Origin of the sequence: Mesorhizobium sp. 113-3-3, from assembly GCF_016756495.1 — a bacterium.
GTDB lineage: Bacteria > Pseudomonadota > Alphaproteobacteria > Rhizobiales > Rhizobiaceae > Mesorhizobium.
Genome location: NZ_AP023243.1, coordinates 6610708 through 6668378 on the forward strand (window position 1 = coordinate 6610708; position 57671 = coordinate 6668378).

The 57671-nt window shown below is 59.0% G+C and carries 44 protein-coding genes and 10 pseudogenes (2 of these 54 only partly in view); 22 read left to right on the forward strand and 32 right to left on the reverse strand.

Annotated features, from left to right (window positions below; all coding sequences use genetic code 11):
* A protein-coding gene (locus JG746_RS31840) for a methylaspartate ammonia-lyase (protein ID WP_202324124.1) crosses the window boundary here: on the reverse strand, positions 1-644 show its 5' portion. Its footprint begins 610 nt before the window's first position; only the first 644 of its 1254 coding nucleotides appear in the window; the start codon lies at positions 642-644; its stop codon lies off the left edge, out of view.
* Between the two features lie 356 nt (positions 645-1000).
* Here JG746_RS31840 and JG746_RS31845 point away from each other — a divergent pair.
* The 9 genes and pseudogenes from JG746_RS31845 to JG746_RS37340 form a co-directional block, all read left to right on the forward strand.
* Positions 1001-1835, forward strand: a protein-coding gene (locus JG746_RS31845) for an IS5 family transposase (protein ID WP_202324277.1) whose coding sequence is annotated in 2 segments (ribosomal slippage) — positions 1001-1147 and positions 1149-1835 — 834 coding nt in all. Because the reading frame shifts where the segments join, the coding sequence is not laid out codon by codon here.
* 143 nt (positions 1836-1978) lie between these two features.
* On the forward strand, positions 1979-2431 hold the full coding sequence (gene tnpA / locus JG746_RS31850; RefSeq protein WP_202324126.1) for an IS66-like element accessory protein TnpA: 453 nt from the start codon (positions 1979-1981) through the stop codon (positions 2429-2431).
* Positions 2428-2781 carry an IS66 family insertion sequence element accessory protein TnpB gene (gene tnpB / locus JG746_RS31855; protein ID WP_127420643.1) on the forward strand — a complete coding sequence of 118 codons (354 nt, stop codon included), beginning with the start codon at positions 2428-2430 and terminating at the stop codon, positions 2779-2781. The genes tnpA and tnpB overlap by 4 nt, the downstream gene beginning before the upstream one ends.
* A 64-nt stretch (positions 2782-2845) precedes the next feature.
* Positions 2846-4498, forward strand: coding sequence for an IS66 family transposase (gene tnpC, locus JG746_RS31860; RefSeq protein ID WP_202324128.1), 1653 nt, complete (start codon positions 2846-2848; stop codon positions 4496-4498).
* 175 nt (positions 4499-4673) lie between these two features.
* Positions 4674-5711 (forward strand): IS110 family transposase, encoded by a 1038-nt coding sequence (locus JG746_RS31865; RefSeq protein WP_120019414.1) that lies wholly within the window; start codon positions 4674-4676, stop codon positions 5709-5711.
* A gap of 729 nt (positions 5712-6440) precedes the next feature.
* Entirely contained in the window at positions 6441-7679 is a 1239-nt protein-coding gene (locus JG746_RS31870) for an ATP-grasp domain-containing protein (protein ID WP_202324131.1), read from the forward strand.
* A gap of 499 nt (positions 7680-8178) precedes the next feature.
* Complete coding sequence (locus JG746_RS31875) at positions 8179-8691, forward strand: GNAT family N-acetyltransferase (RefSeq protein ID WP_202324133.1); 513 nt, start codon at positions 8179-8181, stop codon at positions 8689-8691.
* A gap of 90 nt (positions 8692-8781) precedes the next feature.
* A protein-coding gene (locus JG746_RS31880; RefSeq protein WP_202324135.1) for an IS3 family transposase occupies positions 8782-9911 on the forward strand; the annotation gives its coding sequence in 2 pieces (ribosomal slippage) (positions 8782-9040 and positions 9040-9911; 1131 coding nt in all).
* Between the two features lie 417 nt (positions 9912-10328).
* Positions 10329-10573 (forward strand): annotated as a pseudogene (locus JG746_RS37340) (IS5/IS1182 family transposase); the annotation flags it as partial.
* 64 nt (positions 10574-10637) lie between these two features.
* On the opposite strand, the gene JG746_RS31885 reads toward JG746_RS37340, so the two are convergent.
* Positions 10638-11767, reverse strand: a protein-coding gene (locus JG746_RS31885) for an IS3 family transposase (protein WP_202324135.1) whose coding sequence is annotated in 2 segments (ribosomal slippage) — positions 10638-11509 and positions 11509-11767 — 1131 coding nt in all. Because the reading frame shifts where the segments join, the coding sequence is not laid out codon by codon here.
* Positions 11768-11853: 86 nt separating this feature from the next.
* On the opposite strand from JG746_RS31885, the pseudogene JG746_RS31890 reads away from it, so the two are divergent.
* A pseudogene (locus tag JG746_RS31890) lies at positions 11854-12107 on the forward strand (IS5/IS1182 family transposase); the annotation flags it as partial.
* A gap of 33 nt (positions 12108-12140) precedes the next feature.
* On the opposite strand, the gene JG746_RS31895 reads toward JG746_RS31890, so the two are convergent.
* The 9 genes and pseudogenes from JG746_RS31895 to istA (JG746_RS31935) form a co-directional block, all read right to left on the reverse strand.
* Positions 12141-13274: a serine hydrolase domain-containing protein gene (locus tag JG746_RS31895; RefSeq protein WP_202324138.1), complete on the reverse strand. Its 1134-nt coding sequence runs from the start codon at positions 13272-13274 to the stop codon at positions 12141-12143.
* Positions 13275-13555: 281 nt separating this feature from the next.
* A complete protein-coding gene (locus tag JG746_RS31900; protein WP_202324140.1) occupies positions 13556-14803 on the reverse strand; it encodes a Zn-dependent hydrolase in 1248 nt (415 codons plus the stop codon).
* A gap of 171 nt (positions 14804-14974) precedes the next feature.
* Positions 14975-16399: a M20/M25/M40 family metallo-hydrolase gene (locus JG746_RS31905; RefSeq protein ID WP_202324142.1), complete on the reverse strand. Its 1425-nt coding sequence runs from the start codon at positions 16397-16399 to the stop codon at positions 14975-14977.
* A gap of 202 nt (positions 16400-16601) precedes the next feature.
* Positions 16602-16946, reverse strand: a pseudogene (locus tag JG746_RS31910) (ABC transporter permease); the annotation flags it as partial.
* Positions 16947-16951: 5 nt separating this feature from the next.
* Positions 16952-18550, reverse strand: a complete 1599-nt coding sequence (locus JG746_RS31915) for an ABC transporter substrate-binding protein (RefSeq protein ID WP_202324147.1) — start codon at positions 18548-18550, stop codon at positions 16952-16954.
* Between the two features lie 70 nt (positions 18551-18620).
* The gene (locus JG746_RS31920; protein ID WP_202324150.1) at positions 18621-20027 is read right to left on the reverse strand and encodes an amidase family protein; all 1407 of its coding nucleotides are present in this window, start codon (positions 20025-20027) and stop codon (positions 18621-18623) included.
* A gap of 68 nt (positions 20028-20095) precedes the next feature.
* Entirely contained in the window at positions 20096-21652 is a 1557-nt protein-coding gene (locus tag JG746_RS31925; protein WP_202324151.1) for a serine hydrolase domain-containing protein, read from the reverse strand.
* Positions 21653-22678: 1026 nt separating this feature from the next.
* The gene (istB, locus tag JG746_RS31930) at positions 22679-23494 is read right to left on the reverse strand and encodes an IS21-like element helper ATPase IstB (protein WP_202324153.1); all 816 of its coding nucleotides are present in this window, start codon (positions 23492-23494) and stop codon (positions 22679-22681) included.
* A complete protein-coding gene (gene istA, locus JG746_RS31935; protein WP_010913869.1) occupies positions 23491-25005 on the reverse strand; it encodes an IS21 family transposase in 1515 nt (504 codons plus the stop codon). Before istA (JG746_RS31935) ends, istB (JG746_RS31930) begins: the two co-directional genes overlap by 4 nt.
* Here istA (JG746_RS31935) and JG746_RS31940 point away from each other — a divergent pair.
* A complete protein-coding gene (locus JG746_RS31940; protein ID WP_202296250.1) occupies positions 24976-25185 on the forward strand; it encodes a hypothetical protein in 210 nt (69 codons plus the stop codon). The two genes, istA (JG746_RS31935) and JG746_RS31940, sit on opposite strands and share 30 nt — an antisense overlap.
* Before the next feature lie 514 nt (positions 25186-25699).
* Here JG746_RS31940 and JG746_RS31945 read toward each other — a convergent pair.
* From JG746_RS31945 to tnpC (JG746_RS31985), 9 genes and pseudogenes are all read right to left on the reverse strand, one after another.
* A complete protein-coding gene (locus JG746_RS31945; RefSeq protein ID WP_202324156.1) occupies positions 25700-27124 on the reverse strand; it encodes a CapA family protein in 1425 nt (474 codons plus the stop codon).
* A gap of 132 nt (positions 27125-27256) precedes the next feature.
* Complete coding sequence (locus JG746_RS31950; RefSeq protein WP_202324158.1) at positions 27257-28288, reverse strand: ABC transporter ATP-binding protein; 1032 nt, start codon at positions 28286-28288, stop codon at positions 27257-27259.
* Positions 28285-29292: an ABC transporter ATP-binding protein gene (locus JG746_RS31955; RefSeq protein ID WP_202324160.1), complete on the reverse strand. Its 1008-nt coding sequence runs from the start codon at positions 29290-29292 to the stop codon at positions 28285-28287. Before JG746_RS31955 ends, JG746_RS31950 begins: the two co-directional genes overlap by 4 nt.
* Before the next feature lies 1 nt (position 29293).
* Complete coding sequence (locus JG746_RS31960; RefSeq protein ID WP_202324164.1) at positions 29294-30175, reverse strand: ABC transporter permease; 882 nt, start codon at positions 30173-30175, stop codon at positions 29294-29296.
* Position 30176: 1 nt separating this feature from the next.
* Positions 30177-31118: an ABC transporter permease gene (locus tag JG746_RS31965; RefSeq protein ID WP_202324167.1), complete on the reverse strand. Its 942-nt coding sequence runs from the start codon at positions 31116-31118 to the stop codon at positions 30177-30179.
* Between the two features lie 5 nt (positions 31119-31123).
* Entirely contained in the window at positions 31124-32722 is a 1599-nt protein-coding gene (locus JG746_RS31970; protein ID WP_202324170.1) for an ABC transporter substrate-binding protein, read from the reverse strand.
* Positions 32723-33284: 562 nt separating this feature from the next.
* A pseudogene (locus JG746_RS31975) lies at positions 33285-33745 on the reverse strand (pyruvate carboxylase); the annotation flags it as partial.
* A 198-nt stretch (positions 33746-33943) separates the two neighbouring features.
* Positions 33944-35350, reverse strand: a complete 1407-nt coding sequence (locus tag JG746_RS31980; protein ID WP_202324172.1) for a hypothetical protein — start codon at positions 35348-35350, stop codon at positions 33944-33946.
* A 243-nt stretch (positions 35351-35593) separates the two neighbouring features.
* A pseudogene (tnpC, locus tag JG746_RS31985) lies at positions 35594-36930 on the reverse strand (IS66 family transposase); the annotation flags it as partial.
* A gap of 300 nt (positions 36931-37230) precedes the next feature.
* Between tnpC (JG746_RS31985) and ectB the strand changes: the two are divergent.
* Complete coding sequence (gene ectB / locus JG746_RS31990) at positions 37231-38514, forward strand: diaminobutyrate--2-oxoglutarate transaminase (RefSeq protein ID WP_202327580.1); 1284 nt, start codon at positions 37231-37233, stop codon at positions 38512-38514.
* Positions 38515-39223: 709 nt separating this feature from the next.
* Here ectB and JG746_RS31995 read toward each other — a convergent pair.
* The 3 genes and pseudogenes from JG746_RS31995 to JG746_RS32005 form a co-directional block, all read right to left on the reverse strand.
* Entirely contained in the window at positions 39224-39694 is a 471-nt protein-coding gene (locus JG746_RS31995) for an Lrp/AsnC family transcriptional regulator (RefSeq protein WP_202324175.1), read from the reverse strand.
* A gap of 98 nt (positions 39695-39792) precedes the next feature.
* On the reverse strand, positions 39793-41013 hold the full coding sequence (locus JG746_RS32000; protein WP_202324177.1) for an ATP-grasp domain-containing protein: 1221 nt from the start codon (positions 41011-41013) through the stop codon (positions 39793-39795).
* Between the two features lie 396 nt (positions 41014-41409).
* Positions 41410-41672: pseudogene (locus JG746_RS32005) on the reverse strand (IS3 family transposase); the annotation flags it as partial.
* A 3-nt stretch (positions 41673-41675) separates the two neighbouring features.
* On the opposite strand from JG746_RS32005, the pseudogene JG746_RS37890 reads away from it, so the two are divergent.
* Positions 41676-41874 (forward strand): annotated as a pseudogene (locus JG746_RS37890) (IS30 family transposase); the annotation flags it as partial.
* On the opposite strand, the pseudogene JG746_RS32010 reads toward JG746_RS37890, so the two are convergent.
* The 4 genes and pseudogenes from JG746_RS32010 to JG746_RS37350 all read right to left on the reverse strand — a co-directional run bounded on the left by JG746_RS32010 (position 41867) and on the right by JG746_RS37350 (position 44711).
* Positions 41867-42842, reverse strand: a pseudogene (locus tag JG746_RS32010) (IS110 family transposase). The pseudogenes JG746_RS37890 and JG746_RS32010 sit on opposite strands and share 8 nt — an antisense overlap.
* Before the next feature lie 204 nt (positions 42843-43046).
* Positions 43047-43765 (reverse strand): annotated as a pseudogene (locus tag JG746_RS32015) (transposase).
* Positions 43696-44148 carry a transposase gene (locus JG746_RS37895; RefSeq protein ID WP_446720345.1) on the reverse strand — a complete coding sequence of 151 codons (453 nt, stop codon included), beginning with the start codon at positions 44146-44148 and terminating at the stop codon, positions 43696-43698. The pseudogene JG746_RS32015 and the gene JG746_RS37895 overlap by 70 nt, the downstream one beginning before the upstream one ends.
* Before the next feature lie 329 nt (positions 44149-44477).
* Complete coding sequence (locus JG746_RS37350; RefSeq protein ID WP_342215818.1) at positions 44478-44711, reverse strand: amidase family protein; 234 nt, start codon at positions 44709-44711, stop codon at positions 44478-44480.
* 280 nt (positions 44712-44991) lie between these two features.
* On the opposite strand from JG746_RS37350, the gene istA (JG746_RS32025) reads away from it, so the two are divergent.
* A complete protein-coding gene (istA, locus tag JG746_RS32025; protein WP_446720276.1) occupies positions 44992-46503 on the forward strand; it encodes an IS21 family transposase in 1512 nt (503 codons plus the stop codon).
* Positions 46504-46515: 12 nt separating this feature from the next.
* A complete protein-coding gene (gene istB, locus JG746_RS32030) occupies positions 46516-47271 on the forward strand; it encodes an IS21-like element helper ATPase IstB (RefSeq protein WP_202324181.1) in 756 nt (251 codons plus the stop codon).
* 25 nt (positions 47272-47296) lie between these two features.
* On the opposite strand, the gene JG746_RS37900 is transcribed toward istB (JG746_RS32030), so the two are convergent.
* Together JG746_RS37900 and JG746_RS32040 are read right to left on the reverse strand one after the other, a co-directional pair.
* On the reverse strand, positions 47297-47866 hold the full coding sequence (locus tag JG746_RS37900) for an amidase family protein (RefSeq protein WP_446720346.1): 570 nt from the start codon (positions 47864-47866) through the stop codon (positions 47297-47299).
* Positions 47867-47878: 12 nt separating this feature from the next.
* Positions 47879-48616 carry a class I SAM-dependent DNA methyltransferase gene (locus tag JG746_RS32040; RefSeq protein WP_202324184.1) on the reverse strand — a complete coding sequence of 246 codons (738 nt, stop codon included), beginning with the start codon at positions 48614-48616 and terminating at the stop codon, positions 47879-47881.
* Between the two features lie 1600 nt (positions 48617-50216).
* On the opposite strand from JG746_RS32040, the gene JG746_RS32045 reads away from it, so the two are divergent.
* The gene (locus JG746_RS32045; RefSeq protein WP_202324187.1) at positions 50217-50525 is read left to right on the forward strand and encodes a hypothetical protein; all 309 of its coding nucleotides are present in this window, start codon (positions 50217-50219) and stop codon (positions 50523-50525) included.
* Positions 50526-50596: 71 nt separating this feature from the next.
* On the opposite strand, the gene JG746_RS32050 is transcribed toward JG746_RS32045, so the two are convergent.
* Positions 50597-50764 carry a hypothetical protein gene (locus tag JG746_RS32050; RefSeq protein ID WP_202324190.1) on the reverse strand — a complete coding sequence of 56 codons (168 nt, stop codon included), beginning with the start codon at positions 50762-50764 and terminating at the stop codon, positions 50597-50599.
* Between the two features lie 752 nt (positions 50765-51516).
* On the opposite strand from JG746_RS32050, the gene JG746_RS32055 reads away from it, so the two are divergent.
* The 5 genes from JG746_RS32055 to ehuA all read left to right on the forward strand — a co-directional run bounded on the left by JG746_RS32055 (position 51517) and on the right by ehuA (position 55989).
* Positions 51517-52281 carry a class I SAM-dependent methyltransferase gene (locus tag JG746_RS32055; RefSeq protein WP_202324192.1) on the forward strand — a complete coding sequence of 255 codons (765 nt, stop codon included), beginning with the start codon at positions 51517-51519 and terminating at the stop codon, positions 52279-52281.
* 625 nt (positions 52282-52906) lie between these two features.
* Positions 52907-53692, forward strand: coding sequence for an ectoine/hydroxyectoine ABC transporter substrate-binding protein EhuB (gene ehuB, locus JG746_RS32060; RefSeq protein WP_244730584.1), 786 nt, complete (start codon positions 52907-52909; stop codon positions 53690-53692).
* 80 nt (positions 53693-53772) lie between these two features.
* Complete coding sequence (gene ehuC, locus JG746_RS32065; protein ID WP_202327581.1) at positions 53773-54444, forward strand: ectoine/hydroxyectoine ABC transporter permease subunit EhuC; 672 nt, start codon at positions 53773-53775, stop codon at positions 54442-54444.
* The gene (gene ehuD / locus JG746_RS32070; RefSeq protein WP_202324197.1) at positions 54441-55109 is read left to right on the forward strand and encodes an ectoine/hydroxyectoine ABC transporter permease subunit EhuD; all 669 of its coding nucleotides are present in this window, start codon (positions 54441-54443) and stop codon (positions 55107-55109) included. Before ehuC ends, ehuD begins: the two co-directional genes overlap by 4 nt.
* A gap of 103 nt (positions 55110-55212) precedes the next feature.
* Complete coding sequence (gene ehuA / locus JG746_RS32075; RefSeq protein ID WP_244730948.1) at positions 55213-55989, forward strand: ectoine/hydroxyectoine ABC transporter ATP-binding protein EhuA; 777 nt, start codon at positions 55213-55215, stop codon at positions 55987-55989.
* Positions 55990-56595: 606 nt separating this feature from the next.
* On the opposite strand, the pseudogene JG746_RS32085 reads toward ehuA, so the two are convergent.
* A pseudogene (locus JG746_RS32085) lies at positions 56596-57162 on the reverse strand (IS3 family transposase); the annotation flags it as partial.
* Between the two features lie 15 nt (positions 57163-57177).
* Complete coding sequence (locus JG746_RS32090; RefSeq protein WP_202296250.1) at positions 57178-57387, reverse strand: hypothetical protein; 210 nt, start codon at positions 57385-57387, stop codon at positions 57178-57180.
* Between JG746_RS32090 and istA (JG746_RS32095) the strand changes: the two genes are divergently transcribed.
* A protein-coding gene (gene istA / locus JG746_RS32095) for an IS21 family transposase (protein ID WP_010913869.1) crosses the window boundary here: on the forward strand, positions 57358-57671 show its beginning. Its footprint extends 1201 nt past the window's final position; 314 of the gene's 1515 nt are visible here — the first part of the coding sequence; it begins with the start codon at positions 57358-57360; the stop codon falls past the right edge of the window. The two genes, JG746_RS32090 and istA (JG746_RS32095), sit on opposite strands and share 30 nt — an antisense overlap.

A 57671-nucleotide genomic window follows, 5' to 3' on the forward strand; every position in this document is an offset into this window, starting at 1 on the left:
CACTTCACGAAGTCCATGAAGGTCTGGCCGTCGACGCCGAATTTCTGCCGCGAGTTGATCAGGCCGTGGGGAAGAACATCGACGGACCTCAGAATCATCTTGTCGACATTGATTTCCCGCGCATCGCCACTCTGACAGTAAATCGGGACACTGCGCGTTGGCAGCGGTTGGTCAAATTCAGTGCAGATGACCTCCGCCATCGTGCTGCGGTGAAGGTGGGCCGCAGTTCGAAGCAATGCCTGGCTGACGCCATACTCAATCGCGAGAGGTAGCCGCTTGTGTTCGAAGGGCTCGAAAACCTTCGCGCAGGCTTCTAGGTAGCGGGATGCATCAACATCGAGAAGCCGCGGCGCGACAACGCGCGACGTAAAATCCGAGGTTTGACTGGCGTCGAACACAGGATCGCGTCCGGCGGCACCAGAGTACTGGACGTTCATCATGTCGCCCCAAACAACAGTGTCGTCGGTAAGGACAAGCCCGAGGCTGAGCGAGGATGCTGGAATGCGGATCGAATTGAACCCATGCGTTGTCGGTGCGCCGAGATAGATAAAGCCGTCCTGCGTCGCGCCCGACCTAATGGCTTCCTGATCGTCATAGAAAAAGGCCCCATTGCCCGGCGCGAGAAGGATGTCTTTAATCTGCATTTGGTGGAACTCGGTTTTTTCGGTGGATATTGATTGGCATGGAGTTCGGACCGCTCCCCACTAAATGCGCCACTTGGCCTTGAGTTCGCCAATATAATGTCCGGATTGGTGCTATCGCGTTTTCAGATGGCTGGCGCCTGCGAGGAGGAGACCACCGCCGCCACCGAGACTTAGCTATTGCCCCCTATATCCGCTTACAACTGCAAAGTCTAAGGGCCGCCGATCGTGATGCTCGTCGCGCTCGACCATGATCTCTCAGAGCCTGACCCGAAACTCGGGATTGGGCGTGGAAGCGGTTGAGTGGCCCCGTCCGTTGTGATTCGCTTGAGTTGTCTAGACTTGAGCAGGATCACGACATGGGTTGGACGGAGGCCACCCGCCGGCAATATTGCCGCGCGGGGCAGCGGGATGCAAACGCGTTGACGGACAGGGAATGGGCGTTGATCGAGCCGTTCATGCCTGGAGCGAAGGCGACAGGACGACCGCGGACGACCGAGCTGCGGGGCAGTCGTGGACGCGCTCCTCTATATCGCCTGGACGGGCTGCCAGTGGCGGGCATTGCCGGACCGCTTCCCGCCGGTTTCGACGGTTCAACGCTATTTCTATGCCTGGCGAGACAATGGGCTGTGGAGGACCATCAACTTCCACCTGGTGGCCGCGGCACGCCTCGCCCTCGGTCGCGAGGCGAGCCCGAGCGCCGGCGTCATCGACAGCCAATCGGCAAAGGCCACGGACGTTGCCGGTCTGCGTGGCTACGACGCCGGCAAGAAGATCAAAGGCCGCAAGCGCCATATCATCACCGACACCGAGGGGCACCTGGTCGGGCTGACGGTGCATACGGCCGATATCCAGGACAGGGATGGGGCAGTCTGCGTCATCGCCTCCATTCGACAGCTTTACCCGTGGTTGCGCCATCTATTCGCCGACGGCGGTTATGCCGGAGAAAAACTGACGCAGGCTCTGGCCGATCTGGGCACGTGGACCATCGAAATCATCAAGCGCTCCGACACGGCCAAAGGCTTTGAGGTGCTGCCGCGACGATGGGTCGTCGAGCGAACTTTCGCCTGGCTGGGACGTTGTCGCCGGCTCGCCAAGGACTTCGAGGCGACCATCGCCAGCGCCGAGGCGTGGATCTTCATCGCGTCGATCCGCCTCATGCTTCGCCGCAGGGCAGCTCCGCGTCGTGCCTAACCGAGTTTCGAGTCAGATGGGGTGATTGGGGTCTCGACCGAGCCAGATGATGGGTATGCGCCGCCCACACCCCATTGATTTCGCTTGTTTCTGAACATTGAGGTTTCTGCCAGAAGGTTTTCGGCAGGAGCTGGAGATTTGGCATGGCGGATGGCGAGGGATTTGTTGGGCGATGCGAAGTTGTCGAGCCTCGTCGTGGAAACCGACGATGGCCTAATGATCTGAAGGCGCGGATTGTCGCGGAGAGCCTTCAACGCGGTGCGCGGGTTGTTGATGTTGCGCGTCGTCATGATCTCATTGCGCATCAGCTTTCGGACTGGCGACGGCAGGCGCGTCAGGGTCTTTTGGCGCTGCCTGCGGAACTGATGCCGGTGCCTTGCGAGAATAGCGGCCCATTCGAGCCTGCCTTCGTGCCCCTGGCGATTACGACGGAGCCGAAGGAGGCTGCCGATGCTTTGCCGGTTCCGGAGCCGGTCGAGATCACTTTGGGGATCATGACCGTGGAAATAGGCGCAGACCTCGTGGTGAGGGTTCCCGGCGATGTGCCGGTTGACCGGGTTGCGGCCTTGGTGCGTGCGATGCGCGGGACGGCATGATCGTCGCGGGCCAACGATTGCCGATCCTGATCGCGACGCGGCCGGTGGACTTCCGCTGTGGCCATCAGGCGCTGGCATTGATGGTGCAGACCGAGTTGAAGCTTGATCCGCATTCCGGGGTCACCGTGATCTTCCGGTCGAAGCGCGGGAATCGTGTAAAAATCCTGGTGTGGGATGGCACCGGAATGGTGCTGACCTACAAAATCCTGGAACAGGGCAGCTTTGCCTGGCCCAAAGTGCAGGATGGGACGATGCGGCTGTCGCGGGGGCAGTATGAAGCTTTGTTCGAAGGTCTCGACTGGCGACGCGTGGTAGCGCAGCGGGTAGCGCCGCCCGCTGCGGCAGGGTGACTCACCCGTTCGGTTTTGGCGTTGTTTTATTGGGCTTTTTTGCTTCGATTTGCTACGAAGGCGCATGTCTGCGCCCATTGATCTCAGCCAGTTCCCGGACCTGCCTGCAGAGGTGGTGAACGCCTTTGCGGCCGTACAGTTCGAGCTGTCGGTCGAGCGTGCGGCCCGTCAGCATGAGCAGGCGGTGGTGGCTGAAAAGGACGCCTTCATCACCGAGTTGAAGGAACTGATCGAGAAGCTGGAGAGCCAGGTTCAGGACTACCGCCGCACGAAGTTCGGGCCGAAATCGGAAAAGCTCGATCCGACGCAGATGGAACTGGCGCTGGAGGACCTGGAGACGGCAATTGCCGAAACACAGGCCCAGATCGCCTTCGTCGAGGAAAAGATCGCGGCCAGCACAGCCAATTGCGAAAAGACTGCTTCACGCAGGCAACGCAAGGCGCGTGCTCTGCCCCAGAGCCTGCCGCGCGTCGAACAGGTGATCGAGCCTGATAGCATTGCCTGCCCCTGTGGTTGCGGCAACATGGTCCGGATTGGCGAAGACCGGACGGAGCGGCTCGATCATATCCCGGCGCGCTATCAGGTGATCGTCGCGATCCGCCCGAAATATGCTTGCCCCAAGGGGCGCACGGGAGTGGTTCAGGCCAGGGCGCCGGCGCATTTGCTGGAAGGTAGCTGGCCGACCGAAGCCCTCTTGGCGCAGATCGCCGTGTCCAAGCATTCCGAACACATGCCGCTGAACCGGCAGGCCGCGGTCATGGCCCGACACGGAGTGCCGATCGACCGCACGGTCCTGGCCGACTGGCTGGGTCGGACGGGCGCCGTGATCGCGCCGGTGGTAGACCACATGGCCATGATCCTGAAACAGGGTAGCTCACGACTATATGTCGACGAGACCACGGCTCCGGTGTTGGATCCCGGGCGCGGCAAGACGAAAACTGGCTATCTCTGGGCTATTCTGCGCGACGACCGCGGCTGGAACGGATCTGCGCCGCCGGGCGTGGTGTTCCATTATCGGCCTGGGCGTAAAGGTGAATATGCCGCAGGTATCCTCGACGGCTTCAACGGCACGATCCAGGTCGATGCCTATGGCGGCTACTCCCACCTCGCAACGCCAAAACGCACGGGCGGCGATCCGTTGAGGCTGGCCTTCTGCTGGGCGCATGGCCGCAGAAAACTGATCAAGTCCCAGCCGAAGAAGGGTTTGCCCATCGTCGACGAGGCGTTGTTGCGCATCGCCGCCCTCTACAAGATCGAGGACAGCATCCGAGGTTGTGACCCCGATCATCGCCGGGCTGTCCGCCAGCACCTGTCCCGCCCCCTGGTGGACGAGTTCTTCACCTGGCTGACAGTTCAGGCCGCGCGCGTATCGCGCAAGTCCGACCTCGGCGAGGCCATGGCCTATATGCTGAAACGCCAGGTCGGCTTCCGGCTGTTCCTGAACGACGGCCGCGTCGACATCGACTCCAATCTCGTCGAAAACGCGATCAGAAGTCCGGCCATGAACCGCCGCAACGCTCTCTTTGCCGGCCATGATGAAGGCGGCCGTAATTGGGCCCGTTTCGCCAGCCTGATCGGCACATGCAAGATGAACCGCGTTGAACCATACGCCTACCTGCGCGATCTCTTCATCAGCCTCGCAAATGGCCACCTCGCCAAAGACATCGACGCCCTCATGCCCTGGGCCTATGCGCAACGGATCAGCGCATCACAATGAGCACGTCCGGGATTCCCCAACGTGCTCATAGGACCAGCTGCAAGCGCTCCACCTGACCGTTGCAACAAGAAAATCAATGGGGCGGAGACGTCGCATACGATGATGGCGGCTGCTCCTGTCGAAATGTGAAAACGTGGTCGATATGAGTCGCCACAAACATTTGGAAGGAGCAGCCATGAAGTACTTTGCCGGACTGGACGTGTCTTTGGAAGAGACCTCTATTTGCATTGTCGACGAGACTGGCCGGATCGTGAAGGAGGCGAGAGCGTTGAGCGATCCGCAGGCATTGTGTGACGCGCTGAAGGGGACCGGCTTGCCGCTTGAGCGGATCGGCCTGGAAGCGTGCTCGCTGACGGCCTGGCTTCACGATGGACTGCACGCCGAAGGCTTGCCGGCGACCTGCATCGAGACGCGGCAGGCCAACGCGGCGATGAAGACGATGCCCAACAAGACCGACCGCAATGACGCCCGCGCGCTGGCGCAGATCATGCGCACTGGCTGGTATCGGCAGGTGCATGTCAAGAGCAGGCAGTGCCGGCTGTGGCGTTCGCTGCTGGTTGCCCGCCGCACGGTGCTGAACGAGATGCGTTCGATCGAGAACGTAGTGCGGGCGATCCTGCGCGAGGCCGGCGTCAAGCTGGGCCTGCCGTCGCGCAGCGCGTTTGCCGGCCGCGTGCGTGAATTGACGGGCGCTGACGCCGAGGTGATGGCGATGGTCGAGCCGCTGCTAGCAATCCTCGGTGTCATGTTGAGAGAGTTCGCCCGCCTGACGAAGCAGGTTCTCGACATCGTCCGCAATGAAGAAGTCTGCCGGCGGCTGAAGAGCGCGCCGGGCGTCGGGCCGATCACCGCGCTCGCCTTCCGCGCCACGATCGACCGGCCTGAGCGGTTCGGCTCGTCGCAGGCGGTGGGGGCGCATCTGGGACTGACGCCGGCACGCTACCAGTCCGGCGAAACCGACATCCAGGGAAAGGTCAGCCGATGCGGCGACGAACTTGCACGCACCGCGCTTTATGAGGCGGCCCACACACTGCTGGTGCGATCGAAGAAGTGGTCGAGCCTCAGAGCATGGGGCATGAACATCGCCAGGCGGCGCGGCATGGCACGAGCCCGGGTCGCGGTCGCCCGCAAACTGGCCGTCATTCTGCATCGCATGTGGGCCGACGCGACCGAGTTCCGCTTTGGAAAGGAGCCTGTTCACCTGGCCGCGTGAACTGAGACAGATCGAGGAGCAAGCAACACGAACAAAGCCTTCGCCCGAAAGGGCGATGCCCGGATCGTTCCCTGGGGACGATGGGCGAGGCGATCTCGTTGAGAGTCCCGAACCTGCCGGCCCAAGCGCGGCAAGGTCGTGAAACGGATTGAGACGCCTTCGCTCTCCTGACCCCATCATGCGGCGGCCCAAGCGCTGACCGCGAAGAGAAGCGAGTGACCCACGGAACGGTCCAGAAAAAAGTGCAGGAGCATCTTGACCAAAACGACCCCAATCAGAGAAGGCTCTCAGATCGCTCAGGCTGAGATTGCAGGCTCGGGGTAGTTCCTGCCCGCCTATGCATCCAACCTTAGCGCTAATAGAGCGATTATGGAAAAGTGACGTCCGAGTCCGAGCATGTCACCCCAGAATCACTATGATAGGAACTTCCGCGTCTACGCCGTAGCCTCATGCGTTTCTTCAAATCGACCATGCCACACACCGGAAGACCATCCGCTACGTCGTCGACGACAACCTCGTTATCGTTCGGTCCGGCAAATTTCGGTTTATTGGGCAGACGGGTAAAATGAAATTTGAAACAGACGCTTCAAATAACTTCACAGAATCTTTGCAACCGAAGATCACAGACGATGGTAAGTTCCCCGCGAGATATGAAAGTGACGTGCAAAATAAACTGACCCCGTTTGCTTACAGCCACACACACCAATAACCTTCTGGAGTCCAAGTAAAATGGAACGAAGAACTCTTATCCTTATTGAAGGCGGAGCAGGGCGTTGTTGTCTACTATACGTCGAAGCGGCCAAGAGGCTTGGTCTTTATCCAATTAACCTGTCGTCATACCCGGATAAGCAGGACTTTCTTGTTGCGGGATGTGAGACAATCCGAGTCGATACAAGCGATCTCGATGCACTGGTCCACGAATGCACCCGGTTGCAGGACACCAATGAAATTGCTGGCATTATATGCGCCGAGGAAGAGGTCTATGCGACGGTTGGAAAGCTCTGCCAGTATTTCGATCTACCGGGGCCGAATCCGGGATCGATCGAACGATGCTGCGACAAATTTGCTCAGCGCCAGCTCCTCGCGGACGCCAACATTCCGATACCTGCTTATCGCTTGGCAGCAAATGCGAGGGACGTGAAAAGCTCTGCTGCGGAGATCGGCCTGCCGGTGGTGCTTAAGCCAGCCGTCGGTAGCGGCAGCATTGGTGTCCGACTGTGCCGCACCGTCGACGAGCTAGATGAACATTCGACCTATCTATTGGGCGGGAAGCACGTATGGCAATCTTCGCCAAAGATACTGGTCGAAGAGTTCGCGCAAGGTCCCCTTTATCTCGCTTATACAATGGGAGACGAGGTCGTTGGGATTGGCAGCGGTGACTTCAGCCCCCCACCGTATTTCGTCTGTCGTGAGACTATCTTTCCGGCCGTGCTGACTGATGATGAGCATAAGCGTATCGCCGATGTCTCTCTGAGCTGTTTGCGAGCTCTCGATCTTGGCTGGGGGCCAACGAACATTGAACTCCGGCGAACGAAGCTTGGCCCAGTCGTCATTGAAGTCAATCCGCGTCTTGCCAACGCGCCCCATTCCCAACTCATTCAACTGGCTTACGGTATCGATCTAATCACCGAGCACATCAAGCTTGTCATCGGCGGCAAATGGAATTTGCGCAAACGGCGTTCGCACTCCGCAGCGGTGCGGAGCCTACTTCCTGATCGCGATGGCATCCTCGATTGGATCCGTGGCGACAGGCGGGCGGCTGCTGTATCAGGTGTGGCCGAGGTGAAACTCTTTGTTGAACCAAAGACGCCGATCGTCAGGAAAGGCGATTACCGTGACAAGATCGCATATATCGTGGCCGCTTCACCCAGCCATGCTCGGACGGGGGCGATACTTCAGCGTGCCGTCGACTCAATAGATTGGTCGATCACACCATTTCCGGCTCAACCCTCGGATAATAGCATCTGATCTGCATTCTACCTTTGGGGCGCCGCCAGACTGAGGATGGTCCATAGCCGAACGAGATCCTCCATGACGATCAATGTGGGATAAGTCCACAAACAACAGGAAGCGGAATTCACTTGTCGTTCAGCCGCGTTCCGCGTCGTCGATTTGCCGCCATTTCGGAATAACTTTCCGGTTGGCACGGCACTTGATCATGTATCCGCAGAATGTCATCGACCCAGGAGAAAGCGACTTCTCGGCTCACCTCGGCAATGTATATTCGTCACGATTTTGTCTTAATTTTATAACCCGTTGACTTTGATCGAGTAATTGTGTAGTTATTGAGTATCGACACAGGATTCTGCACATATTATAACAGGTACTCGGATTTTATCTTGGTTAATTCTTTACAACAGCGCGAGTTCTACTTCAACTGTAAACCACCTTATTCCAAGTCACGCATCCCTATCACTTTTGCCAGTTGCTTTTGGTGTATATCTCTCCAATTTGAAAGGAGCCTTACATGAATATAGAAACGGAACGCTTATTCATGCGCCCAATACGTCCTTGGGACGCCGATGCACTGCATCGCCTGAGCTGTGATCCGTTAGTGTTCGAATCGTCTGTCGAAGGAATTTCGCCAACGCGGGAAATGTCTGATGCGCGGCTGTCCCTTTATCTTCATGAGTGGGATACCTACGGGTACGGATTCTGGATGGTCTATGAACGAGAGGACAATGGCGATTTGCGCTTCGTGGGGCAGTCCGGGCTGCGCCGCTTCGATGAAAATGACATTCAAACCGGATGTTTCTTGTTCGGAGCCCGGTGCGGTCGAGGGATTGGGCCGGAAAGCATTAAGCCAGTGATTGAATTCGCTTTCGCAACCCAATCTATCGATCGGTTGGTCTCTCTCGTACGCCCGACGAATATTCGATCTCTCAGAACGAAAACCGCGCTGGGCTATTCCTTTCTTGGGCCGGTTGTCGTTGATGGAACGGATTATATGTTCTTTGAATTGCGCCGTCCGCCTGTGTGATGCTCAGAGGTGGCTCGGCAAAAATGGACAGGGTGATACGTGGAATTTCTGCCTGAGATCGGCATGAGTGCCGGAACAGGAGAATCACGAATGAGCAGACGCCCACGCCGGAACCACAGCCCGGCTTTCAAGGCGAAAGTTGCGCTTGCGGCGATCAAGGGAGAAAAGACGCTGGCCGAGCTGGCGCAGCAATATGATGTGCATGCGAACCAGATCACGGATTGGAGAAAGCAGCTTCTGGAAGGGGCCTCGAACGTGTTTGGCGCGGCGGAGAAATCGGAGCCGACGGTGGACATAAAGGCCCTCCATGCCAAGATCGGAGAGCTGACGCTGGCCAATGATTTTTTAGGCTCGGCGCTCGGCAAGGCCGGCTGGTCGGGGAGCGCAAGACGATGATCGACCGGGAACATGAACTGCCGATTGCCAAGCAGGCGGCCGAACTGGGGATCAGCCGCGGCAGCGTCTACTCCCTACCCAAGCCGACATCGGCGGCAGACCTGAAGCTGATGCGGCGCATCGACGAATTGCATCTGGATTACCCGTTCGCGGGCAGCCGCATGTTGCAGAAGCTTTTGAAGCGCGAAGGCTATGAGACGGGTCGCCTGCATGTGCGCACCTTGATGAAGCGCATGGATATCGAGGCGCTCTACCGCAAGCCGCGCACTTCGAAGCCGGGGGACGGGCACAAGATCTATCCGTATTTGCTGGGCAAGCTGGCGGTGACGCGGCCCAACCAGGTCTGGGCGACGGACCTGACCTATATCCCGATGGCCCGCGGCTTCTGCTACCTGGTTGCTGTCGTCGACTGGTTCACGCGCAAGGTACTGAGCTGGCGGCTGTCGATCACCATGGATGCGGCGTTTTGCATTGAAGCCCTCGAGGAGGCGCTGGCGACATACGGCAAGCCCGAGATCTTCAACTCCGATCAGGGCAGCCAGTTCACCAGCCATGACTTCACCAAGGTCCTGCTCGACCGGGAGATCAGGATCAGCATGGATGGCAAGGGCGCCTGGCGCGACAACGTCTTCGTCGAGCGTCTCTGGCGGTCGGTGAAATATGAGGAGGTCTATCTCAAGGCCTATGACAGCGTTCGCGAAGGGCGAGCGTCGATCGGAAAATATCTCGATTTCTACAATCGGGGACGCCCGCATTCCAGCCTTGACGGCAGAGCGCCAGATGAGGCCTACTTCACCCCGCTACCGCTTCCCGAGGCGGCCTAACCATAGGCAGTGTTCCACTTATAAATCGGGAATTCCTGTCCAAACAAACCGAGCCACCTCTCTCAGCAAACTGCCCTTCGGGCTCAGAGTTGTCGGGTCAGGCCACGAATTGAATCCTACCATGGCTGTTTGCGGGCTTCGGCCAGGCGAAGACCTGCGAAGCGTGATGACGGTCGAGCGCTGGCTGGCCGCCGGCGGCGAGCCCGAGCACCGGCGGCCGCCCGCACGTCACACCTGTATCGATCCCTCGCGACTATCTTGAACGGCGCTGGCGGGATGGGCGGCAGAACGGTGCTCTCCTATGGACCGAAGTCAAATAGCGCGGCTTTGACGGCGGCAAGGCAACCCTTTATCCATGGGTGGCCGCGCGTCGGGAGAAGGCTGCGCGTGAAACGGCGGCGGCGCTAGCGCGGCCGCCGCAAGATCTACAGCCTGCACGCTCACGAGGTCGAGAGCATCGGCATGGCAAGGGGCATGCCGCTTACAGTCTCGCTGGCTACGACGCTGCAGCGCTCAAAGGGCGGCCAGTTAGCCCTGCACGCGAAAGCGCTGCCGGGCAATCCTTTTGACGGCCACGCCTCGCAAGCGTCATCCCCGACATGGAGAAGACCATCGGCAACGAGATGGGCCGCATCCACGTCGATGCAGGCTATCGTGGCCACAAGAGAGGTGGCTCGGTTTGTTTGGACAGGAATTCCCGATTTATAAGTGGAACACTGCCTATGGTTAGGCCGCCTCGGGAAGCGGTAGCGGGGTGAAGTAGGCCTCATCTGGCGCTCTGCCGTCAAGGCTGGAATGCGGGCGTCCCCGATTGTAGAAATCGAGATATTTTCCGATCGACGCTCGCCCTTCGCGAACGCTGTCATAGGCCTTGAGATAGACCTCCTCATATTTCACCGACCGCCAGAGACGCTCGACGAAGACGTTGTCGCGCCAGGCGCCCTTGCCATCCATGCTGATCCTGATCTCCCGGTCGAGCAGGACCTTGGTGAAGTCATGGCTGGTGAACTGGCTGCCCTGATCGGAGTTGAAGATCTCGGGCTTGCCGTATGTCGCCAGCGCCTCCTCGAGGGCTTCAATGCAAAACGCCGCATCCATGGTGATCGACAGCCGCCAGCTCAGTACCTTGCGCGTGAACCAGTCGACGACAGCAACCAGGTAGCAGAAGCCGCGGGCCATCGGGATATAGGTCAGGTCCGTCGCCCAGACCTGGTTGGGCCGCGTCACCGCCAGCTTGCCCAGCAAATACGGATAGATCTTGTGCCCGTCCCCCGGCTTCGAAGTGCGCGGCTTGCGGTAGAGCGCCTCGATATCCATGCGCTTCATCAAGGTGCGCACATGCAGGCGACCCGTCTCATAGCCTTCGCGCTTCAAAAGCTTCTGCAACATGCGGCTGCCCGCGAACGGGTAATCCAGATGCAATTCGTCGATGCGCCGCATCAGCTTCAGGTCTGCCGCCGATGTCGGCTTGGGTAGGGAGTAGACGCTGCCGCGGCTGATCCCCAGTTCGGCCGCCTGCTTGGCAATCGGCAGTTCATGTTCCCGGTCGATCATCGTCTTGCGCTCCCCGACCAGCCGGCCTTGCCGAGCGCCGAGCCTAAAAAATCATTGGCCAGCGTCAGCTCTCCGATCTTGGCATGGAGGGCCTTTATGTCCACCGTCGGCTCCGATTTCTCCGCCGCGCCAAACACGTTCGAGGCCCCTTCCAGAAGCTGCTTTCTCCAATCCGTGATCTGGTTCGCATGCACATCATATTGCTGCGCCAGCTCGGCCAGCGTCTTTTCTCCCTTGATCGCCGCAAGCGCAACTTTCGCCTTGAAAGCCGGGCTGTGGTTCCGGCGTGGTCGTCTGCTCATTCGTGATTCTCCTGTTCCGGCACTCATGCCGATCTCAGGCAGAAATTCCACGTATCACCCTGTCCATTTTTGCCGAGCCACCTCTCAAGCGCCGCGTCACACCGGCCATCAAGCGCCAGATGCGCCGCCGCTCGGCGATCGAGCCTGTCATCGGCCGCATCAAGGCCGAGCACTTGGGATGCAACTACCTCGCTGGCGAGCAGGATGACGCCGTCAACGCCATCCTAACCTCCGCAGGCTACAACTTCTCGCTGCTGCTAAACTAGTTCAGGCAGCTTTTTGGCTGCTCATCGCGGCGCTCAATTGCCTGACAAAACCTCTCGCAGCCTATCCGCCTTGACTCCCGAGGGAGCGGGCACAGCCGAAACGAGCGCTAAAGGGTTGCGGCATTGCAGAAAAGGCTTTCGATAATAACCTCTCTGCTGTCACCAATGTCGTCTCCATTGAAGTATACGATCGCGCCAGTCCCGTCTTTTTCACGGAAGCCCATATGGGTCCTAATACCGGGATCGCTGCCAGCGTGTCCCCAAATGACATCACCATTTGCAAGGATGAGTTTGTGCCAGCAGAGAGGGCGACCATCGTGGACTTCAGAGATCATCAGGTTGATGGTTGACTCTTTCAACAACTGAATTCCGCCTCGGTTTCTATAAGTGGCGAGGAAGAGCGACAGTTCCTCGACGCTTGTGCGCGCTAGCCCCTCCGGATAGGTGGGGTAACCGTAGAGGCAATGCGGCATGCGGCCTCCCGGCGTAAGCTCATCAATTGTCAAACCGGGAGCTGGTAATAGGGAGGAAAATGATTGCCTGCCCTTATCCAACTTTTCTTTGGTGACCCTGCCATAGAGAACCGCATGCCGGTCAACATTGATATCACGCACATACCAGCCAGTGCTGTTCATGCCCAAGGGGGTGAAGATGTGGTCGGCGCAATAATCGGTGAAGCGCGTGCCAGTCACGCACTCAACAAGATGGCCGAGCAGGCCATATGCAACATTGCAATACCCGCCGGTCTGATCCGGTTCGAGTATGCCGGGCACCCACCCATGGAAATTGTCGTCGGCGTCATAATACGCCCCTCCTGGCTTTAGGTATGCCTCGAGCCAGTCGCCAAGCGCAGTCGTCGGATCGCCGCAGGCGTAGGTACCCCAGTAAGACTTCCCATCCCGGATTGACGAACGATGATTCAAAAGCCGCCGTGCTGTGATGGCCATCGACGGGTGTTTCGGATTGACGACCTGATAGGGAAAATACCTACTGATATCTGTATCAAGGTCAATTAACCCCCGCTCCCAAAGCTGCATCACGGCTGTTGCCGTAATGGTCTTGGACACGGAACCGATATTCATGATGGTTTTGGGCGTCATCGGAACTTTGCGTTTCACATCTGCCCATCCATAACCGTTTGCCCAAACGAGCTTGCCATCTTGCACGATCCCAACTGCTGAGCCTGGAATCGAAAACTCCTTGAGCTTTCCCTCGATGACCGCATCAATCGATGATCGCATAGATGTTTACTCCTTCACGAGAACCGCCAAATCCTAAAAGAATGTCTGGGAAATCGAGGTGCCGAAATCGCCGCCGAGGATGCGACAGCCCAATGCAGGACCTCGTCCGAGGACGGCGATTGTTCCGTTGGTTTTCAATTGCCGCGGAGTTTACGTCAAATTCAGTCTGTGTATCGAGGTCATCTGGTTTTCAGATGGAACTCAGATTATTCTGTAGTATTGCCGGGCGGAATCCCGATTGCGAAATTCAGCCAGGTGTCAAGGCGTTGTACAGGACCCGCTTAGCTGCGGAGTCCAGATTTTCCGTCGCCACGCAGGATCATCTCGGCGGCATCAGCCAGCACCTGGCAGCCGAGCACAAGGTCGGCATCCTCGGTATTTTCGGTCCAATGATGGCTGATACCGCCAATGCTTGGGATGAAAAGCATAGCGGACCTCAGTTTGCGCGCCACGACCTGTGCGTCGTGACCAGCCCCACTTGGCATCCTCACATAGGCGTTGGGAGCATGGCGCGCGGCTGCGTTCTCTATTGCGTCCTGAAGGGCCGGATCCATATGGCATGGTTTGGAGGCCTCGGTCTGCTCGATCTCAGCATGGCAACCGGTTTTAATCGCGGTCTCCTCAACCGATTCCTTTATCACCGCATCGAGGCGCTGTAGCACCGGCATCTCAGAATCCCGGAACTGGAACAACATTTCTGCCTTCCCCGGAATTATGTTGGGAGCGCCCGGGTCAAGGCTAATGCGGCCTGTGGTCCACACGGAATGCGGGCCGGCCACTTTAGGAAAGCGATCGGCAATAGTCGTCGCCAGCATCGCTGCTGCGAGTCCGGCATCCTTCCGGATAGCCATGCGCGTCGTGCCAGCGTGATTCTGAATGCCGCGAAAGACGATTGAATACTGCCAGATCCCGACGATGCTCGTAACCACACCGATCTGGTTGCCCGAGGCTTCCAGCGCGTCGCCCTGTTCTATGTGTGCTTCCAGATATCCGACGTAGCGGTCCGGCTCCACCGTAGATCGGGGAACACCTGCTAGGCCGGCTGCACGGAGCGCGTCCCTGAGCGGCAGCCGGTCATCGACATTCGCCGCGCGATCGATCTCTGCCTCGTCGATATCACCGACGAATGAACGACTACCGAGCATTGAGACGTAGTGACCTTCTTCATCCGCCCACGCCACCGGGGCGATGGGGAGGTCTGCGCAGTCTGGGGTTTCCGCAAAGGTCCGGGCGATCTCGAGCCCGTAGATCACACCGAGCGCCCCGTCGAGCCATCCGGCATTATTCTGGGACTCTGCGTGCGACCCGATCAACAGCGATCGCCGGTCCGACCGAGGCATTCCGAACACGTTCCCGACTCCGTCGATATGCGCCTGAAGCCCTATGGCTTCGTATTGCTGCGCAAGCCAGCGGCGGCTGTCGATGTCCTCCTTCGAATAGGTTGGACGATGGACACCCGTCTTGTACGCGCCGAACTGCGCGAAACGACTGAGCTCCGAGAGCAACCGTCCGGCGTTGATGTTTGGCATCTTCTGTACGGTCCTTTTAGTTGGCGCGGAACGCAGCGGAGTGCAGCCGTCCGTTCCGACGGGTGTGTCGACCTTGCTCTGGCTGGATGACCGTGAAATGCATGCCCGAGAGGCGGGCAAGTTCATGTCGGCGCAGTAACCGAAAGGCGCACGATTATCCAATCTAGTTACTCATCTCTTACGAGTTAGACTAGAGGCGGATTGCACCCCACCGACCCCGCGCTCTGGAAATGGCAACGAACCAAGCTCATGCAGTAATGCAGCGCCTGTGCGAATCCCGCTATAGAAGCAGCTGAGCGTTAGGTTCTCGTTCGGCGCGTGGTTGGCTTCGTCGTAGTTTGCGTAAGGCGTGTCGAAAGCAGGAATGCCAAGGATCTTGGTGAATACATAATTAGGGAGAGTGCCGAACCCTGCGGGGACCAGCAAAGGCTCCTCCCCTTGCGCAGCGACAAAAGCACGAAAAAGCGGCGCGGTGAAGGGGGAGGCAATGGGCGTTTTGGAGGGAAGCATGCTCCCATGCGCTATGAACTCCACTTCGGGCGCGTGTTTTTCCACATGGGCAGCCACCTTGCGCAGGATGTCCGCGGGGTCCTGTGCTTCCACGAGCCGTATGTCGCATTTCACGAAGGCTTCGTTGGGCAGAACGCTCTTGCTACCAGGCCCGCCATAGCCGCCATGGAAGCCATTGATCGTCAGCGTCGGGCGGAAGCACAGGCGCTCGTAGAAAGCCCGTTCCGCCGGCGCGTCAAGTCGCGCAAGGTCGAGATCACGCTTCACAGCCTCGACATCAAGAGGTAATCGCTCGACCGCGACCAATTCCTCCTCTGACGGTGGTTCGATTTCATCGGCGAAACCGGCAATGGTGATTTCACCGTCGGGATTCTTCATGGTGCCTAGCAGGTGCACCAATGTCCAGATTGGATTGGGCACGACGCCGCCGAAGTTACCAGAATGCAAGTCACTGTTAGCATGGCGGCAACGCAATTCAAAGGATACCTCGCCACGCGAACCGAACTTGATCACGGGCGCACCGCTTGCATGACGCGGGCCATCGGCGGTGACGGCAAGATCAGCTTTTAGCGTTTCCTTGTTGGCACGCACGAAATCGGCAATGTGCGGGCTGCCGATCTCCTCTTCGCCTTCAAGCAGCAGGATGACATTGCAGGGCAACGCACCATGCACCTTGAGGTGGGACTCGATTGCCAGGATCTGCGCGAAATGTTGTCCCTTGTTGTCGCCCACCCCGCGTGCGTAAAGGCGCCCGTCACGGATGGTCGGCTCGAAGGGCGGCGAGAGCCATTTGTCGATCGGGTCAGCCGGCTGCACGTCGTAGTGGCCGTAGAGCAGAATGGTCGCCCTGCCCGGCGCCTTCTCCCAGCGCGCTATCACCATCGGGTGCCCGTCGGTCGGCACCAGGCTGGTCTCGAGCCCGATCCCGGTGAGCATCTCGACCAGCAGCGCGCCGACTTCGGCGATGCCGATATTCTCGGCGCTTATGCTCGGGTGCCGAACGTAATCGATCAGGCGATCAAGGAAAGGGGTGCGGTTCGCTTCGATATGCTCGAAAACGGCGTTCAACAGATCAGAAGAGGTCAAATCCTTGCCTGTAAGAAAGAGGGAAGACAGATGTACGGGGTGTTCTCAGCTGGCAGGTCGCTGCTGCAAGCATGCTAACGATCATTTAGATGACACGCGCTCATTCGCCCAGGTCCAACTTCCTTCAGTGCTGGGCGCTCGGTCTTGCAATGAGCAAAAGGCGCCCGGGGCGCGACCCCTCGCCGTGGCCCGAAGCCATGGTCGATAGGCTGGCCGTCATCGAAACGATCATCGTCAAGATCGACAGGGAAATGGTTGGCTCAAGCCGCTGAGAGATGAGCTCAAGAACGGGTCGTCCCGCAGAGATAGAGGTCCCGACGTCGCCGCTGAGGATGCTGACAGCCCAATTTACGAACTGAACCGGTCGCGGCTCGTTGAGTCTCAGCTGTTCGTGGATGTCGGCGATTATCTGTGGCGTGCCCTTGTTGCCGGTGATGATGGTTGCCGGGTCACCAGGCGCCTGCCTGAGAAGCAGAAAGACGAAAATCCCGACCATCGCCATGATGGCGATGGCCGATACCATCCTACGAAGGATGTAAGTGGCCACTGCGCTCAGGCCTTCCGCATGTTCCACATCGGAGTTTCCTCCGGCATGCCGATCAGGCCGGTGAGCGTCTTGCGGCGTGCGATTGGCGAGACAACTGCACCCAGCAGAACGAGGCCCACGAAATTCCAGTATTCGTGTTGCATCTTGCGGGCCAGCGCTTTGCGCTCTTCGGGCGTTTCGACATCCGCCCACTTGGCGCGAAGAGCCTCATATTCATCGCTCTTCGGCCAGCCCATCCAACCCTCTTCGCCATTCGCGCTTAGTACGGGGTTGCCGGCCGGATTGCTGAAATAAAAGTCGGAAGCGTTCGTCATGAATATGCTCCAGCCGCCGCTCTCAACCGGGCCCTTGTTCCTTATGCGGGCAGACTGTCCGGCCCAGTCGCCCGGCGCAAGTTCGGCATTGACCCCAATCTTGCGCAACGTCGCCGCCAGCAACTGCGCGGCGTTGCTGTTCCAAGCTTCGTCCGTCGGTTGGATAATAATGACCTTTTCACCCGCGTATCCCGCCTCCTGGAAAAGCTGCTTAGCCCTTTCAGGGTCCCCACCCTTCTTATACCACCCTGTATTTTCGTCGTTGGAATAGGGCGTATGGTTTCCGAATATCGAAGTGACACTGCTTAGGTATTCTGGGGGGAACGTGGTGCGCATCATTGCCTCCTGATCGATCAGGTGAAGCATCGCTTGGCGCGCTTTGACGTTGTCGAACGGCTTCTGCAGACAGTTCATACGCATGAACTGTACATTGCCCGCCTTGTACAGAACCTCGAGTTCAAGGTTGGGATCGCTCTTGATCGCTGGATAAAGATCGGCGGGCGGGCTTGAGAGGAAATCGACCTCGCCCGACTGTAAGGCCGCGAAAGCAGTCTGCTGATCGGCAATATTATCCCAGATGACGCGATCGACGTTCACGACCTTCCCGCCGGAGAATCCGTCTGACGCTTCGCTGCGTGGTACGTATTGTTCATTGCGATCGTAGGTGAAGCTCGCGCCCGGCTTGGCAAGAGGATCGTTGAACTTGAACGGCCCAGATCCGATATTTGCGTTAACCTGTTCGGTGGCGGGGCGATTCGCGTCCTTCTCACGCATGATGAACGGCACCGGTCCGGCCGTTTTTGCCAGCAGATCGATTACGAGCCCCAGCGGCTCCTTGAGTGCGATCGTGAAGGTTTTGTCGTCGATTTTCGAGATGTCGCTCGCCCGCGCCATGATCAATTGTCCGCCGGGATCCACCTGGCCCCAGCGACGGATCGATGCGACACAGTCCGCCGCAGTGACGGGAGTGCCGTCGTGCCAGCCCAAGCCATCCCGGAGCTCAAACGTATATTTCTTCTTGTCATCGGAAACGCCCCATTTCCCTACCATTTGCGGCTGAGGCATCAACTTGGTATCAAGCGCAAACAGCGTGTCGTAAATCGCCATGCCATGGTTGGCGGTCGTGGTAGCCGTCGAAACGATCGGATCGAAGACGCTGGGCAGATCCATAACCATCCGGACCGTTCGCGCAGCGGTTGGCCCTGTTTGTGCTCGCAGGACTGATGGGATTGATAGAGCCGTTCCGGCAGCCAAGCCTACCTTAATGAGGTCGCGTCGAGAGATTGTCATGTTCCATTTCCCCTTTGCTGGTTAGTGGCGCGGTTGTTCCGCCCTTTCGATATTTCCTAAAAGTAACTAGTTAGAGCCGCGGGCGCTTATCCGCCCAGGGCTGGAGCTGTTCGAACGCTGCCGAGGCCTGCAGCACACCCAGATCGTCGAAGCGTTTGCCGACTATCTGCAGACCGGCCGGCAGCCCGGCCGGGGTAAAGCCGCATGGCACGCTTGCCGCGGGGTTCCCAGAGAAGTTGAACGGGTAAGAGAACTCCGCCCACCTTATCCAATCCCAAGGATGCGTCTCCCAATGGTCGGGCATCAGCTTTTCCGCCGGGAAAGCCGCGACCGAGACGGATGGTGTCAACAAGAAGTCCCAATTCTGGAACCAGCGATGCATGCTCGCGACGTAGACCATCTTCCGCCGTCGCATCTCCTGGTAGCGAGCGATGGAGACGTTCTCCGAATGCCTGATGCAGGCGACAAACCCAGGGTCCATCTCCGCCTCCCAGTCCGGAAGGTACTGTGCGTTGGCTGCGTAGTGCGCGGACCAGAAAAAGCGAATCAGCTCTGGCCCTTCCTTTGCCCAAGGGGTCGGCACCTCCTCGACGATTGCCCCAAGTTCCGAAAAGCGTGCCGCCGCCGCCTTCACTAGCTCCGCGATTTCCGGATCGACGCGGGCGAAACCCAGATCGGAGCTGTAGGCAACGCGCCTGCCCTTAACGCCATCTCTCAGCCGGGCAAGATAGTTGGCAGGCCCCGCCTCGAGCGACGTATAATCGAGGAAGTGCGGTCCGGCCATCACCTCGAGCATCAGCGCGGCGTCCGCGACCGTCCGTGTCAAAGGCCCGATATGGGAGGCAAGGTCAGTTGCGGGAATCGGATATAGCGGCACACGCCCGAAGGTGGGCTTCAGTCCGAACACACCGCAGAAATGCGCGGGCATGCGGACGGACCCCGCTCCATCACTGCCTTGGTGCAGTGGCCCAAAACCTGCCGCCGCCGCAGCGCCCGCGCCAGCCGAGGATGCACCGGCATTGTAGCCGAGCTCCCACGGATTGCTTGTGATGCCCGTTAATGGACTGCGCGACACGCCGGTCCAGCCAATCTCAGACACTGTGGTCTTGCCGAGGAGGATCGCGCCCTCGTCCCGAAGGCGCGGCACGATCGGCGTATCCTCGGTCGGCTGATTGCCAGCGAAAATCTTACTGCCGTATTGGGTCGGCATGTCTTTAGTGATTTGCACGTCCTTGATCGTGGCGGGCACGCCATGCAACCGGCCGATTCGCGTACCGCTCATCAGAGCGGCTTCCGCCTTCTTCGCATCATCCATCGCGCGATCTTCGGCTAAGTAAGCGAAGGCGTTTAACTTGGGCTCGACTGCGGCAATGCGGGCCAGCAGCGCGCGCATGTACTCAACCGGCGAAATCTGTTTGGTGCGAATAAGCTCGGCCAGCTCGACGGCTGGCATGAAGCCGATGGTATCAGAGTCCATGCGATCAGCTCTTTCTAATTTGATCGGTAGAACACAACCAACCGAAGAAGGCGTGCCGTTGGTGTTGCTCAGGCGTGCGTGAAGCGCAGTTTCTTGATACGGCCCGAGTTTATCTCGAAACCGTCTGCTGTGACGCTCAACGTCGCATTCCAAGTCAGGCCGGGGCTCATGTCGGTGTCGGGCTGGAGCAGGAACCAGAGATCGCTGTCAGCGGCGACGATGGGCGCATTCATGGCGCCGAGATCGGAGCGCAGGCGGAACATGCCACGCTGCGCATCGCCATCGATCTCGACCTCGATGCCCTGCGCCGTGTTGGCGTAGCGTCCAGCGAGAGGGGTGGCGGCCGTCGCGTCCGGGTCCAAGGGTGCGTAGACCCTCGGCGTGCCGCAGAACGTGCCGTCGATCTTGCCGTCCGGCCGTGGACTGAGAACCAGGTCAGTGATCGAGCTTTCGGGCTTGGCGCCGCCTGGATGGCCGAAATCGAAACTGGTCCCACCACCGGAACTGAGGAAGGTGGGCACGCCGTTCTTGGCGATGATCTCGAACACGTCCTGGCCGCCTTCCTGCCGGTAGCGGCCGGGAGCAAGCCCGATCGGCGCCGGGGCTGCGTTGCCGAAATAGATGTCGGCGATGCGGCGGGTGGCTTCGAAGGCGGCGACCTGGTCGTTGTTGGCGACAATGACGATGCCGAGGCCATCGTCGATGAAGCGCATCGATTCCGATTCGCCGCCGGCAACTGAGCCACCGTGGCCGACCGCGCGGCGGCCGCGATAAACGTCCGTCACCAGCCCGAGTCCATAGAAGCCTGTCGCGCCATTATCGAAGACGCAAGGCGTTGCCATGCGTTGATACATTTCCGGCGTGCCGACTTTGGGGTCGATCAGGTTCTGCTGCCAGAGCACCATGTCGTCGAGTGTCGAAACTATGCCGCCCCCGCCGCCATATTCCATCCCCCAGCCCAGATGGAACCAGGCGTCAGCCTGCTTGGTATAGTGCGCGGCCAGCCGTTTCATCACTGAGCCGTCGCGCAACATGAGCGAGGTGTCGTACATGCCGAGCGGGCCAGTGATGCGTTCGCGCAGTACCTCGTTGAAGGTCGCGCCTTCGATCTGCTCGATGATGTCGAACAACATGAAGAACCCGGAATTCGAATACATCATGGCACTGCCGGGCTTGAAGTTGAGCGCGTCCTGCCTGGCGACAACATCACGGGCGGTCTGGCGACCTGACGGAGCGAAGAGCGACAGGCCGCCAAAGATCATCCCCTGTAGATAGTCTCGGTAGCCGCTGGTGTTGGAGGCGAGTTGCCTGAGGGTGACCGGGTATTCGAGCCGGGGCACATAGGGCAGGTGCTTCTGCACCTCGTCCTCCATGCTCAGCTTGCCTTCTGCCTCCAGCATCAGGATCAGCAACACCGTGAACTGCTTGCTCTGCGAACCGATGCGGATGATGGTCTTTCGCCCCATCGTGATGTCGTCGTTGATGTTCGCCAGACCATACGCATTGGCGAAAATCTCGCGTCCATTCTCGGTCACCGCCACGACAGCGCCAGGCATTTCCGGCCCGCTGAACTCGCTGAACAATGCGTCGACGCGCTTGGCAAAATCGGCGCGGAACCTAGTCATGATTGTCATTCCTCGGTGGTGATGCCGGTATATGTCCTTCAGGGAGACAGTACGAATGGCAGTTAGTTTTGCACCAAAACGCAACGGCTTTTGGATACCGGGTTTCAATGTTCCCGTTCGACATGATTGATGCCGCACGAAGCTAGTTTCTCGGTTACGAACCGCGCCGTGTAGAGTTTCGAATGAAATAAACGATCACCCGGCGGCTTCTGTCCAACAGAGTTACTGTATGGTCCTCATCTGGAAACGAGATGGGGGCTAAAGCCACGTACGACCTAGTGTGGTGGAAGGGACCTCTCCGGGCATCGCATTGCGCCAAAACATGGCTGTCGAAAGTCACATCAGGGAGAGCCGATATCGCCTCGCACGTCCTTCAGGTGCGGTCGTGGTCCACGATACTGCCGCGCGACGATGTCGCCATTACGGTGCTCTACCGCAGTACCTGAGATCGCCATTGGCCGTGCGTGACCGGCTATCATTGGGGCCGGCATTGGCTGGATTTGGATGAGCTTCGTCTGATGCCGCGGGCTTGCACAAAGCCCATGTGAACCAGCTGAGAAATGATCTGGGCTTCTTCGCCCCGATCAAGGGTGACGAGCAGCTTCTGGTGTTGCACCGAGTTGCGAAGCTGCTGATCCACCAATGGACGATACTTATCAACGCCTGGCGGGCACACCTGTGGGCCCGTAGTAGGGGCAGATCGCGGGAGATGAACTCGGCCCGCCATAGCCGCCCATTGAAGCCATTGATGGTCAGCGTCGGGCGGAAGCAGAAGCGCTCGTAGAAGGGCCGTTCCGCCGGTGCGTAAGGCGCCCGTCACAGATAGTCGGCTCAAAGGGGCGGCGAGAGCCATTTGTCGATCGGGTCAGCCGGCTGCACGTCGTAATGGCCGTAGGCTATAGCGCGACAATCTGGGAGAGAAGCGCGCGACAATCTGGATGAGAATCTGGTGTCGCGGCGATGGTGATAATCTCGGCATTGATTGTCGCGCGCAAGAGGTTTTATCGGTTTGATTGTCGCGGCGCGTCAATCAGGAGCGACGTTTGCGGGCGTCGCATATGACGCCGGCCTGCCTGGCCCCCGCTTTCGCTCGATGGCCTCGCGCCGCCGATAGCTCTCGACATTCAGCTCGAAGATTGTGGCGTGATGGACGAGGCGATCCACCGCGGCGAGCGTCATGGCTGGATCGGGGAAGACCTTTCCCCATTCGCCGAAGGGCTGATTGGCGGTGATCAGCAGGGAACGCCGCTCGTAGCGGGCGCTGATGAGCTCGAACAGCACGCTCGTTTCGGCCTGGTCCTTGGTGACATAGGCGAGGTCGTCGAGGATCAGCAGGTGGAAGCGATCGAGCCGGTTGATCGCGGCCTCGAGGCCGAGTTCGCGGCGCGCGACCTGAAGCTTCTGGACGAGATCAGTGGTGCGGGTGAACATGACCCGCCATCCGGTCTCGATAAGGGCAAGTCCGATGGCCGAGGCGAGATGGCTCTTTCCGCCGCCGGGCGGGCCAAACAGAAGCAGGTTCGCTCCCTTCTCGAGCCAGCTGTCGCCGGCGGTGATGGCCATCACCTGGGCCTTGGAGATCATCGGAACGGCTTCGAACTCGAATGTGTCGAGGGTCTTGCCCGGCAGGAGGCGCGCCTCGGCGAGATGGCGTTCGATACGTCGCCGGTCGCGCTCAGCCAGTTCATGTTCAATGATCGCAGCCAGGAAGCGAGCGGCCGGCCAGCCTTCCTTGTCGGCCCGTTCGGCAAACTGCGGCCACATAACCTTGATGGCCGGCAGGCGCAGTTCGTTGAGGAGCAAGCCCAGCCTGGCGGAATCGACAGCGGGGTTCGTCTTCATGCCGCATCTCCTGTCAGGTTGGCGCCAAGCAGGGCTTCATAGGCGTTGAGCGGAGCAAGACGCACGACGACACTCGGCAGCCGGGCGGGATCCGGCGCGAACCGTTCCCGCAAAGCAGCCATATTGGGCAATCGCCGTGCCTGTAGCGAGGCGGTCAGTTGATCAGCCAGTTCGCTCTCGCAGCCGCGCTCGTGCGCCATGGCGAGAAGCTCGACCATGGTGCGGCAGGCCTGCCGCTCAGGCAGTCGCTCTATGAGCACGTCGAAGGTTCGCCGGTAGGCCTCGCGGGGGAAGAGCTGGTCACGATAGACGAGGTTGAGCAGCGCCATCGGCTTGCGGCGCAGCGAATGGATGACATGCCGATAATTGACGACCTGGTCGTGCTTGCCGTTTGAAGAGGCGCGCCCGCGCGGCAGCGTCATGAGCTGCGTGCCGCCGATGAAGATATCCAGCCGATCATCGAAGAGCCGCACTCTGAGGCGGTGGCCGATCAGGCGTGAGGGCACGGTGTAGAACACCTTGCGCAGCGTGAACCCGCCCGATGACGTTATGCGCACGGTGACCTCCTCGTAGTCGGAAGTGCGCCGGACGGGCAGTTCCTGGAGTTCGGCCCGCTCGATGTCGATGCGCTTGGAGTTGCGAGCATTCACGCGGCTGACGATCTCGTCGACAAAGCGACGGTAGGCTGCCAGGTCGTCGAAATCGCTCGATCCCCGCATCAGCAGCGCGTCATTGATCGCCCGCTTGAGATGGCCGTGCGGGCCTTCGACGGAGCCGTTCTCATGCGCGATGCCGCGATTGTTGCGGGAAGGGGTCATGCCGTAGTGGCCGCACAGTTCGTCGTAGCGGCGCGTCAGGTCCTCCCGGGCGTCCTTGTCCAGGTTGCGGAACGCCGCCGACAGGCTGTCGCTGCGATGCTCGCGGGGAGCCCCGCCGAGCGACCACAGCGCGTTCTGCAGGCCTTCCGCCAGAGCGACGAAACTCTCGCCACCGAGCACGACATGCGCATGCTCGAAGCCGGAATAGGCGAGCCGGAAATGGTAGAGCCGGTGATCGAGTGGCTGGCCCGCGATCGTGACGCCGGCGGCTGCCATGTCGGTGAAATCCGACAATCCCATGCGCCCGGGTACGTGAACCTGCCGGAAGATGACCTCCTGTTCCTCGCCATGGACGGCGCGCCAGGCTCGGACGCGACGCTCGATCGTGCGGCGAATGCCGGCTCCAAGCTCGGGATGACGCCGGATCATCTCGTCGAAGATGGCGATCGCCCGAATGCCCGGAGCTGCCCTCAGCATGGGCGCGACCTCGGCTTCGAAAATATCGGCGAGAGGGTCGGCACGGCGCCGTTGCCGCGGCGCCTTCTTTTGTGACGGCAGTCTCGAATCCTTCTCGATGCGATAGGCCGTGGCGATACTGATCGACGCCTTCGCCGCCGCGACGGCCGTCGTATTGGTCTGCCGGAACTTCATGAAAAGCCTCATATGGTGATCGGTTACGTGGCGGCCGGGCACAAAGCGATTCCTCCCCAACAGGAAAAACCACCGGCATACCCGGTCGACCGTGATCACCAGACGAACGCTCCCGAAAAGGAACGCGCCGCCGGCGGATTGAAACTCCGGTCGGGCTACGCCCTCCCTGCGTTCCAATCCGCCGGCATTCTCATCCTGATTGACGCTGCGCTCTCACGTTGATTGCCGCGCCGCACGTAGGCAGAACGGTCGCTTTCCCGGCGGCTTCTCCCAACGTGCGACCGCGATCGGGTGCCCGTCGGTCAGCACCAAGTGGTCGCGAGCCAATACCGGAGAGCATCGCGACGAGCAGTGCGCTGACTTCGGCGCTTATGCTCGGGTGCCGAAGGTAACCTAAAGAAGGTGGAGAAGTCAGAAGCAGAGGGTGTTCGCAGCTGGCAGGCCGCTGCCGCAAGCATGCTAACGACATGCAGTTGACACTCATTCGCCCAGTTGCAACGAGCAGCGCGCGAGCGCCATGAATCGACGGGCCGGCCGGCGCGCCGCATCTTGAAAGCCGATCCTCGCAGGAGCGCGTGACGAGCGACCTGGGCACCAGTCGGGCACCCATACCTATCCTTATGCCTGCTGGTATCGCCAACCGACAGCTCCGGAGCTGCTTCCGCCAGTCGGTCGTCGCGTTCCCTCGGCGCGCAACCGAGCCTTCTTCAAGCCGCTAATCACGCATCTGAGCTCGTCATTGCGGGGAGCTAGGCCGTAGTCTGATGATTCCAACGTCGTTCTCGATGGCGATCTCGGTCCCAAATGGCTTCGACAGCTTCTGCAGGCGTTCCAGAATGGATTTCGCTTGCGGTGGAGGGGCGAGCCGCGGGACACCACGGTTGGCAAACCTCTTCAAGTATCCGAGCTCAATGGGATAGAGCCGCAATTCAGCAAGCTGGTTTTTTTCAAAGCGGCTGACGGTGACAATGCTTTCATAGAAGACCGGATCGTCAAATCCCTTTGCCTCCTCCGCGACGGTCACCTCGGCATCCGTGTCAACCCGTGGGTCCTTCCCGTAGGCGGCGAACATGTCAGCCCCTACAGGCGTCCGGTGGTCGTCATAAAAGAAATTGGCCAGGCTATAAAAAATGGGCCGGCCCCTATAGATCTCGATGCCGCGCAACTTGTGGGGTCCGTGTCCGACATAAGCGTCCGCTCCCGCATCAATCAGTCGATGCGCAAACGATTGTTCGTAATCAGGCGTCTCCTCGCTCCAATTCCCGGGCTGGTGACAGTGATTCGTGACGATGCAGAAGTCGGAGAACTGCTTGCCCCGACGAACGTTCCGAACAATGTCGGCGACGTCGCGCGGGTCGGCCTCGTAGCTGTAACCAGCCTTGTCGCCTGCTGTGAACGTCATTCCAGCGACCACGACCCGGTTTGGATTGTTAGGGTCCTCGGGCCTCTCGGCCGTGGCCCCAGAGACTGCAGGCGGCGCCGATCGACCACCAGGGCGGGAGTCGGGCAGCGTATCGCGTATCTGCCTCAAGCTATCGAGCTTCTCGGGCGGGACCACGATGCTTTGCGCCAAACGAAGGGCGTTGAGTCCGGGTCTGCCTGGCGCCTCGCCGGCCGGATCGCCAGCCCGAGACATAGGCGTGAAGGATGTAGCAAACGACACCAACGCCACGCGACCGCGTGCGGTTTCCAAAAAGCGACCGGCGCCGGCTTGTGCGAGATTTTCACCCGCCCCTGCATGGATGATCCCGCTCTGATCAAGCACTTGGCTCGTCTCGCGCATGCCTTCAAGCCCCCAGTCAAGCGTATGGTTGTTTGCGCGACTCATCAGATTGAACCCCATCGCCTTCAGATCAGGTCCGACCTCAGGAAGGCTGACGTGAAACGCACCGCCATACTCAGCCTGCGGACTTCCTTTGAAGGATCGGATATCGAAGATGTTCATTTCCATGTTGCCAAACGTGACATCGGCCTCATGGAGGACCTTGACGATGTCTCCGAAGCCGGGATGGTGACCTTTGGCAAGCGGCCGCGACAGGATGAGGTCGCCAACTGCTACCATCGTGAAGCCGTCCGCAACGTTTGTTGCAATCGAACCGACGGTATCATAGCTCGCCGGTTCGTCCGAATGACAGCTGTTGTCGGGTGAATGCTTTTCCATACGGTTCTCCATAGGCTGAATTTGCTTTCAAATCTGTTCGTTTCATCTCATCTTCTTGCCGTGCTCAACGCGATGTTCGGCGCTCGTGTCAGCTGTACGAATGAGATGTTCGATTGGGTGAAGGGTGTGAGGCTATACCGCACGACTGAGCGACGAATTGGCCACAGCAGCAGGCTGATCCCGGAATTCTGCGGCCGGAGCGCGTACATGACAGGCCACGACGCGCCCGTCTGGGATCGGCACTAGGGGCGGCACTTCGATGCGGCAACGCTCGATCGCAAGCGGGCAGCGAGGGTGGAATGCGCATCCTTTTGGCGGATTGATGGGGCTCGGCACCTCGCCCTCCACGGGCGCCTCCAGCCGAACGCGCGTCGGATCCGGCACCGGAGCGGCCGCGATCAGCGCCTCGGTGTAGGGATGGACTGGCTTGGCGAAGAGCGCCTCGCATGGGGCGAGTTCTACGATGCGGCCCAAATACATAACCGCGATCCGATGGGCGATGTGCTCCACGACGCCAAGGTCATGTGAGATGAAGACGAAGGCGATGCCCATCTGCTGCTGGAGATCCAGAAGCAGATTTAAGATCTGCGCCTGCACGGAGACATCGAGGGCTGACACCGCCTCGTCGGCGATGATGAGCGAGGGGTTGAGCGACAGGGCGCGTGCAATGCCCAGCCGCTGGCGCTGACCGCCCGACAATTCGGACGGCAGCCTATGCATCATCTCGGGCGACATGCCGACTTTTCGGAGAAGGTCAGCGGCAAGCGCGTTGCGCTGCTTCCGGCCGAGACGTTCAAAGTTCTCCACAGGCTCCGTAATAATTTGCCCGGCCTTGAGGCGCGGATTTAGCGACGAGTAAGGGTCCTGAAAGACCATCTGCATCCGACGGCGCCACGCGTGGAGGGCGTCCTTCTTGAGGCCCGCAATGTCGGTCCCGTCGATCATCACGCGCCCGCTCGTTGGCTGCACGAGCCGCATCAAGAGCCGCGCCACGGTGGACTTGCCGCAACCGGATTCACCGACGATGCAAAGCGTCTCGCCCGCCTCGACGGAAAAGGATACATCTTCCACCGCCCGGATCACCGGAACGCTTTTCTTGAAGATCCCCGAGCCAAGCGGGTAGTGCTTGGTCAGATTCTCGACTTTCAGCAAAGGACCGTTCATGTGCCCATGACCTCTTCGGCGCGCCAGCACGCCGCGGCGTGGCTCGAGCCGACATCACGCAGGGCGGGCGTCTTCTCGCGGCAAATATCGATCGCGAACGGGCAGCGAGGCGCGAAGCTGCAGCCCATAATGGGCTCGCGCAGACTTGGCACGATGCCGGGGATTTCCGGAAGGCGGTGCTGACGGCCGCGCCGCGGATCAGGCACCGATCGCATCAGGCCCTGAGTGTAGGGATGCGCCGGACGCGCAAACAGATCTATCACGTTCGCCTGCTCAACGATCCGGCCAGCGTACATCACGATCACGCCTTGGCATGTCTCGGCCACAACGCCAAGATCATGCGTGATGAACATCACGGCCGTTCCCGTGCGCTCTTTCAGATCGATGATGAGCCGCAGGATCTGCGCCTGGATAGTAACGTCAAGCGCAGTCGTTGGCTCGTCGGCGATCAACAGTTCCGGCGAGCAGGCCAGCGCCATGGCGATCATGGCGCGCTGGCGCATGCCACCCGACATTTCGTGGGGATAATTATTGACGCGACGCTCGGGATCCGCGATGCGCACGACCCGGAGCATCTCTTCGGCCTTTGCCATGGCCACCGAGCGGGACGCTTTTGTATGGATCTGCACCGCCTCGGCGATCTGGTGGCCGACCGTATAGACCGGGTTCAGGCTCGTCATCGGCTCCTGGAAGATCATGGCGATCTGGTCGCCGCGAATCTTTCGCATCTCGGGATCAGACAGTTCTAGGAGGTCGCGTCCGCGAAAACGGATCTCGCCGCCGACGGTCTTGGCGCTCAGCTTCGGCAGCAGGCGAAGGATGGAGAGAGCGGTAACGCTCTTTCCGCATCCGGATTCGCCGACGACGCCGAGGGTCTCGCCTTTTTTCACCTGGAAGCTGATGCCGCCCAGGGCACGGGTGACGCTTTCTTCGCCGTAAAAGTGTGTCTCAAGGTCTCGAACGTCGAGAAGCACGTCGTTTCCCGCGGCTTGGTGCATCTGCATGTCAGCGCCTCCGGTTGGCGCGGGGATCGAATAGGTCGCGCAGGCCGTCCCCGAGTAGGTTGACGGCAAGGACCATGACGGCAAGGCAGATCCCGGGCGCGAAGATCGTCAATGGCGCGATGGCGAGATATAGGCGCGAACTGGCGATCATGTTGCCCCAGCTGGGGATCTCGGGTGGCACGCCCACGCCGAGGAAGCTCAGCCCCGCCTCCGTCAGGATCGCGCTGGCGCAGACAGTAGCGCCCTGGACCATCAGCGCAGGAATGGTACTCGGCAGGATATGCCGCCACAGCACCTTGGGCAGTCGCGCACCGCCGCAAAGCGCGGCCTCCACATAGGGACGCTCGCGAACCCCCAGAACCACCGAACGAACAAGCCGCGCGACGGCTGGCGTCTCGGGGATCGCGATGGCGACGATGAGGATGCCGATTCCCGGTCCTGTTAGAGAGATGAGCGCAATAGCCAGCAAGATCGTCGGGATCGACATCAGGCCGTCCATAACCCGCATGACGACGTTGTCGAAGCTGCGGCTGTAACCTGCGATGACACCAATCAGGAGCCCGACAACGGCGGCGCTCGCTGCCGACAGCAGCCCGACCACGAGGGAGATGCGGGCGCCGAAGATCGTTCGCGCAAACACATCCCGGCCTAGATTGTCGCTTCCGAACCACATCTCAGCTGACGGCCGCTGGAGGCGCTTGAACGGATCCATGTTCACCGGATCGCCGGCGTAAAGTGGGGCAGCGAGCGACAGAATGATCAGGAGCGCCAACAGGCCGCCGCCGATCATGACCAGCGGATGACGCCTTGCCAGACGGGGAAGGTCAGATATTCGCAGGCGGCCTGTAGGGACGTATTCAACTGGTGCGGACAAAATCGTCATATCAATACCGTATACGGGGATCGATCAAGGTGTACGCCAGATCGACCGTGAGATTGATAAGGACGTACAGACCCGAAGTCAGGATGAGCACACCTTGAATGATCGGATAGTCGCGGTTGTTGACCGCATCGACGACCAGGCGACCGATACCGGGGATGTTGAATACCGTTTCCGTGAGGACGACCCCGCCGATCAGATAGGCGAAGCTTATGCCGATCACGGTCAGGATCGGGACGCCGGCATTCTTTAAGGCATGATGAAAAAGCATGGCATAGGACGACGCGCCCTTGGCGGCGGCCGTTCGCATATAGTCTTCCGACAAGACCTCGAGCATGCTCGCCCGCGTAACCCGGGCGATGAAGGCGATGTAGCCAAGACCTAAAGTCACGGTGGGAAGGATGAGATGCACAAACCAAGGCCCGAGGCCGCCATCGATCGACACATATCCCTGGACCGGCAGCCAGCGTGCACTGATGGCGAGCACGTATATGAGAAAGAAGCCGACGACAAATACCGGGACAGAAAAACCAAGCGTAGCGAATGCCGTCAGGATGCGATCAACAAGACCGCCAGTTCGCCACGCGGCAAGGATGCCGAAAGAGACCCCGACCGTGACCGAAAGGATCATCGTCAAGATCGAAATGGAAAGTGTCGGTTCCAGCCGCTGCGAGATCAGTTCGGAAACGGGTCGACCCGTCAAAATTGAAGTCCCGAGATCGCCGCCGAGGACGCTGAGCGCCCAATGTACGAACTGAACGGGCAGCGGTTGGTCTAGTCCCAGTTGTTCGCGAATAGCGGCGATCATCTCTGGCGTGCCCTTATTGCCGGCGATGATGGTTGCCGGGTCACCAGGCGCCAGCCTGAGAAGCAGAAAGACGAAAATCCCGACGATCGCCATGACCGCGATGGTCGATACCATCCTGCGCAGGATGTAAGTGGCCATTGTGCTCAGGCCTTCTGCATGTTCCACATCGGGGTGAGCCCCGGCATGCCAATGAGGCCGGTCAGCGCTTTGCGACGCGCGATTGGCGAGACAACTGAACCCAGAAGAACGGTGCCAACGAAATTCCAATATTCCTGTTGCATCTTGCGGGCCAGTGCCTTGCGTTCTTCGAGCGTTTCGACAACCGCCCATTTGGCGCGAAGAGCCTCATATTCATCGCTCTTCGGCCAGCCCAACCAACCCTCTTCGCCATTCGCGCTTAGAGTGGGGTTGCCGCCTGCATCGCTGCGCTCGTAATCGGACTCGTACGTCTCGAATATGCTCCAGCCGCCGTTCTCAACGGGGCCCTTGTTCCTTAAGCGGGCGGAAAATCCGGCGCTGTCGCTCGGCGCAAGCTCGGCATTGACCCCAATCTTGCGCAGCGTGGCCGCCAGTAACTGCATGGCATTGTTGTCAAACGGATCGCTCGTCGCTTGGAGAAGGATGACCTTCTCGCCGGCGTATCCCGCCTCCTTGAAGAGCTGCTTGGCCTTTTCCGGGTCGCCACCTTTCTTGTACCACCCCGTGTTTTCGTCGTTGGAATAGGGCGTATGGTTGCCGAATACCGAAGTAACAGTGCTGATGTATTCTGGGGGAAAGGTGGTACGCATGAATGCCTCCTGATCGATCAGGTAAAGCATCGCCTGGCGCGCCTTTACGTTGTCGAACGGCTTCTGCAGACAGTTCATGCGCATGAAATATACATTGCCCGCCTTGTTCAGGACCTGGAGTTCAAGGTTGGAATCGCTCTCGATCGCTGGGTAAAGATCGGCAGGTGGGCTTGAGAGGAAATCGACCTCGCCCGACTGCAAGGCAGAAAAGGCAGTCTGCTGATCGGCAATATTATCCCAGATGACGCGATCGACGTTCACGACCTTCCCGCCGGAGAATCCGTCTGACGCTTCGCTGCGTGGTACGTATTGTTCGTTGCGATCGTAGGTGAAGCTCGCGCCCGGCTTGGCAAGAGCATCGTTGAACTTGAACGGCCCAGATCCAATGTTCGCGTTTACTTCCTCGGTGGCTGGGTGATCTGCATCCTTCTCGCGCATGATGAACAGGCACGGGGTAGACGCTTTGCCCAGGATGTCGAGCAGAGTCCCCAGGGGCTCCTTGAGTGCGATCGTGAAGGTTTTGTCGTCGATTTTCGAGATGTCGCTCGCCCGCGCCATGATTAATTGTCCGCCGGGATCCACCTGGCCCCAGCGACGGATCGATGCGACACAGTCCGCTGCAGTGACGGGAGTGCCGTCGTGCCAGCCCAAGCCATCCCGGAGCTCAAGCGTATATTTCTTCTTGTCATCGGAAACGCCCCATTTCCCTACCATTTGCGGCTGAGGCATCAACTTGGAATCAAGCGCAAACAGCGTGTCGTAAATCGCCAAGCCATGATTGCCGCTTGAGTAAGCGGTAGAAACGATCGGATCGAAGACGCTGGGCATACCCATAACCATCCGCACCGTCCGCGCAGCGGTTGGCTCTGTTCCTGCCCGCAGGACTGAAGGAATCGACAAAGCCGCTCCAGCGGCCAAGCCTACCTTAATGAGGTCGCGTCGAGAGATTGTCATCTTCCATTTCCCCCTTTTTTGGCTGTCTCATCGTCCAATCGATGTTCAAGTGCAGCCGAGCGTACGTCAAATTCAGTCTGTGTATCGCGGTCATCTGGTTTTGAGATGGCGAAGCTGTACATGCGCACCCAAATGCCGCAACGGGCAGCGTAGGTCCAATTGTAGGCACCAACGGGTCCGGCAAGGCCGTCGGGAAGAATGAGGTGTTCGAAGGCTCTTTTGTATAGCCTCGACAGCATTAGAGAAATGGGGACAGATGGGGTGGACGCCCCTTCCCGGCACGATCGTGCCAAAGTGGCGGCGTTGCATACCATCAGTCCTGCAAATTAGCTTCTGGGGCGGCCCATCGATGACTTTCATGTTGAGGAGCAGGCCTCCCTCTCCTTCGAAAGCATTCTGAAAAAAACTCGACGTGGTACACATGGCCAGCTACATCCCGGAGATTATAGATCAGCCGCAGATCCTTGGCACCGATCTGGTCGCCGCTTTGACCAGCACTTCGGCAATTGTCCCGTCGCGCTCCGCATGCAGCGTCGTCTCATCTTCATCATCTTCATCGCCCTTTTTGCAGCGCTGTCGGGCAACCGCCGGGCGACTGGCCGAGATCGCCGCGCAGCATCGAGACGATCGAATCCGGAAAGGCGGCATCCCTGGCCGGATTTTCGACATCGGCAACCGTCAGATCCTGGCTGACCATCATCAATGCCCATGTCGCCGACGACCTTGGACGACGGCGTCACCTTGACGATGTTGCCGAATATCAGGTTGACGTCGTGATGGCGCCACCTTGTGCCAGCGTGTCTCAAGCCCGACCGAGCGGGCCTGTCCCTTGAATTTGGTGAATTCGTGCAGGTAGACTTCTGGAGCCGGTCCCTTGAGGTCGCTTTCGAAGGCAGCATACTGGTTGCGCACCGCCTCTCAGTAGAAGGGGACTTTGCGGATCCATTGCGGGTCGAGACCCAGGTTGCGTTCGGTGGCTTTCAATGCCTCGACGATCGAAACCAAGCAAGGCTGCGATGACGACCGATGCGAATCCGGCTTTCGCACGGGTCGACAAGCGTTCGGCGTGCGTGCTCGATCGCCGTTCGTGCGGCGATCGAGGTGAAAGTGGCCAGAAATTATGTGGCAGCCAAGCTCACCAGCACAATCGAATGGCAGGCTTCTGGCGCACGCCGCCACATATCCAGGTCCGGCTAACAAAAACGGATCGGCACCATCTGTTCATGCACCAGCGATAGCGACGGGCATTAAAATCCCGCTCCGCCCAACGTTCATCACCGCATCGAAACTTGCGCGCGACTGAAAGCCTGCTAGGCGGCCACCGAACACATAACAATCAATTCCATACGCCATTTTCTTGATCAAGCGGGTTGGTGGGTGCAGAGCCATCACCTCTCCGGGCCTGACGTACTCTTGAACGACGTATGGGTTGCGGGCGGCCCGTTCAATGTGATCCTCCCACACCTCTGAGGGTGTGAGGCACCCAACCAAGACATGCTCGCCACGCGTCGCATTAGAGGGCTTCAGAACAAGATTCGCCTTATTCTCCCGGATGTAACCGATAAGCTCGATCCGGCGCCGTTCGGGGTTGGTTGTTACTCCCGCTCTAACAAGACGGGTCCAAGGAATGTGGCGTGCAATAAGCTCCACCTGCTCGGCGTTGAAGCTCGAACTGAAACGATCATCGCTGAGTACAGCAAGGATCGCCTTATCAGATAATATCCACTGGGAGATCCAAGAGTTTATTGAGACAACTTCTTGAGCTGCACACGCGTCTAAGTAATCTTTGCATTCACTATATTTGTATATTTCTCTGACATCGAGTTTATTATAAATAAGCTCAATGCGCTCACCGTCCGGACCGAATAACCCATGAGGTGTTCTCTTCATCGCAGTTATGTCCAGCAATGCTGCTTTGACGCCGGCGTCTCTTAGACCGCCCACAATCCAATCTACTTCGTTGGTATAACGGCCGCGAAAATTGACTACGGCGGCGGTTGCGAGCTCGCAACCAGTTGCAGCGCGATAGGCAGACACCAGTTCCCGAACAAAGCAGTTCGGATCTTTCGCGAAAGGCTGCTTACTCACGTCAAGTGCCAAGCCCTGTGCCAATGGATTAGGTATACGGCTCCAGACATTTGCGGCGAGGCCGTTCTGAATAACGCCGCCCGGCCCTTCAGCATTCGTTTCAATTATCTTATAGTATCCATCGCTGCCGAACAGGCCGTCCAGTCGGCATATCCTAACAATCGGCCGATTTTTTGGCAGAGGAGTAATCCAATGCCACAAATGTTTGTAGGCTGGGAACAGATCCTGTACCTCTTCATTGCAACAATACAGCTCAGCGGCGACATCAAGGATCTTGACCACACCCTCAACGATAGCGCCGAGGCGGTTTTCCAGATCGCAATCTATTGCAAGGGGCCGGAGACATACGGGATACGCCCGCCCCTCAAAGTGCATGCCCGCCTCTGCAATGGCGCTGGAAAGTTCGTCTTGAGCACCCCAGATAGCGGCCGAATCGCAAGTTGCGAGCTCGCAGAGCCGGCGCTCAATTCGTGCATCAGTCTCGCTGATTGCAGGCACTATTGCAATTTCCGCGGGGACCGACCCTACCTGAGTTGTCATGAGCAGCTCCTATCCAGTTGCCTTATTGCCATTGCGCTTGCGAGACCCACACATCTTGAGGCAGCGCGCGAGCTAGGGACCGACCCGCTCTGGCAGTCAGAAGGCCGCCAGAGCGTACGAATCTCAGCTTGGTAGCCGTTCCGTGGCGGGTGATTTGTATCCGTTGGTCGCTGACAGGACTTTGAAAATAGTGCGTTGACGCTTTTTAGAAACTGCCAAATCTGGTGGCTTTGCGGTAGGCGCTCATTTCCCCCACGTTGACGGCCGCTGCAACAACTGATCGTCGCTTTCAGACGACGCGTCGGGTCGGGCTGCGGCGGCTTTGAGGAAGTTGAAGGGCAGGAGATCGTCGATAGCTACGTTCTCGGGGCGCTGAGGCAGTTCAGTGAGGACGTGGCGCTAACGGCTCGACGCCACAGGCGCGGCAGGTCAGCACGAGCTGTAGACGATGGCGCTGGCCGCCTTGGCTCCGTCGACGGTATCGCTGAACAACCAACTCTTCCTGCCAGTTGCAAAAATCCTGATGTCGCGCTCCAGAAGATTGTTGTCGATCGGCATGCTGCCGTCCCCGGTGTAACGCGTCAGATGGTCCCACTGGGTTCAGTGTGTAGGACACGGCGTCGCCGAGCTTGCTGTCAGGCAAGACCTTTGGGCGATTTCATCGAGCCATACCTTGAGAGCATGGAGGATGGGGACACTATGTTGCTGGCGGAAGCGGCGAATGCATTCGGCCTGTGTTTCACCCTTCTCCGGTATCCGTCCCGCGCCTGCCTTTCAACCCGGTAGAGCTGTTCGAAGAACCGGAGCGCCTGTTCCGGCGGCCCGTTCTCGCTTTGAGGGCATCGACGAAGCGCCGCCTCGAATGGGCCATGCATCCAAGATGCGTTGCCCCTTCCAGCGTGCGCCAGGCGGAATAGCCGTCGCTCATTACTATGCCGCGGTAATCGCCGAGGAAGGCCTGCGGGTGTATCTGGCCGCGGCCCGGCTGATAAGCGAGCAGCACGATCGGCTCGTCACTGTTCTCGCTGCTCCGGTAAGCCCACATATATGACGTGCTGGCGGCCTCTCTGTCCATTTCCTTCAGCACCTCTGGACCGTGGTCTCGTCACCATGGATGAGGGGCTGCGATCTGAGCCGCAGCTTCAGCGCGTCATAGATGCTGGAGAGATTTTTTTTCGCTCGAGCCGATCACCCAATGGCCCAGAGCGCCTCGGCTGACAGGGAACGCCGGCGCGCTCGAATGCCTGCGCCAGGCGGTAGAGCGGTGTGCCGTCGACATACTTATGAACGAGCGCGAATGCCCGAGTCGAGGCCGTAGCGATGCTGCCCGGCAAAGGTTGCGTGGGCATCGGCACGATCACGACCGGCGTGTTGATCCCGGTGCGGTCGCAATGACGGCAAGCATATTTGAACCGCACATTCTGCAGGACCTTCGCCTTCACCTCGATATGAAGTTGCTCGGTAACGGTCTCGACCATGCGATGCATCTGGTGACGGCAGCAACGACAAGCCTTCTGGGCGTCGGGAAGGTCATACTCGACACGCTCGCGCGGCAGGTTTTCCGGCAAGGCCTTGCGGCCGAATGGGACATGGCCGTTCCTCTCAGCGAATTTGAAGTACCTTTAGCTCGCGAGAAATATGACTGTTGCAGAAAATTCTAAATCTTTAACTCAACGAAGGCGCATCCTGAGTATTATGGCCCGCGCTTAGATTTCGACCGTGCCGGTTCCGCCAGCGCTCACAAACACGATCTCGGCTGCGGGCTTGCGGAGCGCGACGGAGGCCCGCCAGATTCGCCGAGCGGGCACCATGCAACGCCGCCCCCGCCGGAGGCTGCAAATTCGAGAGAGTTCGTCTCCATGAACGAAGAGATTTCAACCATGAACAAGAACTTTTCGCCTTCGAGCGACGGAAGCCTCGCAATTTTCGAGCGCCTTGAATCCGAGGTGCGTGGCTACATCCGCTCGTTTCCGATCCTATTCGATCGCGCGGTTGGCACTACCCTCATAGATGCAGACGGTCGAGAATATCTTGACTTCTTCGCAGGGTCAGGGGCCCTCAATTACGGTCACAACAACCCGTCCTTTAGGCAACCGTTGCTGGATTACATCGAGCGTGACGGAATCGTGCACGGGCTCGACCTTGCCACCACCGCCAAGAAGGCTTTTATCGAGGCGTTTGAGCGGTATATTCTGAGGCCGCGTGGTCTAACTTACAAATTGCAGTTCACGGGTCCCACTGGTACGAACGCGGTCGAGGCGGCGCTAAAGCTGGCGCGCCTAGTGACCGGTAGGGCGAATATCGTCGCATTTACCAATGCGTTCCATGGCGTTAGCGCTGGATCGTTGGCTGCGACTGGAAACAAGAAGTACCGGACTGCCGCAGGCTCTCCCCTCGCGCACGTGACGTCATTGCCATACGATGGTTATCTCGGCCCTACGGTGGACACGATTGACTACTTTGAGAAGCTGCTCAACGATCCTAGTAGTGGACTCGATAAACCTTCCGCAGTGATTCTGGAGGCAGTCCAAGGCGAAGGAGGCATCAATCCTGCCAGTTTCCAATGGCTGCAACGGCTGCGTGAGCTGACCGCAAGACACGAGATCTTGATGATCGTCGATGACATTAAGGCGGGTGTGGGCCGCACGGGAAAGTTTTTCAGTTTTGAAGAGGCTAAGATCGTACCTGACATCGTCACTCTGTCGAAGTCCTTGTCGGCGGTTGGAACGCCGATGTCCCTCGTTCTTCTGAAGCCTGAACTGGATGTTTGGTCCCCTGGCGCGCATAGTGGTACGTTCAGGGGCAACAACCTTGCTTTCGTTACTGCTCGAGCCGCTCTGGAGACCTACTGGGCAGATACCAAGTTTGAGGACGAAATCGCTAGCAAGTCCACGATGTTGGCTGAAGAACTCAAATCAATCGCGAACGATTTCCCCAACCTTGGCTTGAGTGTACGGGGCCGCGGATTGATGTACGGGCTTGTATCACAAAAGCACCCTTCATTGGCGGTCCAAGTCTCTCGGGAGGCCCTGCGTCGCGGCTTGGTGATCGAGACCTGCGGCGGGCGGGCTGAAGTGCTCAGTTTCTTAACTGCCCTCACCATTGCTGAGGCTGACCTGCGCCGTGGTCTGTCAATCGTTCGCGACAGCATTAGCGTGGTGTAGGAAGCATAGTGAAACGTTCGCCGTGAGGATCATGAAAAGTGCAAGACATCGTCGCCGGAAGCGCCAGCAAGCGAGCGGAGACGCTACTGGCAACGGCGTCGCGATTGCCACCAGCCGCCGTGCGAACCTCGTCCGGTGATAGTATGTCGCTGTTGAGGTCGGTGAGAATTCGCGGACCCGGGCGGATCGAACAGTTTGACGACCGGGACGTGGTCGATTTCGGTGCTCGGTAACGCCATTGGCGAGTAGCAGGGAGCGCAGTTCATCGGTGATCAGGATGATGGAGTAGCTCCTTGTCAAATCGCGCGCGAGCCTGGCAGGGTGACCAGTCCAGTGACCGAGTTAGGTGTGTAGTCCCGGAATGTGATGGTGTACCATTGATCGTGAGTCGGCAGGAGGAGGATGCGCTATGGCAAGTGTTCTTCACGGCAGCGCCCGCACACGGAATTCCTGACAGTCCCACGACGCCGTGTCTTCGAGCCGAGTTCCAAGCGTCGCAAGAGAGCACCCGGTCCCTTGCCGCCCGCTACGGCCTGAACCCGAAGACGTGATCAGGTCATAGCAGCGATTGATCACTCCTGACGAACTGGTCTGGTCTCCGTGGCCACATCGATTCGGGCACCCGCGCGGGCGACGCTCACCTTCTGCTACGTTTCCTTGGTGCGACCCTCCTGCTGGCATTCGAGGGAACCGCCTGGTTAGCATAACCCTACTCGCCAACTGGCACAGCAAAGGGTACCTTAGTGCGATCCATGACGACCATTGTGCTAAATTCTTTGATGTCGGCATTCTCGTAAAAAAAGCGACGAGCGAATGCCTCGTACTCCTCCATCCCGCGTACGGAGATCATAAGAACGAAATCTGCTATACCTGTCACATAATATGCGTTCATAATCTCGGGCGTCCGTCGAATGGCTCGCTTGAAACGATCAATGATATCTGAGCGATCACGCTGGACACTGATATACACCAGCATGAGCATTGGCCGGCCGACGGCTTCCGGCGAAATTATGGCTACGTCAGCCTCAATGACACCGGCATCACGAAGTCGTTTTAAGCGCCGCTGACAAGCGTGGGCTGACTGGCCAGCAATTCGGGCAAGTTCTTTTGTAGTAAGACGGTTGTTTCTCTGCACGGCGTTGAGTATCTTCCGGTCAATTCGATCCAATGCATTGGCCATTTCTGCAATATCTCTCTCATTCTCTTATTGAATGGATCTTTGGCAACGATCATCTCGTACCTGGCTCAGCAGCACCGACACCGACAGGTACATTGTTCTTATTCTCCATATGTCGGAAATGGTGTAATGGACCAATCAATCAAGTCGATGGCACGTTGAAGTATTGCGTCGGTCTGAGTACGGGTGGCTGAAGCAGCGATGATATATCCCATGCAGTCTCGACAATCGCCTTTCCTGGTGATCAGCGTCTTTGGCTTAACAAAGAATTTGACTTCGGTTACACCCGGTATATTAGCAGCTTGGTCACCATCGATCCAATCGAGGATGCCATCGCGATCTGCAACTAGGAACCGCGCGGCCGCAGAGTGGGAATGCCTTTTGCGTAAATTGCATTCATCGCCGATAACAAGCTTAATGTGCTCGGTGATCAGATCGATACCGTAAGCCAGTTCGACCAGTTGTGGAGTAGGCGATCCCGCAAGTCGCGGATTTACTTCGATAACGACCGGGCCACTCTTCGTCCAACGGAGTTCAATGTTTGTGGGACCCCAGCCAAGTCCAAGAGCTGCCAAACAGCTCAGCGAAGCATCGGCGATACGTTTTTGCTCGTCATCGGTCAGCAGCGCCGGATAGCTCCACTCATGGTAGACGAAGTGCGGTGGTGGGCCGTAATCACCGGAGCCGATCCAAACGAGATCATTGCCCATCATCTCAGCGCAATACTGCGGGCCCTGTGCGAATTCTTCGACCAATATCCTTGGCGAGGACCGCCAAATGTGGCTCTCGCCCAATAGATAAGCCATATGTTCGGACAACTCATTGCGGCTGCGGCACAATCGGACACCGACGCTGCCAGTACCTACCGCTGGCTTGACGACCACCGGCAGGCCGATTTCTGCGGCAGCGCTTTCTATATCCATCGCGGTCGCTGCCAGGCGATAAGCAGGCACCGGAACGCCGGCTTCTGTGAGGAGCTGGCGTTGAGTGAATTTGTCGCAACACTGCTCAATCGATGAGGGATTTGGTCCCGGTAGATCGAAATGCCGGCATAGCGTGCCAACTGTCGCATAAGCCGACTCATTGGCAGACGTAATGCCAGCAATATCATAGGTCTCACGTAACCGGGAACATTCGCGGATCAGCGCATCAAGATCGTCTGTATCTACCCGAATGGCTGCACCCTCTTCCGCTGCAAGATCCTCGTACCTGGAAGGATCAGCCGATAGGACAATTGAGTGAAGAGCAAGACGCCGGGCCGCTTGAGCGTATCGCAGGGTATTACTTGCACTTTCAATCATTATGATAGTTCTTATTGCCATGGATCTTGCCTCAAACGTTGATTGCTGAATAATTGTACCGATTTCAGAGCGGAATCGGCCGTCACTAAAGTCCGTCTGCATTTAACTTAACAGTCTCAGTGATTTGCGTTCGTGAATGTATCGTAAATTTATGTTAATAAAATGTTGCAACCACTGGATTGACCGTAAGGATTATTGGCGAGTTGCTGGCCACGCGATGAGAATGCCAATTGCCAAATAGAACGCCTGAGATTAGAGCAATGGCGAATTGGAGGCACAACGAGTGAGGGAACGACGCCGGCAACTGAGGTTAGCAATGTCTGCCCATGACCCAGGGCTGGGGGGAGCCACCTGCAATGCGTCGTAGCATTCGCCTATCCCGAGAGGGTGCGCCGGATCATCTTACAACCGATGACATCAACAAACGCGCTCATGTGCTAAATCGCGTTCCTCGGCTTCGGCCGGCGGGACGTTGCCGATGGGCTCCAGCAGCCGGCGATCGGTGAACCAGTCGACCCATTCCAGCGTCGCGAACTCGGGGCCTCGAACGAGCGCCATGGTCCGCGTCGATGGATCACCTCAGGCTTGTAGACACCGTTGATCGTCTCGGCGAGGCCCTTGTCGCAGGTTTCGCCGGCGCTTCCCACCGAGGGCTCGACGCCGGCCTCCGCCACGGGCTCGCGATGAGCATTGGAAAGCGGCGATCGGCGCGGTCTGGACGAGCGCCACGGCCGCCGGTGGCGGGAGCGATGGACAGAATAGATTCTGGCCGGCAATTGCGACGGGGCTGGAAGATGCTGCGCTCGAAGCCGGCGTGAGCAGGCTGTAGGAACCAGATGGTTCCGAAGGGCGGGCGGTATGCCACCAGCGAAGTTCAGGTCGCAATAGCCCAGACGAAGCCGGCCAGTTCGCGAGCGATCGCCGTAGCCACGATGTGGCCGGCTGCCGGCTCTGATCGGCCGCACGTGCGGATCAGCTTGGGCAACCCCTCTTGTCGGAGCAACTGTTCACGGCTGATCCTTGCAGGGAACCGATAGCTCCAGGCGCCACGACCAGCGTTCGCCGGGCGTTGCCTGCTTTCGTTACGCCGCCCTGACGCCTAGTTCCACCGCTGGAATGTTCCAAGGGGACCAGACCGAGATAGGCCAAGAGCTGCCGGCGGTTCTCAAAGCGCGTGACGTCGCCGAGTTCCGCGATCACGGTCGGGGCCGTCACAAGGGCCATTCCTCGAAGCGCGTGCAGAGCGTGGACCATCGGCGCCAACACCCACTCCTCGAGCATGGTCTCGATCTGTGCCGTCAGCCGATCACGACGGGCCGCCGCGGCTCTGATCGTTGACATACAGTCTTCCAGGACGATGTGGGGGCGGGCTGCTCGAAGCGTAGCCCAGCCAGCCAGCCGCGATGCATTTGCGTCCAGGCGGGACGATTGTGGAATGCAACAGAAATCCGGAGAGCTGCTGGCGGGATGCAGCTTCGCCGGATTGATGGCGTTCCGACGGTCCGTCTTGATCCGGTCTCCGGCTTGCGAGGGATCAGCGACGGCGCGACCACCAGACAGCCGTGCCCCGCCGCGGTCAGTTGCCGCTGAATGCCGTAGCACACGGTCGGGACTCATACCAGAACCGGAGCACGGCTCCCGGCAGAGAGAGCTTGCTCAAAGTCGCCTCAGGGCCGCAGGCGCATTCGATATCTGTCCGTGTTCGCGAACGTCTCCGCGCCTGCTTCCAACTGCCAGAGCGACCGAGATCGTCTCTTTGTGAACATCAAACCGACGTAGCTGTCATGCTCGTCCCTGGGTCCGTCTCCACCGCAAGGCTCGGCGCCGGGACATCCAGCGCGACCCTCGATAACCTGCATACTGTGAAACGGGTCGCCCTACCTCAGGCATGCGGTCTAGCCCGTCTTATTCGCGAGCGGCTTGGTTCCTTTGCCACGAAGCGCGCGGACGTGGAGGCGTGAGGCGTCCTTTTCACCGCGGCTGAGGCTGGACTTGTGGAACGCGCTGGAGGGTGGAAGGTGTTGGTTAAGCGGGGGGCTTTGATGCCCCGGCGCTCATGGTCCTCCTGGCTGCAGGTTGAGGGTCATCGCTCGGAACAGGCTGGCCTCGGGACAGGTGGCGGCGAAGGCCAGGCGGATGCGCGAGATGGTTTCGATGACGCGGGCGCCGAGCTTAAGGAGCCTGAGCCGCAGTGTGGCGAACTCGGCGTTGCTGAGATGATGGGCTCCGGACACCGCCTCGCGTAGGGCGAGCATCAGCGGCGGTGTGCAAGACGAGGCGCACTTGGTTGGCAATCGGTGAGCGGCAGCTGGTGCGCTGGGTCTTGTAGATCACGTCGTAGACATGCGCGGCGGAGCCTTTGTCGAGATTGGTGACGACGAAGCGGACGTCGAGGCCCATCGAGGTTGCCTTGAGCGGGCGCAGACGCGACGTTCCGTCTTCCGGGATTTCGGCTTGTATCGTTTCGGCGTAACCGCGCAGCACCGGCTTCTGCTCGAGCGCGCGGCGGGTGCGGATGTCGTCGGCGGCTTCATCAACGAGACGCTGGAGAACCGTGTTGCCGGGCAGGCCAAAGACGTAGTCGATCGCATTGTCCTCGCACCAGACCATGACTTCCGCCCGGCCATAGTGGCCATCGCCGCGGATCAGGACGCAGATGGCCGCGGATCTCCTTGCCCGTCGGGGTCTTGCCAGGACGCAGGATCATGGCGACCGGGCGTCCTGTCGCGGCGTCCTGGATGGGGATCGGCAGGAAGTAGCGCTCGTCGTAAATGGCATTGAAGAGCGAGAGCTGCTGATGGCCGTGAACGACATCAACCGTGTCGTCGATGTGAGAGTGATGCTTGCGGGTGGCGCGGCATAGCTCGACAGCCAGAGATCGACCAGCACCCAGCCGAGCCGGATGACGGTGCGCAGGTCCGGCAGGTTCTCCACCCGCGAGCATGTCGGCTGCGAGCACAGATCCAGCCCGCTGTCGGGCAGCCGCCCGCAGGCGAGCCCGAAAGCCGGATCACTGCGCAGCAGGTCGAGATCGTTGGCATCCTCGTAGCCGCAGGCGATCGCAAAGATGCGGGCGCGCAGAATGTCGGCCATGGCGTGCGTCACCCGCGCTGGATCGCGCAGATCGTGGATCGCGGCGGCGAAGAAGCGGGGCACGCAATCCCGCCGCAGCGTCTTCCGCAGACGACGACGTTGCCGCTCGCGTTGACCCATGAACTGGAAAGGGATATTTTTCGTCAGATCTCTAGACCTACCCGAACGACCTGCATGACCCTCCTCCTTCATCGCAGTTGAGACGTGCGAGATACCACCTTCTCCAGAGGGCAGGTCCATTTACTACAGGAGTTGAAGTTGATGTATTTCGCTTCGCCTGTGGTCATATGTCCGGCTTTCGACGCGATCTGGTGTCGCTGGCCAAGATGGTTCCGCGAGGCGCGTTCCAAACACGGCAACGGTGTTGCTCACACGTGCGGTTGATTCGCTGGTCAGAGTTCCGGGCGCTTGTTGGCCCATGGGTTCAGCCTTTCGAAGGCTGCAGAGGCCTGCAAGACACCAAGATCATCGAAGCGCTTGCCAACGATCTGGAGACCGACAGGAAGCTCACTCTGGGTAAATCCGCATGGCACGCTTGCGGCCGGGTTCCAGGACATGTTGAACGGATAGCTGAACTCCGCCCACATAATCCAGTCCCATGGATGCGTAGGCCAGTGATCTGGCATCGCGCGGCGGCGGCCTTCACGAGCGACGCGACTTCAGGATCGACGCGGGCGACGCCTAAATTCGGGCTGTAGGCAATCCGCTTGCTGCGGATTCCGACGTGAAGCCGGCCGCCATTCCGATCAAACACCGGCCACCATTCCGGTATGAAGCCGGCCACCATTCCAACCAAAGACCGGCCGGTTTTCGGCACTGAAGATTACCTCCTGGGTCAGCAACTTTGGCAGCAATTACCTCGCGATGAACGAGGACATTTTGATGCCGGCAAAGAGAAGGCTGACCATGAGACAGTTGAGACAAATGCTTCGGCTTGCCGGAAGCGGGACCAGCTCCCGCGAGATTGCGGTCGTGCTGGGAATAGCACGCAGTACGGTGCAGGATAATCTGCGGCGCGCAGCGGCAATCGGGTTGAGCTGGCCCCTGCCAGGCGAGCTGACCGATGACGCGCTTGAGAACAAACTCTTCGCTCGCAATGGCGTCAAACAGGGCACGCGGCGGCGCGCAGAGCCGAACTGGGCCGATCTTGCCGTCGAGCTCAAGAAGCCGGGCGTCACGCTCCTCATCTTGTGGGAAGAGTATCGAGGAAGTCATCCCGACGGATATGGCTACAGCCGGTTCTGCGAGCTCTTTCGCAGCTTCGAACAGCGGCTTTCGCCGACGATGCGCCAGGAACACGCCGCCGGCGACAAGGTCTTCGTCGACTATTCCGGCAAGAAGATCCCGATCGTTGATCGAGACACCGGCGAGCTCCGTGAGGCGGAGATCTTTGTGGCGGTCTTGGGAGCGTCCAGCTTCACCTATGCCGAAGCAACCTGGACCCAGACACTACCTGATTGGATTGGTTCGCACGTCAGGATGTTTCGTTTTTTTGATGGCGTTCCCCGACTGATCGTCCCCGACAATCTGAAGTCGGGTGTCAGCCGCGCCAGCTTCTACGATCCCGAGATCAATCGCAGCTACGGCATGATGGCATCCCATTATGGCGTCGGCGTTCTTCCGGCACGGCCGCGACGGCCGAAGGACAAATCGAAAGTCGAGAACGGCGTGCGTTTCGCCCAGTCATGCATTCTGGGGCGGCTGCGCAACCAGACCTTCTTCTCGCTGGCCGAGGCCAATGCCGCCATTCGCCAGGCACTCGATCGCATCAATGATCACGTCATGCGTCGGCTGGGCGTCAGTCGCCGGCAATTGTTTGAGAGCGTCGAGCGTGCTGCGCTCGCAAGCCTTCCGAGCAAAGACTACGAATTCGCCGAGTGGCGTTTGGCCCGCGTCTCGACGGATTACCACGTCGAGTTCAAGACCTTCTTTTATTCCGTGCCGCACAGCCTCATTCGCCAGCAAGTCGATCTGAGAGCAACGGCACGCACCATCGAGATCTTCCACCGCGGCAAGCGCATTGCCGTCCATCAGCGCCGCTATGGCGGCCCTCGTCATGGGACGGATCCGGATCATATGCCCAGCTCCCACCGGCGATATGCCGAGTGGACGCCGGATCGTTTCCGTCGCTGGGCCGCATCCGTCGGGCCCGAGACGGAAGGCTTGGTTGTCGCAATCCTCGCCAGCCGCCCACATCCTGAACAAGGCTTTCGGACATGCCTGGGTGTCCTTCGCCTGTTTCGCGATATCACACGCGACCGCGCCGAAGCCGTGTCAGCCCGCGCTGTCGAGATCGGTGGGCTGAACTGCAAGAGCATCGCCTCGCTTATCGCCAATCACAAGGCCGCAAGGCATTCCACCGAACCGACCGCCATCGTCGATCACGCCAATCTGCGTGGCCCCGATTACTTCCATTGAGGAGACATACCAATGCTCATCCATCCGACCATCGACATGCTGCGCGAACTCGGCCTTCATGGCATGGCCACCGCCTTCCAGGAGCTCGACGCACAATCCGAAGCACGCGGCCTCGAGCATGGCGAATGGCTTGCCATGCTGCTCGAGCGCGAGGCTACCATGCGCCGCCAGAAGCGTTTCGAAGCCCGCGCCAGGGCTGCAAAACTTCGCCATGACGCACAGATCGAGGATGCCGACTTTCGTGCCGCACGCGGTCTTGATCGCAATCTGTTCATGGCGCTCGCCGGCTGCGACTGGATCAGAAAGCATCACAGTCTTCTCATCACCGGGCCGGCGGGCGTCGGCAAGAGCTGGCTGGCCTGTGCGCTTGGCCACAAAGCTTGCCGAGAGGATTTCTCCGTCGCCTATCACCGCGTTCCCCGCCTGTTCGCCACGCTTGCCCTCGCGAGAGGCGACGGACGTTATGGCCGGATCCTCAAGCAACTCGCCAAAACCGACCTTCTCATTCTCGATGACTGGGGACCCGAAAAACTCAATGATGACCAGCGGCGTGATGTGCTTGAGATCATTGAAGACCGCTACGAACGCCGATCGACAATCGTCACCAGCCAGCTGCCCCTGGATCGCTGGTACGAGATCATTGCAAACCCAACTCTGGCCGATGCCATCCTGGACCGCCTCGTTCACAACGCCTATCGCATCGATCTCACCGGTGAAAGCATGCGAAAACAGCGCTCGCCAAGAGCCTCTGAAACAGCGCAAGCTTGACCTGAAACGAAACCCAATCCAAACATCAACGAGACCCAGGATCAGTCCGAAAAATGGCCGGCTTCAAATCGGAACACCGGCCGGAATGAAATCGGAATGACTGGCCGGCTTCAAATCGGAATCGATGGCCGGCTTCGTCGGAATACGCACGCTTGCCATTTACGCCGTCGTGCAGTCGCGCGAGATAGTTGGCAGGTCCCGCCTCAAGCGTCGTATGGTCCAGGAAGTGCGGACCGGCTATCACCTGAAGCATGAGAGCGCTGTCTGCAACGGTGCGCGTTATCGGTCCGACATGGGCACTGAAATCATCGACGCCGAGTGGAGAGTAGGGCACACGCCCGAAGCTGGGTTTTAGTCCAAACACCCCACAGAAGTGCGCAGGCATGCGGATTGAGCCCGCTCCGTCACCGCCTTGGTGCAACGGCCCGAAACCTGCCGCCGCCGCAGCGCCAGCGCCAGCCGAGGAGGTGCCGGCATTGTACCCGAGCTTCCAAGGGTTGCTCCATAAAGCCGATGCTCTTAGAGTCCGTGCATTCAGTCCTTTGCGGAGGGTTGCAGCAACGGGGCGCCCATCAAAAGTGCTCGATAGGTGGATCTCAAAAGCGGACTATCGCTTAATTCGGCGATAAACCGAGATATGACGTTTGGAGCCAGCGGTGAACACACCTTTCGTCCAATCTCCCCAACGCTCAGCTAGCTCCAGCCCCACGCATTCGGCCATTGTATCGAGCTCCTGGTGATAAACGTAACGAACGCGCTCGGGGAAGCGTCTGACCGATGTACCGGAAAACCAGAGAAAGCTTAAAATCAGGTTCTGGTTTAGTGGATCGTGGATTTCCGCATTGACGAATGTATTCTCGTGATCCACGAGCGCAGTAGTAATTTTCTGGCCGTTGACGAAACCATCTAAGGCTGGCACACGCACTTCTATCACCAAAACTCCCCCTTCATCTATCGCCTCAGCAGCAGATCGGAGGCAAGCTATTTGCTCTTCGCGTTTTAGGAGCAGCATGAACGTGTCGTAGATACAATAGACCAGATCGTAACGTTGCTCTAAGCTGAAATTGGCAATGTTCGCCTTCCAAGCCTTGATCAGATCCGTCCGCGTGGCGAGAAGTTTTAACATTCTGTCCGAGTTATCCATACCTTCGACCTTGACGCCGCGCTCACTCAACGGCACCGCCACGCGCCCGCTGCCAATACCAAGTTCAAGAGCGCTCCCTCCGTGAGAGAGTCGCTCAAGAAAGGTGGCTGTATCATCTGCCTCAGCGACTTTCCCTAACATGCCGGTATATTCTTCATAGATTGAAGAAAATTTATCGTAATATATATGCTTATCTTGCATATCACTTTTCCTTTTGGTGCGTTGTCTATTTTCATGTGCGTGAGATTGAGATATTCTTATTAGCCCAACTGAAACGCTCAGTCATGTATCTCACAGACAAGATCCTTTTGCAGTATCGAAATTTATTGACGGATTTTGCTCATAGATAATTAGGTAATACCAGTCAATGCTCACTGTTTTATAACTGCTTTTGCGTACAACTAAAGCTAACAAGCTGCTTGCCATCCACAGTCTAAGGTTTGCTATACCAACTTGATCAAGCACTCTGGGGAAGGTCGCAGGACGGCACGAGCCCTGAACCTGAGCGCAAAAATGCAGTGAACGCACTCACACCGCCAATACAGGAGACGCCCCCTCGCGGGCAACGTCTCCACAAATCGTTCCGTTGCCGGCAACTTTGATAGCAGGACGACGCAAGTGATCAGACCATCAAGCGAAATAACCATCACAGACAATTGAGCGAAGTTCAGAGCGCAAGCGTTATGCCAAATTGAAAAGCGCTTTTAGTTCAATAAATTGGATATTTGCGTCCGATTCCGTCTGTTTGTAATGGCACAATTTGTTTGCGGATTCCGACAATCTGCAAGGTCGTGGTCGACCAGCCTGAATATCTCACCAAAAGAAGTGCATCGACCCCGAGAATCTGAGAAACTGGTTTTGCAACAAAGAGTTACCAGATGATGTCCATGCGGACCGAACCCACGCCCACCGCCGAGTACAACTATCCGTCTCTGGCGCGCCGACCGCCGCCTGAGCCCTGGCGCGGCGCTTGTCTACATGAGCAGGATCAGCTGTTTCGTGCCTATTGCGCCGAACACGGCTGGTCGAGCGCGAAGAGCTCACCCCGCGAACGCGAAAATTGCTTCACAGGTCGGTATGCGCAGCGATGGAATCTCGAGCCGCAGTCGCTGGGGCTTTTCCGGAACGCTCTGCAGTCGCTCAACCGAATCTATCACCGCACGGAGTTGCCGGATTGGCGGTCGCCACGGCCGGCAAAGCGGCCAGCAACGCCTTAGGCCGAATACCTGCGCGGCATTGCGGCAATCCGCAGGTGACCGTATGAAGCGCATCGCCTGGGAGGATGTGCAGCGGCTGCTGAAGGCCGTGGATCGGTCGACACCAATGGGTCTGCGCGATTACGCGCTCCTGTTGATGATGAACACCTACGGCCTTGGAGCGAGACTATACGCTTGCGGTTCGACGACGTCGATTGGGAAGCCGACACATTGTCGGTCGTCCGTCCAAAGACAGGGATAGCCTTCACCCTGCCGCTCCTGCCGGCCGTCGCCAAGGCCGTGGCGTGCTATCAGCGCGGGACACCCCATGGAGACACCCACCCGGCCTTGTTCGTGCAGATGCATGTGCCGTTCGGCCCATGGCCGCTTCAAGCGCGTTACGCCATCATCAAGAGCTGGGGGGATTTCGGCACCGTCCCTCGGCAGCCACGTTCTGAGCCATTCCCACGCGGCACGCCAGATCGATCTCGGCACCCCGCCGCGTGTAGCGTCCGAGTTTCTCGGGCACCGCGATCCAGATCACTTTCTGCCCATGTGCGGATCGCAGCGGAGACGTTGCGTGATGTCGCATTGCCGATGCCGGCGTGATCACCATCGTCACCCTTTCCGAACTGGAGAGCGAGGCGGAGAGCTTTCGGCAGTTCAAACGCGACAAGGGGCATCCCTACAGCCGTGATGCGTTCGAGATCGACCGTTTCCTCTGCTTCCTCGTGTCATCATTGGGGCTAAGAAGGCTCGATCCCGCTGGGCCGAGGCCATTCAGCGCCCTTTGGGCGGCGCCCCCGCAAGCCGTCACGCTCGCCAACGAGTTCGGCGTCATTCGCCAGCTCTGTCTTCCCGCCGGCGACGCGATCCGATCAGCTATGTGCCCGAGCACAGCTGGCCGCCGGTAATTGAGTCGACCTTTTTTCCATATTTTCACCCAGGACGAGATCCGCCGAATCCTTGCTGTCGCCTCGGCGTATCAGGGGCACTTCATGTGGCCTCGATGCTGCGTAGGCTTGTTCTTGTGCTCCATTGCACCGGCCTGCGGCTTGAGGAAGCCGTGCGACCCAAGATGGCCGATGTCGATCTTGAACGCTGCATCTTGACGGTCCGCGCCAGCAAGCGGGCGCATACGGATCGTGCCCATGCGCGACGACCTTGTGAGAGAGTTGCGGAGCTACATTGACGATCGGCGCCAGCTCCTCATCGAGCAGCGCTGCGGAGGGGTAGGCGCCCGACCTACGAGTTCCGCTATGCCTTCGCGGTCCACCGTCTCACGATCCGGGCCGAGGAAGGGTGCTGGCGGTTGCACCATCTGAAGACCTTTGGCGGCATTCTGAAGGACCGATGCTCGTGGCCGGTACAATCCGCTGTTCAAGGTGGACCGCGATCCACACAGGGCGCCGCTCGATGATAGCCGCCGCAGCCTTGGGTGCGTGGACGGGACCGCTGTCGCGACGCAATTCGCTTGTCCACTGTCGGAATCCTGACCAAATGGTGTCGCTAGCGAACAGACTGAATCGGGCACAGAAAAGTCAAACCTCTGAATACAAACAACTATTAAAAGTCGGCATGGCTCTTGCTCTTTTGTGTTGAGAGTCGCCCAACACGGAGCCGTTATATGTATGCCAATGATTTCGCTGGAGAGCTTGACCAACTTCGGCCAGTTGACGCGAGGCGGAACGGCTCGATGCACAAGGCTGCGCATGGTTGCGGGGACGCGCTCTCTTACCTCGCTACGTCGAACGGCGCGTGGTGATTAATCCGGAATGACTTTCCACCCTTCAACTACGTAGAATGACTTTCTATTGCATGCTTAAGTATAAGCTGTAGCATACTGCCAGCAATATATTTGGCGCCAGGAAGTGGATCAAATAATTTACAAACTAGGAGAATACGATGTCTGACGACTTCGAATACGACGAGAATTGGGCACTAATCTATGAAAAGTTTACCAGAATCCGCGGAAAGGTCATCGAAGCAGCTCAGACTGCGGCCTTTCTTGAGAGATATTGTAGCGGAGGAAGTGCTCTAGAACTTGGTATCGGGGACGGTCGCGTGGCAGTGCCGCTAAGCGAGCGCGGCGTTAGAGTCGAAGGTATCGACGCTTCCAACAGTATGTTGAAACTTCTCGAGAAGCGTACCGATCTTGTCAACGCGTGGAAAGGAAACATTGCTGAGTTCAAATCGGAACGGCGCTATAATCTCGTGTATTGTGTTTACAACACGTTAACAGTACTCTTCACGCGCGAAGAGCAAATAAGTTGCCTCCGATCTGCCGTGGCGACGCTAGCTGACGACGGAATTTTAGTTATAGAGACGGAGGTGCCAGCATTGGATGGGTTCGTCAGCGGGCAAAAAACTACTACGCCGCTCGTAGACCATGAGAATACGATTCTCGATGCACAGGTACACGACCCACTGAACCAGAACTTGGTTTCAACCCTCCTGTGGTTTTCAGGTACATCGGTCAGACGTTTGCCCTATCGCGTTCGTTACATCTATCACCAGGAACTCGATACCATGGCTGAATGCGTAGGGCTGGCGCTAGTGGAGCGTTGGGGAGATTGGGCAAGATGTGCGTTCACCGAAGGGTCCAAACGCCATATCTCGGTTTACAGCCGAACCGTCCTGCAGTCCTCCGCGGCGACCGATCCATCTTGATGCGCCGTCGCCCCAGCGCGAAAGCGTCTAGGATCGCCTCTAATCTGACCGCCTTTCTCGACGGCTTCAAGGCGCCGTGCATAGCTCCCCCAAAAAGGGGATGAGCTGATCTCCGCCGATGTGGCCTGCCAGACACTGGCAGGCGCTAGCATCGGATCCGGTACCGGGCTTGGCTTCCACAGTTGCTGTGCGAGATCGGAAGCATTCGACCCGGAGGCTGAGCTCGTTGAGGGTTCGGGCAGTTGGACCGCAGAATGCAACCCCTCGCCCGTTAATCGTCGGTTTGATTCGAATGCAGCCAGAATACGCCGATTTCCTGCGTTCAGAGGTATTGGTTCGTGCAAAGCGGCCGATTTGGGCTGCTACCTTTATGAAGCGGCCACCTGAAAGGTCGGCATCAAAAATGAGCTGGCAGGCCCAAGGATAGAGGTGCCTTTGAACTCCGTATAACTGCTGGATCGTGTTTCATGTGAACGCATGGATAATGTGAACGTCGTCTCGCATATTTTTGGTGGACTAGTGAAACAAAAACGTGAGCCGGGAGGAACTTTAGATGGATAAGTGGAAACATCGGGCGCGGAGACGCGCAATCCTGAGAGGAATTGCCGCGCTCGGAGTAGCAGCGATGGCACTCGCCTCATTTGCCGGTTCGGCTTCGGCGCAGTCGCTGCTGGAGAAGATCAAGAACGGAGAGACGATCCGAGTCGGCTTCTCCAACGAGGTTCCCTGGGCCTATCCCGGCGAGAACAACGAGCCGCTCGGCTTCGTCAATGCGATGACGACCGACATGCTGAAGAAACTGGGCACGACTAAGGTCGAGCCGGTCGTGACCGAATGGGGCTCGCTCATTCCGGGCCTGCAGGCGGGTCGCTTCGACATCATCACGGGCGGCATGTACATCCTGCCGGAGCGCTGCCGGAACGTGCTGTTCACCGACCCGATTGTCAAGGCCACTGACGCGCTGATTGTTCCGGCTGGCAATCCGGAAAACCTTCACTCCTATCAGGATGTACACGACAAGAGCCTCACCTTCGTCACCGGCGCGGGTTACAGCGAAATCGCGCTCATGCGCAAACTCGGCGTCCCCGACGACAAGATCATGCAGGTCGCCGGCCCGGCGGAAATCCTGCAGGCGGTGAAGTCCGGCCGTGCCGCCGCGGGTTCGGGCGCCTACTTCACCATGAAGGAGTTCACTGACAAAGACGAAAGTGTCGCGCTGGTCCCGGCCGGTAACAACTATTATTCGGGCCTCGCGTTCCTGCCGAACCAGCAGGCGGAGGTAGATGCCTTCAACGCCGTACTGAAAGACTATATCGGTTCGGACGAGATGATGGGGTCAGTCGGCAAATACGGCTATACTAAAGCCAACCTGCCGGACGGCAAGACGACTGCCGAGCTGTGCGAGCATTGATGCCAGGCGGGGAACTGCTATTCATACGCCTCACCGCCTTCCCGGGCCTGGCCGGGGGCGCTCAGCGAGGGGGGGACATGATGAACGAGTTAGCGCTCGGCTTCAGCGTTGCAGCGCTCGCCAAGGGCGTCATAGTCACCCTCGTAGTGACCCTCGCGTCATCGCTGGTGGCGATCGCCCTAGGGCTGATCGTTGGCCTGATCCGGATCTCGCCCCTTTGGCCGCTGCGCTGGTTTGGCGTCGCCTATATCGAATTCTTCCGCGGGACATCGATGCTGGTGCAGGTCTACTGGTGGTTCTTTGTGTTGCCTATCTTCGGGGTCGCGTTATCACCCTGGACCGTCGCGATCTTCGGTATCGGCATGAACGTGTCCGGTTACGGTGCCGAGCTGGTCCGCGCTGCCATCCAGGGCGTCGACCGCGGCCAGTATGAAGCCAGCATCGCGCTCAACTTGCCGCGGCTGACCGCGATGCGGCGTATCTTCTTGCCCCAGGCGATCCGCGCCATGCTGCCTGCCTGGGGCAACCTGCTCATCGATCTGCTCAAGAGTACCTCGCTTATCTTCTTCATCACCATTACAGAACTCACCACCGCCTCCAAGCTTGCTGCCGACGCCACCGGTAACTATCTGCTATTCTTCGCGGTGGCGCTGTTCGGCTATTACGTCATCGCGCGCGCCCTCATCACGCCCTTGGTGCGTTGGCTGGAACGCCGCTTCTCGCGGGGCTTTGTGCGGGAGGCACAGGCGTGAGCCTTTGGGACTGGTCCTATGTCTGGCAGGCGTTCCCGTATCTCTATCGGGGCGCGATTGTCACAGTTGAGGCCACGCTGCTCGGCTTCGCGATCGCGCTGGTGCTGGGCCTAGTCTTCGCGCTGATCCGCCAGTCGCCGAACCGCTACATCTCCACAGCGATGGCGGAGATCGTGGAGTTCATCCGCTCCACGCCGCTGCTGTTGCAGGTGTTCTTCGTTTATTTCGTCGGACCTCAGTTCGGCATCGTCATCCCTGCCTGGACAGTTGGCATCGGCGTGCTGGGCATACATTATGCCGCCTATTGCTCGGAGTGCTACCGCGGCGGGATAGAGAATGTGGAAGGGGGCCAATGGGAGGCCTGCACAGCGCTCAACCTGTCGCCGGCGCGGAGCTGGCGCGCCATCATCCTTCCGCAGGCGATCCCGCCCATCGTGCCCGGCCTCGGCAACTACTTCATCGGCATGTTCAAGGACACACCGATCCTGGCCGCCATCGCAATCCTCGAGATGCTGCAACAGGCGAAGAATTTCGGAAGTGACAATTATCGCTACGTCGAGGCGATCACCATGGCCGGCCTGTTCTACCTCGTGTTCAGTTTGGCCGCTTCCGCAATCGTGCAGTCGGTGAGCTTCTGGCTCAACCGTCGCTACCATCTCCAGTAGGAGGTCCGCCATGAGCGAAGCCACAGTTGGCTTGGAGAACCTCACTAAGCGCTGTAGCGTGCTGGAGGAACTCAAATTAGGCATCGCGCGCACCGAGAAAGTCATGAGCGAACCTATGGTCCGTTTTGAGAACGTCGCAAAGCGCTACGGCACGCTTAGCGTGCTGGATGAACTCAATCTCGACATTGCCCGCAACGAGAAGGTGTGCATCATCGGTCCCTCCGGTTCGGGCAAAACCACCGTGCTGCGCATGCTGATGACGCTGGAGCGCATTAATGAGGGGGTGATTTGGGTAGACGGGGAGCCGCTCACGCACATGCGGAAGAACGGCCAGATGGTGCCGGCGAATGAGCGTCATTTGCGGCGTGTGCGCGGCAAAATTGGCATGGTGTTCCAGCACTTCAACCTGTTCCCGCACATGACCGCCCTGCAGAACTGCATGGAGGCGCCGATCTCGGTGCTCGGGCTGTCCAGACAGGAGGCTGAGACCCGAGCGGCAGAGCTGCTCGATATGGTCGGGCTCAGCGACAAGAAGAACCATTTCCCGATCCAGCTCTCCGGCGGCCAAAAGCAGCGCGTGGCGATCGCTCGGGCGCTGGCCATGCGACCCAAGGTGATGCTGTTCGACGAGGTTACATCGGCGCTTGATCCAGAGCTCGTCGGGGAGGTGCTCAACGTTATCCGTAAGCTCGGCACAGAGCATGACCTCACAATGCTGATGGTCACGCACCAGATGGCCTTTGCCAAGGAGTTCTCCGACCGCGTCTGCTTCTTTTACGGCGGCAAGATTGCCGAGCAAGGCCCGCCCGACCAGCTCTTCGGCGATCCGCAGCACGGGCGGACCCGACAATTTCTCAGCGCTGTGCTCGAGGCCAAGTAGGTAGACGGGGTGCATGTGGAATGGATGCGTGGCTGAAGGTAGCCGCGATCTGGCAGGACGGGCACATGTTCTCAATTGGCTCGCTCCGCGAGCCACCTACCAAAAGGATATGGGAACTACACCGGACCCTTGACCCTCGCCGATACTGGCGCGCCCGCCGGCGCAAGTCATCCACTCTCGAAGAGAAGCAGCGGCTGGTTGCCGAGAGCTGTGAGTCAGGGGCGTCGATGTCGCTCGTGCCGCAGCGGCATGATATCAATGCGAACCTGTTGTTCACGTGACGCCGGCACATGCGCACGCCGACGTCGGTGGCTTCGCCGGAATTGGTCCCGTCGACGTTGTCAGCATCGGGTCGGCTGCCTCCTTTCCGGAGCGACCGGGGGCGGAACAGCGTGGCATGATTGAGATCGGCCTGGCCGGCGGTTTGCACGTGCGCGTGGACGCCGCGGTCAGCGAGGCAGCGTTGCGGCGGTGACATGATCGGGCCCGGTCTGCACAGTACAGTTGCTATGCAGCGCCGAACACGCTGCTGCAATTCTTTGAAAAGAGGTGGCTCGGTTTGTTTGGACAGGAATTCCCGATTTATAAGTGGAACACTGCCTATGGTTAGGCCGCCTCGGGAAGCGGTAGCGGGGTGAAGTAGGCCTCATCTGGCGCTCTGCCGTCAAGGCTGGAATGCGGGCGTCCCCGATTGTAGAAATCGAGATATTTTCCGATCGACGCTCGCCCTTCGCGAACGCTGTCATAGGCCTTGAGATAGACCTCCTCATATTTCACCGACCGCCAGAGACGCTCGACGAAGACGTTGTCGCGCCAGGCGCCCTTGCCATCCATGCTGATCCTGATCTCCCGGTCGAGCAGGACCTTGGTGAAGTCATGGCTGGTGAACTGGCTGCCCTGATCGGAGTTGAAGATCTCGGGCTTGCCGTATGTCGCCAGCGCCTCCTCGAGGGCTTCAATGCAAAACGCCGCATCCATGGTGATCGACAGCCGCCAGCTCAGTACCTTGCGCGTGAACCAGTCGACGACAGCAACCAGGTAGCAGAAGCCGCGGGCCATCGGGATATAGGTCAGGTCCGTCGCCCAGACCTGGTTGGGCCGCGTCACCGCCAGCTTGCCCAGCAAATACGGATAGATCTTGTGCCCGTCCCCCGGCTTCGAAGTGCGCGGCTTGCTGCGGCGCGGCAATCAACGTGAGAGCGCAGCGTCAATCAGGATGAGAATGCCGGCGGATTGGAACGCAGGGAGGGCGTAGCCCGACCGGAGTTTCAATCCGCCGGCGGCGCGTTCCTTTTCGGGAGCGTTCGTCTGGTGATCACGGTCGACCGGGTATGCCGGTGGTTTTTCCTGTTGGGGAGGAATCGCTTTGTGCCCGGCCGCCACGTAACCGATCACCATATGAGGCTTTTCATGAAGTTCCGGCAGACCAATACGACGGCCGTCGCGGCGGCGAAGGCGTCGATCAGTATCGCCACGGCCTATCGCATCGAGAAGGATTCGAGACTGCCGTCACAAAAGAAGGCGCCGCGGCAACGGCGCCGTGCCGACCCTCTCGCCGATATTTTCGAAGCCGAGGTCGCGCCCATGCTGAGGGCAGCTCCGGGCATTCGGGCGATCGCCATCTTCGACGAGATGATCCGGCGTCATCCCGAGCTTGGAGCCGGCATTCGCCGCACGATCGA

What these genes read in the sequence shown, in the direction of transcription:
- JG746_RS31920 (WP_202324150.1), bottom strand. Translation starts at nt 20,027, where the DNA reads ATGGACTCTGATACCATCGGCTTCATGCCAGCCGTCGAGCTGGCCGAG.
- JG746_RS32000 (WP_202324177.1), bottom strand. Translation starts at nt 41,013, where the DNA reads ATGGCAATAAGAACTATCATAATGATTGAAAGTGCAAGTAATACCCTG.
- JG746_RS31980 (WP_202324172.1), bottom strand. Translation starts at nt 35,350, where the DNA reads ATGACAACTCAGGTAGGGTCGGTCCCCGCGGAAATTGCAATAGTGCCT.
- ehuA (WP_244730948.1), top strand. Translation starts at nt 55,213, where the DNA reads ATGAGCGAACCTATGGTCCGTTTTGAGAACGTCGCAAAGCGCTACGGC.
- tnpA (WP_202324126.1), top strand. Translation starts at nt 1,979, where the DNA reads ATGGCGGATGGCGAGGGATTTGTTGGGCGATGCGAAGTTGTCGAGCCT.
- tnpB (WP_127420643.1), top strand. Translation starts at nt 2,428, where the DNA reads ATGATCGTCGCGGGCCAACGATTGCCGATCCTGATCGCGACGCGGCCG.
- JG746_RS31865 (WP_120019414.1), top strand. Translation starts at nt 4,674, where the DNA reads ATGAAGTACTTTGCCGGACTGGACGTGTCTTTGGAAGAGACCTCTATT.
- JG746_RS37350 (WP_342215818.1), bottom strand. Translation starts at nt 44,711, where the DNA reads ATGCCAGATCACTGGCCTACGCATCCATGGGACTGGATTATGTGGGCG.
- JG746_RS31915 (WP_202324147.1), bottom strand. Translation starts at nt 18,550, where the DNA reads ATGACAATCTCTCGACGCGACCTCATTAAGGTAGGCTTGGCTGCCGGA.
- ehuC (WP_202327581.1), top strand. Translation starts at nt 53,773, where the DNA reads ATGAACGAGTTAGCGCTCGGCTTCAGCGTTGCAGCGCTCGCCAAGGGC.
- JG746_RS31895 (WP_202324138.1), bottom strand. Translation starts at nt 13,274, where the DNA reads ATGCGATCATCGATTGATGCGGTCATCGAGGGAAAGCTCAAGGAGTTT.
- JG746_RS31900 (WP_202324140.1), bottom strand. Translation starts at nt 14,803, where the DNA reads ATGCCAAACATCAACGCCGGACGGTTGCTCTCGGAGCTCAGTCGTTTC.
- JG746_RS31960 (WP_202324164.1), bottom strand. Translation starts at nt 30,175, where the DNA reads ATGACGATTTTGTCCGCACCAGTTGAATACGTCCCTACAGGCCGCCTG.
- ehuB (WP_244730584.1), top strand. Translation starts at nt 52,907, where the DNA reads ATGGCACTCGCCTCATTTGCCGGTTCGGCTTCGGCGCAGTCGCTGCTG.
- JG746_RS31925 (WP_202324151.1), bottom strand. Translation starts at nt 21,652, where the DNA reads ATGACTAGGTTCCGCGCCGATTTTGCCAAGCGCGTCGACGCATTGTTC.
- JG746_RS31965 (WP_202324167.1), bottom strand. Translation starts at nt 31,118, where the DNA reads ATGGCCACTTACATCCTGCGCAGGATGGTATCGACCATCGCGGTCATG.
- tnpC (WP_202324128.1), top strand. Translation starts at nt 2,846, where the DNA reads ATGTCTGCGCCCATTGATCTCAGCCAGTTCCCGGACCTGCCTGCAGAG.
- istA (WP_446720276.1), top strand. Translation starts at nt 44,992, where the DNA reads ATGAGACAGTTGAGACAAATGCTTCGGCTTGCCGGAAGCGGGACCAGC.
- JG746_RS32050 (WP_202324190.1), bottom strand. Translation starts at nt 50,764, where the DNA reads ATGGGCACGATCCGTATGCGCCCGCTTGCTGGCGCGGACCGTCAAGAT.
- JG746_RS31970 (WP_202324170.1), bottom strand. Translation starts at nt 32,722, where the DNA reads ATGACAATCTCTCGACGCGACCTCATTAAGGTAGGCTTGGCCGCTGGA.
- JG746_RS32055 (WP_202324192.1), top strand. Translation starts at nt 51,517, where the DNA reads ATGTCTGACGACTTCGAATACGACGAGAATTGGGCACTAATCTATGAA.
- istB (WP_202324181.1), top strand. Translation starts at nt 46,516, where the DNA reads ATGCTCATCCATCCGACCATCGACATGCTGCGCGAACTCGGCCTTCAT.
- ectB (WP_202327580.1), top strand. Translation starts at nt 37,231, where the DNA reads ATGAACAAGAACTTTTCGCCTTCGAGCGACGGAAGCCTCGCAATTTTC.
- JG746_RS31940 (WP_202296250.1), top strand. Translation starts at nt 24,976, where the DNA reads ATGGTGATCGGTTACGTGGCGGCCGGGCACAAAGCGATTCCTCCCCAA.
- JG746_RS31945 (WP_202324156.1), bottom strand. Translation starts at nt 27,124, where the DNA reads ATGGAAAAGCATTCACCCGACAACAGCTGTCATTCGGACGAACCGGCG.
- istB (WP_202324153.1), bottom strand. Translation starts at nt 23,494, where the DNA reads ATGAAGACGAACCCCGCTGTCGATTCCGCCAGGCTGGGCTTGCTCCTC.
- JG746_RS32040 (WP_202324184.1), bottom strand. Translation starts at nt 48,616, where the DNA reads ATGCAAGATAAGCATATATATTACGATAAATTTTCTTCAATCTATGAA.
- JG746_RS31950 (WP_202324158.1), bottom strand. Translation starts at nt 28,288, where the DNA reads ATGAACGGTCCTTTGCTGAAAGTCGAGAATCTGACCAAGCACTACCCG.
- JG746_RS32090 (WP_202296250.1), bottom strand. Translation starts at nt 57,387, where the DNA reads ATGGTGATCGGTTACGTGGCGGCCGGGCACAAAGCGATTCCTCCCCAA.
- JG746_RS31870 (WP_202324131.1), top strand. Translation starts at nt 6,441, where the DNA reads ATGGAACGAAGAACTCTTATCCTTATTGAAGGCGGAGCAGGGCGTTGT.
- JG746_RS31875 (WP_202324133.1), top strand. Translation starts at nt 8,179, where the DNA reads ATGAATATAGAAACGGAACGCTTATTCATGCGCCCAATACGTCCTTGG.
- JG746_RS31995 (WP_202324175.1), bottom strand. Translation starts at nt 39,694, where the DNA reads ATGGCCAATGCATTGGATCGAATTGACCGGAAGATACTCAACGCCGTG.
- JG746_RS31955 (WP_202324160.1), bottom strand. Translation starts at nt 29,292, where the DNA reads ATGCAGATGCACCAAGCCGCGGGAAACGACGTGCTTCTCGACGTTCGA.